Annotated in this window: 58 protein-coding genes (1 of these 58 cut by a window edge); 32 read left to right on the forward strand and 26 right to left on the reverse strand. The window is 70.1% G+C overall.

Going from position 1 to position 54,355, the window contains the following annotated elements; genetic code table 11:
• Positions 1-185: 185 nt before the first annotated feature.
• The 14 genes from dnaA to MPE_RS00065 all read left to right on the forward strand — a co-directional run bounded on the left by dnaA (position 186) and on the right by MPE_RS00065 (position 18,611).
• Entirely contained in the window at positions 186-1,589 is a 1,404-nt protein-coding gene (gene dnaA, locus MPE_RS00005; RefSeq protein WP_011827602.1) for a chromosomal replication initiator protein DnaA, read from the forward strand.
• A 234-nt stretch (positions 1,590-1,823) separates the two neighbouring features.
• Entirely contained in the window at positions 1,824-2,930 is a 1,107-nt protein-coding gene (gene dnaN, locus MPE_RS00010) for a DNA polymerase III subunit beta (RefSeq protein WP_011827603.1), read from the forward strand.
• Between the two features lie 97 nt (positions 2,931-3,027).
• Entirely contained in the window at positions 3,028-5,583 is a 2,556-nt protein-coding gene (gene gyrB, locus MPE_RS00015; RefSeq protein WP_011827604.1) for a DNA topoisomerase (ATP-hydrolyzing) subunit B, read from the forward strand.
• A 22-nt stretch (positions 5,584-5,605) separates the two neighbouring features.
• Positions 5,606-5,914 carry a hypothetical protein gene (locus MPE_RS00020; RefSeq protein WP_041929475.1) on the forward strand — a complete coding sequence of 103 codons (309 nt, stop codon included), beginning with the start codon at positions 5,606-5,608 and terminating at the stop codon, positions 5,912-5,914.
• 65 nt (positions 5,915-5,979) lie between these two features.
• Positions 5,980-7,566 carry a class I SAM-dependent DNA methyltransferase gene (locus tag MPE_RS00025; RefSeq protein ID WP_011827606.1) on the forward strand — a complete coding sequence of 529 codons (1,587 nt, stop codon included), beginning with the start codon at positions 5,980-5,982 and terminating at the stop codon, positions 7,564-7,566.
• Between the two features lie 76 nt (positions 7,567-7,642).
• Entirely contained in the window at positions 7,643-8,881 is a 1,239-nt protein-coding gene (locus tag MPE_RS00030) for a restriction endonuclease subunit S (protein WP_011827607.1), read from the forward strand.
• Positions 8,882-8,933: 52 nt separating this feature from the next.
• On the forward strand, positions 8,934-10,169 hold the full coding sequence (locus MPE_RS00035; protein ID WP_011827608.1) for an AAA family ATPase: 1,236 nt from the start codon (positions 8,934-8,936) through the stop codon (positions 10,167-10,169).
• Complete coding sequence (locus tag MPE_RS00040) at positions 10,159-10,773, forward strand: DUF4276 family protein (RefSeq protein ID WP_237706350.1); 615 nt, start codon at positions 10,159-10,161, stop codon at positions 10,771-10,773. The genes MPE_RS00035 and MPE_RS00040 overlap by 11 nt, the downstream gene beginning before the upstream one ends.
• 347 nt (positions 10,774-11,120) lie before the next feature.
• Positions 11,121-12,272: a Fic family protein gene (locus tag MPE_RS00045; RefSeq protein ID WP_011827611.1), complete on the forward strand. Its 1,152-nt coding sequence runs from the start codon at positions 11,121-11,123 to the stop codon at positions 12,270-12,272.
• Positions 12,269-15,454, forward strand: coding sequence for a type I restriction endonuclease subunit R (locus MPE_RS00050; RefSeq protein WP_011827612.1), 3,186 nt, complete (start codon positions 12,269-12,271; stop codon positions 15,452-15,454). Before MPE_RS00045 ends, MPE_RS00050 begins: the two co-directional genes overlap by 4 nt.
• 105 nt (positions 15,455-15,559) lie before the next feature.
• Positions 15,560-17,260, forward strand: coding sequence for an FAD-dependent oxidoreductase (locus MPE_RS00055; RefSeq protein ID WP_011827613.1), 1,701 nt, complete (start codon positions 15,560-15,562; stop codon positions 17,258-17,260).
• A 102-nt stretch (positions 17,261-17,362) separates the two neighbouring features.
• A complete protein-coding gene (locus tag MPE_RS24420; RefSeq protein WP_011827614.1) occupies positions 17,363-17,515 on the forward strand; it encodes a hypothetical protein in 153 nt (50 codons plus the stop codon).
• Between the two features lie 206 nt (positions 17,516-17,721).
• Complete coding sequence (locus MPE_RS00060) at positions 17,722-18,150, forward strand: DoxX family protein (RefSeq protein WP_011827615.1); 429 nt, start codon at positions 17,722-17,724, stop codon at positions 18,148-18,150.
• Between the two features lie 131 nt (positions 18,151-18,281).
• On the forward strand, positions 18,282-18,611 hold the full coding sequence (locus tag MPE_RS00065; protein WP_011827616.1) for an ElaB/YgaM/YqjD family protein: 330 nt from the start codon (positions 18,282-18,284) through the stop codon (positions 18,609-18,611).
• Between the two features lie 11 nt (positions 18,612-18,622).
• Here the strand turns inward: MPE_RS00065 and MPE_RS00070 are convergent, their stop codons facing one another.
• Positions 18,623-20,065 (reverse strand): phenylacetate--CoA ligase family protein, encoded by a 1,443-nt coding sequence (locus tag MPE_RS00070; RefSeq protein ID WP_011827617.1) that lies wholly within the window; start codon positions 20,063-20,065, stop codon positions 18,623-18,625.
• A 127-nt stretch (positions 20,066-20,192) separates the two neighbouring features.
• Here MPE_RS00070 and MPE_RS00075 point away from each other — a divergent pair, with 127 nt between their 5' ends.
• Together MPE_RS00075 and MPE_RS00080 are read left to right on the forward strand one after the other, a co-directional pair.
• Positions 20,193-21,035 (forward strand): universal stress protein, encoded by an 843-nt coding sequence (locus MPE_RS00075; protein ID WP_011827618.1) that lies wholly within the window; start codon positions 20,193-20,195, stop codon positions 21,033-21,035.
• Positions 21,036-21,069: 34 nt separating this feature from the next.
• Complete coding sequence (locus MPE_RS00080; protein WP_011827619.1) at positions 21,070-21,867, forward strand: formate/nitrite transporter family protein; 798 nt, start codon at positions 21,070-21,072, stop codon at positions 21,865-21,867.
• On the opposite strand, the gene MPE_RS00085 is transcribed toward MPE_RS00080, so the two are convergent.
• The 14 genes from MPE_RS00085 to MPE_RS22585 all read right to left on the reverse strand — a co-directional run bounded on the left by MPE_RS00085 (position 21,840) and on the right by MPE_RS22585 (position 34,133).
• The gene (locus tag MPE_RS00085; protein ID WP_011827620.1) at positions 21,840-23,126 is read right to left on the reverse strand and encodes an RNA polymerase sigma factor; all 1,287 of its coding nucleotides are present in this window, start codon (positions 23,124-23,126) and stop codon (positions 21,840-21,842) included. The genes MPE_RS00080 and MPE_RS00085 overlap by 28 nt on opposite strands.
• 14 nt (positions 23,127-23,140) lie before the next feature.
• A complete protein-coding gene (locus MPE_RS24475; protein WP_011827621.1) occupies positions 23,141-23,554 on the reverse strand; it encodes a VOC family protein in 414 nt (137 codons plus the stop codon).
• A gap of 39 nt (positions 23,555-23,593) precedes the next feature.
• Positions 23,594-24,007, reverse strand: a complete 414-nt coding sequence (locus MPE_RS00095) for a YciI family protein (protein ID WP_011827622.1) — start codon at positions 24,005-24,007, stop codon at positions 23,594-23,596.
• A 130-nt stretch (positions 24,008-24,137) separates the two neighbouring features.
• Positions 24,138-24,500 carry a YciI family protein gene (locus MPE_RS00100; RefSeq protein ID WP_011827623.1) on the reverse strand — a complete coding sequence of 121 codons (363 nt, stop codon included), beginning with the start codon at positions 24,498-24,500 and terminating at the stop codon, positions 24,138-24,140.
• Positions 24,501-24,590: 90 nt separating this feature from the next.
• Positions 24,591-26,576, reverse strand: a complete 1,986-nt coding sequence (locus MPE_RS00105) for a family 2A encapsulin nanocompartment cargo protein cysteine desulfurase (protein ID WP_011827624.1) — start codon at positions 26,574-26,576, stop codon at positions 24,591-24,593.
• Positions 26,577-26,588: 12 nt separating this feature from the next.
• Positions 26,589-27,518, reverse strand: a complete 930-nt coding sequence (locus tag MPE_RS00110) for a family 2A encapsulin nanocompartment shell protein (RefSeq protein ID WP_011827625.1) — start codon at positions 27,516-27,518, stop codon at positions 26,589-26,591.
• Between the two features lie 126 nt (positions 27,519-27,644).
• Positions 27,645-27,890, reverse strand: coding sequence for a helix-turn-helix domain-containing protein (locus MPE_RS00115; protein ID WP_011827626.1), 246 nt, complete (start codon positions 27,888-27,890; stop codon positions 27,645-27,647).
• The gene (gene epsC / locus MPE_RS00120) at positions 27,887-28,855 is read right to left on the reverse strand and encodes a serine O-acetyltransferase EpsC (RefSeq protein ID WP_011827627.1); all 969 of its coding nucleotides are present in this window, start codon (positions 28,853-28,855) and stop codon (positions 27,887-27,889) included. Before epsC ends, MPE_RS00115 begins: the two co-directional genes overlap by 4 nt.
• A complete protein-coding gene (locus MPE_RS00125; protein ID WP_011827628.1) occupies positions 28,840-29,307 on the reverse strand; it encodes a rhodanese-like domain-containing protein in 468 nt (155 codons plus the stop codon). The genes epsC and MPE_RS00125 overlap by 16 nt, the downstream gene beginning before the upstream one ends.
• 167 nt (positions 29,308-29,474) lie before the next feature.
• On the reverse strand, positions 29,475-30,776 hold the full coding sequence (locus MPE_RS00130; RefSeq protein ID WP_011827629.1) for an O-acetylhomoserine aminocarboxypropyltransferase/cysteine synthase family protein: 1,302 nt from the start codon (positions 30,774-30,776) through the stop codon (positions 29,475-29,477).
• Between the two features lie 111 nt (positions 30,777-30,887).
• On the reverse strand, positions 30,888-31,310 hold the full coding sequence (locus MPE_RS00135; RefSeq protein ID WP_011827630.1) for a VOC family protein: 423 nt from the start codon (positions 31,308-31,310) through the stop codon (positions 30,888-30,890).
• A gap of 86 nt (positions 31,311-31,396) precedes the next feature.
• Positions 31,397-31,645: a DUF3297 family protein gene (locus tag MPE_RS00140; protein ID WP_011827631.1), complete on the reverse strand. Its 249-nt coding sequence runs from the start codon at positions 31,643-31,645 to the stop codon at positions 31,397-31,399.
• 57 nt (positions 31,646-31,702) lie between these two features.
• Positions 31,703-32,032 carry a hypothetical protein gene (locus tag MPE_RS00145; RefSeq protein ID WP_011827632.1) on the reverse strand — a complete coding sequence of 110 codons (330 nt, stop codon included), beginning with the start codon at positions 32,030-32,032 and terminating at the stop codon, positions 31,703-31,705.
• 610 nt (positions 32,033-32,642) lie between these two features.
• Positions 32,643-34,133, reverse strand: a complete 1,491-nt coding sequence (locus tag MPE_RS22585; RefSeq protein WP_011827633.1) for a DUF3943 domain-containing protein — start codon at positions 34,131-34,133, stop codon at positions 32,643-32,645.
• A gap of 96 nt (positions 34,134-34,229) precedes the next feature.
• On the opposite strand from MPE_RS22585, the gene MPE_RS22590 reads away from it, so the two are divergent.
• A complete protein-coding gene (locus tag MPE_RS22590) occupies positions 34,230-34,457 on the forward strand; it encodes a DUF2805 domain-containing protein (protein ID WP_011827634.1) in 228 nt (75 codons plus the stop codon).
• 7 nt (positions 34,458-34,464) lie between these two features.
• On the opposite strand, the gene MPE_RS00160 is transcribed toward MPE_RS22590, so the two are convergent.
• Entirely contained in the window at positions 34,465-35,235 is a 771-nt protein-coding gene (locus MPE_RS00160; RefSeq protein ID WP_237706351.1) for a ProQ/FINO family protein, read from the reverse strand.
• Between the two features lie 139 nt (positions 35,236-35,374).
• Here MPE_RS00160 and MPE_RS00165 point away from each other — a divergent pair, with 139 nt between their 5' ends.
• Both MPE_RS00165 and MPE_RS00170 read left to right on the forward strand, forming a co-directional pair.
• On the forward strand, positions 35,375-35,995 hold the full coding sequence (locus MPE_RS00165; protein ID WP_011827636.1) for a TetR/AcrR family transcriptional regulator: 621 nt from the start codon (positions 35,375-35,377) through the stop codon (positions 35,993-35,995).
• Positions 35,996-36,087: 92 nt separating this feature from the next.
• Entirely contained in the window at positions 36,088-36,786 is a 699-nt protein-coding gene (locus MPE_RS00170; RefSeq protein WP_011827637.1) for an SDR family oxidoreductase, read from the forward strand.
• Between the two features lie 35 nt (positions 36,787-36,821).
• On the opposite strand, the gene MPE_RS00175 is transcribed toward MPE_RS00170, so the two are convergent.
• Positions 36,822-37,454, reverse strand: a complete 633-nt coding sequence (locus tag MPE_RS00175; RefSeq protein WP_011827638.1) for a hypothetical protein — start codon at positions 37,452-37,454, stop codon at positions 36,822-36,824.
• Between the two features lie 179 nt (positions 37,455-37,633).
• Here MPE_RS00175 and MPE_RS24885 point away from each other — a divergent pair, with 179 nt between their 5' ends.
• From MPE_RS24885 to MPE_RS00195, 4 genes are read left to right on the forward strand one after another with little or no spacing between them, the layout of a single operon-like run.
• Entirely contained in the window at positions 37,634-38,236 is a 603-nt protein-coding gene (locus tag MPE_RS24885) for a paraquat-inducible protein A (RefSeq protein WP_011827639.1), read from the forward strand.
• Positions 38,233-39,009, forward strand: a complete 777-nt coding sequence (locus MPE_RS24890; RefSeq protein ID WP_083767918.1) for a paraquat-inducible protein A — start codon at positions 38,233-38,235, stop codon at positions 39,007-39,009. Before MPE_RS24885 ends, MPE_RS24890 begins: the two co-directional genes overlap by 4 nt.
• On the forward strand, positions 38,997-40,706 hold the full coding sequence (locus MPE_RS00190) for a PqiB family protein (RefSeq protein WP_011827641.1): 1,710 nt from the start codon (positions 38,997-38,999) through the stop codon (positions 40,704-40,706). The genes MPE_RS24890 and MPE_RS00190 overlap by 13 nt, the downstream gene beginning before the upstream one ends.
• Positions 40,703-41,323, forward strand: coding sequence for a PqiC family protein (locus MPE_RS00195; RefSeq protein WP_011827642.1), 621 nt, complete (start codon positions 40,703-40,705; stop codon positions 41,321-41,323). The genes MPE_RS00190 and MPE_RS00195 overlap by 4 nt, the downstream gene beginning before the upstream one ends.
• Positions 41,324-41,333: 10 nt before the next feature.
• On the opposite strand, the gene MPE_RS00200 is transcribed toward MPE_RS00195, so the two are convergent.
• The 3 genes from MPE_RS00200 to MPE_RS00210 form a co-directional block, all read right to left on the reverse strand.
• Positions 41,334-42,218 carry a YihY/virulence factor BrkB family protein gene (locus tag MPE_RS00200; RefSeq protein WP_011827643.1) on the reverse strand — a complete coding sequence of 295 codons (885 nt, stop codon included), beginning with the start codon at positions 42,216-42,218 and terminating at the stop codon, positions 41,334-41,336.
• Positions 42,219-42,227: 9 nt separating this feature from the next.
• Entirely contained in the window at positions 42,228-42,422 is a 195-nt protein-coding gene (locus MPE_RS00205) for a hypothetical protein (RefSeq protein ID WP_011827644.1), read from the reverse strand.
• Between the two features lie 179 nt (positions 42,423-42,601).
• Positions 42,602-42,904, reverse strand: coding sequence for a hypothetical protein (locus MPE_RS00210; RefSeq protein ID WP_011827645.1), 303 nt, complete (start codon positions 42,902-42,904; stop codon positions 42,602-42,604).
• 168 nt (positions 42,905-43,072) lie between these two features.
• On the opposite strand from MPE_RS00210, the gene MPE_RS00215 reads away from it, so the two are divergent.
• Positions 43,073-43,552: an SET domain-containing protein gene (locus MPE_RS00215; protein WP_011827646.1), complete on the forward strand. Its 480-nt coding sequence runs from the start codon at positions 43,073-43,075 to the stop codon at positions 43,550-43,552.
• A 100-nt stretch (positions 43,553-43,652) separates the two neighbouring features.
• Here the strand turns inward: MPE_RS00215 and MPE_RS00220 are convergent, their stop codons facing one another.
• Genes MPE_RS00220 through MPE_RS00230 form a run of 3 tightly spaced genes read right to left on the reverse strand, consistent with a single transcriptional unit; the run spans position 43,653 to position 46,704 of the window.
• On the reverse strand, positions 43,653-44,651 hold the full coding sequence (locus tag MPE_RS00220; protein ID WP_011827647.1) for a lysylphosphatidylglycerol synthase domain-containing protein: 999 nt from the start codon (positions 44,649-44,651) through the stop codon (positions 43,653-43,655).
• A 35-nt stretch (positions 44,652-44,686) separates the two neighbouring features.
• The gene (gene clsB / locus MPE_RS00225; protein ID WP_011827648.1) at positions 44,687-45,937 is read right to left on the reverse strand and encodes a cardiolipin synthase ClsB; all 1,251 of its coding nucleotides are present in this window, start codon (positions 45,935-45,937) and stop codon (positions 44,687-44,689) included.
• Positions 45,934-46,704: an endonuclease/exonuclease/phosphatase family protein gene (locus MPE_RS00230; protein WP_011827649.1), complete on the reverse strand. Its 771-nt coding sequence runs from the start codon at positions 46,702-46,704 to the stop codon at positions 45,934-45,936. Before MPE_RS00230 ends, clsB begins: the two co-directional genes overlap by 4 nt.
• Before the next feature lie 137 nt (positions 46,705-46,841).
• Between MPE_RS00230 and MPE_RS00235 the strand changes: the two genes are divergently transcribed.
• A complete protein-coding gene (locus MPE_RS00235) occupies positions 46,842-47,468 on the forward strand; it encodes a 3'-5' exonuclease (protein ID WP_011827650.1) in 627 nt (208 codons plus the stop codon).
• A gap of 53 nt (positions 47,469-47,521) precedes the next feature.
• Complete coding sequence (locus MPE_RS00240; RefSeq protein ID WP_129449337.1) at positions 47,522-48,262, forward strand: sigma-70 family RNA polymerase sigma factor; 741 nt, start codon at positions 47,522-47,524, stop codon at positions 48,260-48,262.
• 31 nt (positions 48,263-48,293) lie between these two features.
• On the opposite strand, the gene MPE_RS24255 is transcribed toward MPE_RS00240, so the two are convergent.
• Positions 48,294-48,431 (reverse strand): hypothetical protein, encoded by a 138-nt coding sequence (locus MPE_RS24255; RefSeq protein WP_158304589.1) that lies wholly within the window; start codon positions 48,429-48,431, stop codon positions 48,294-48,296.
• Positions 48,432-48,602: 171 nt separating this feature from the next.
• Between MPE_RS24255 and MPE_RS00245 the strand changes: the two genes are divergently transcribed.
• The 3 genes from MPE_RS00245 to MPE_RS00255 all read left to right on the forward strand — a co-directional run bounded on the left by MPE_RS00245 (position 48,603) and on the right by MPE_RS00255 (position 51,397).
• Entirely contained in the window at positions 48,603-49,634 is a 1,032-nt protein-coding gene (locus MPE_RS00245; protein ID WP_041929784.1) for a M14 family zinc carboxypeptidase, read from the forward strand.
• Between the two features lie 8 nt (positions 49,635-49,642).
• Positions 49,643-50,422 (forward strand): alpha/beta fold hydrolase, encoded by a 780-nt coding sequence (locus MPE_RS00250; protein WP_041929785.1) that lies wholly within the window; start codon positions 49,643-49,645, stop codon positions 50,420-50,422.
• A 159-nt stretch (positions 50,423-50,581) separates the two neighbouring features.
• The gene (locus tag MPE_RS00255; protein WP_011827654.1) at positions 50,582-51,397 is read left to right on the forward strand and encodes a transglutaminase-like domain-containing protein; all 816 of its coding nucleotides are present in this window, start codon (positions 50,582-50,584) and stop codon (positions 51,395-51,397) included.
• 28 nt (positions 51,398-51,425) lie between these two features.
• Here the strand turns inward: MPE_RS00255 and MPE_RS00260 are convergent, their stop codons facing one another.
• Positions 51,426-52,091, reverse strand: coding sequence for an alpha/beta hydrolase (locus MPE_RS00260; RefSeq protein WP_041929479.1), 666 nt, complete (start codon positions 52,089-52,091; stop codon positions 51,426-51,428).
• A gap of 92 nt (positions 52,092-52,183) precedes the next feature.
• Between MPE_RS00260 and MPE_RS00265 the strand changes: the two genes are divergently transcribed.
• The gene (locus MPE_RS00265) at positions 52,184-52,762 is read left to right on the forward strand and encodes an NnrU family protein (RefSeq protein ID WP_011827656.1); all 579 of its coding nucleotides are present in this window, start codon (positions 52,184-52,186) and stop codon (positions 52,760-52,762) included.
• Between the two features lie 97 nt (positions 52,763-52,859).
• Here the strand turns inward: MPE_RS00265 and MPE_RS00270 are convergent, their stop codons facing one another.
• Positions 52,860-53,261 (reverse strand): SWIB/MDM2 domain-containing protein, encoded by a 402-nt coding sequence (locus MPE_RS00270; RefSeq protein WP_011827657.1) that lies wholly within the window; start codon positions 53,259-53,261, stop codon positions 52,860-52,862.
• A 328-nt stretch (positions 53,262-53,589) separates the two neighbouring features.
• On the opposite strand from MPE_RS00270, the gene MPE_RS00275 reads away from it, so the two are divergent.
• Together MPE_RS00275 and MPE_RS00280 are read left to right on the forward strand one after the other, a co-directional pair.
• Complete coding sequence (locus MPE_RS00275) at positions 53,590-54,147, forward strand: MarR family winged helix-turn-helix transcriptional regulator (RefSeq protein ID WP_011827658.1); 558 nt, start codon at positions 53,590-53,592, stop codon at positions 54,145-54,147.
• Between the two features lie 50 nt (positions 54,148-54,197).
• Positions 54,198-54,355, forward strand: partial view of an organic hydroperoxide resistance protein gene (locus tag MPE_RS00280; protein WP_011827659.1) — the beginning only. The gene runs 271 nt beyond the window's last position; 158 of the gene's 429 nt are visible here — the first part of the coding sequence; the start codon lies at positions 54,198-54,200; its stop codon lies off the right edge, out of view.

Here is a 54,355-nt window from a genome sequence, read left to right on the forward strand (position 1 = left end):
CCACGTACCCGATGCGGGGAACCCAGGATTACATCAAAAATACCCTTTTCGGTCAACGACTTGCACCGAGAACCCTGCCTCCACGGCCGGTTCGTCAGACGCAAAACGACTGTGGATAACCTCTTCCCAGCCGCGCTTCGACCGCTAGAATCGTTCGGCTGAAGAAAGAATTGTCCACAAGAACGATGAGCGCCGACGTCTGGTCTCAAGGCTGCGAACGCCTGGCGACCGAACTGCCCGAGCAGCAGTTCAACACCTGGATCCGTCCTCTCCCCGCGGCCGAACTCGTCGATCGCGGCGATACGGCCGTGGCCACGCTGCGGGTTCCCAACCGCTTCAAGCTCGACTGGATCCGCAATCAGTACGCCGCGCGCATCGAATCGGTGTTGAGCGACCTGGCGGGCAAGCCGGTGCGTCTGGACCTGCAGCTCGCCGCACGCGAGGCGCCGCCGCGGCCTTCATCGGATGCGCCGCGCAGCAACGGCCATCCGCAGGCCGCCGGCCAGTGGCTCGGTGCCCCCTCGTCGTCGAACGCAGGGGCCTACACACAGGCCAGCGCGCCGACGCCGACGCACCGGCTCAACACCGCCCTGACCTTCGACACCCTGGTGCCGGGACGCGCCAACCAGATGGCGCGCACCGCCGCGCTGCACGTGGCCGGCGCGCCGGGGGTCATGTACAACCCGCTGTTCATCTACGGCGGCGTGGGCCTGGGCAAGACCCACCTGATCCACGCCGTGGGCAACGCGCTGCTGCGCGACAAGCCCGACGCGCGCATCCTCTACCTGCACGCCGAGCAGTTCATCACCGACGTGGTGAAGAACTACCAGCGCAAGACCTTCGACGAGCTCAAGGCCAAGTACCACTCGCTCGACCTGCTGCTGATCGACGACGTGCAGTTCTTCGCCGGCAAGGAGCGCACCCAGGAGGAGTTCTTCAACGCCTTCGAGGCGCTGCTGGCCAAGCGCGCGCACATCATCATGACCAGCGACACCTACCCCAAGGGGCTGGCCGACATCGACGAGCGCCTCACCTCGCGCTTCGATGCCGGACTCACAGTGGCGATCGAGCCGCCCGAGCTGGAAATGCGCGTCGCGATCCTGATGAAGAAGTCCGACGTCGAAGGCACGCCGATGCCCGAGGACGTGGCCTTCTTCGTCGCCAAGAACGTGCGCGCCAACGTGCGCGAGCTCGAGGGCGCGCTGCGCAAGGTGCTGGCCTATGCACGCTTCAGCCAGAAGGACATCAACATCGCGCTGGCCCGCGAGGCACTGAAGGACCTGCTGTCGATCCAGAACCGCCAGGTCGGCGTGGAGAACATCCAGAAGACGGTGGCCGACTTCTACAAGATCAAGGTCGCCGACATGTACTCCAAGAAGCGTCCCGCCAGCATCGCCCGGCCACGCCAGATCGCCATGTACCTCGCCAAGGAACTGACGCAGAAGAGCCTGCCCGAGATCGGCGAGCTGTTCGGTGGTCGTGACCACACCACCGTGCTGCATGCGGTGCGCAAGATCGGCGGCGAGCGCGGCAAGAACACCGAACTGAACCAGCAGCTCCACGTGCTGGAACAGACCCTCAAGGGCTGAAGCATGCGCATGCCGAGGCCGTCAAGTGACAAAGCTGGGGACAACTCCGGAACAAGCAGAGAGTCATCCACAGCCCGAGCCAGGCCACCAGAGTTGTTGTGGTCGGCTCCCGCGCAAACCGAGCCACGACCCACAGGGTTGAAGCCCAGCTAAGTGATTGCCGGAACAAGCGAAAATGGCCTTGTCCACACGAAGTGCCGGCCCCTACTAAAACGACTACCTGAAGAGGTTTAAATGATTGTCTTGAAGAGCCCGCAGGAAAAATTTCTGGGTGCACTGCAAGCCGTCGCCGGCATCGTCGAACGGCGTCATACCTTGCCGGTGCTGGCCAACGTGCTGATGCGCAAGACCGGCAACGCGATCGAATTCACCACCAGCGATCTCGAGATCCAGGTCCGCACCCAGGCCGAGTTCGACGGCGACGCCGGCAACTTCAGCACCACGGTCGGAGCGCGCAAGCTGATCGACATCTTGCGCACCCTGCCGGCCGACCAGAACGTGACGCTCAGCAGCGCGCAGAACAAGCTCACGCTCACCGGCGGCAAGAGTCGCTTCACGCTGCAGACGCTGCCGGCGGAAGACTTCCCGCTGGTGCAGGAGGCAGCTGATTTCGGCCCGGCCTTCAGCGTGCCGCAGAAGAGCCTGAAGGCGCTGATCGCCCAGGTGCACTTCGCGATGGCGGTGCACGACATCCGCTACTACCTCAACGGCATCCTGTTCGTCGCCGAGGGCAAGAGTCTCACGCTGGTGGCCACCGACGGCCACCGCCTGGCGCTGGCCCAGGCCACGCTCGATGTGGAGATGCCCAAGCAGGAAGTCATCCTGCCGCGCAAGACCGTGCTGGAGCTGCAGCGCCTGCTGAAGGACGAAGACACCGCCATCGAGATGCGCTTCGCCGGCAACCAGGCCAAGTTCGCGTTCTCGGGCATGGAGTTCGTGACCAAGCTGGTCGAGGGCAAGTTCCCCGACTACAACCGCGTGATCCCCAAGAACCACAAGAACCACGTGACGCTGGGCCGTGCGCCGCTGCTGGCCAGCCTGCAGCGCGCCGCCATCCTGACCAGCGAGAAGTTCAAGGGCGTGCGCCTGAACTTCGACCCCGGCACGCTGCGCATCGCCTCCAGCAACGCCGAGCAGGAAGAGGCCAAGGAAGAGCTCGAGATCGACTACGGCGGCGACGCCATCGAGATCGGCTTCAACGTCACCTACCTGATGGACGTGCTGGCCAACATGGGCCAAGAGATGGTCACCTTGTCGCTGCAGGATTCCAACAGCTCGGCTCTCGTCACCGTGCCCGAGCAAGGCGGCTTCAAGTACGTGGTGATGCCGATGCGGATCTAGCCCGCAACCCAGCCGACACCAGCACAGCGGGCCGCGAGCCCGCTGCAGCGTTTTTGAAGGGGCCGGTCCACCGGCCCCGTGATGGAAAAGAGCCCCCATGAGCGACCCCAAGACCCCGCAACACGACGCCCAGAGCGGCGTCACGCAGCAACCCGTGCCGTCGGCGGAAGGCCATGCCATCTCCGTGGGTTCGGACGCGTCGGTGGCCTATGGAGAGGGCTCCATCCAGATCCTGGAAGGCCTGGAGGCGGTTCGCAAGCGGCCCGGCATGTACATCGGCGACACGTCCGACGGCACCGGCCTGCACCACCTCGTGTTCGAGGTGGTCGACAACTCCATCGACGAAGCCCTGGCCGGCCACTGCGACGACATCGTGGTGACCATCCACTCCGACAACTCCATCAGCGTCACCGACAACGGCCGCGGCATCCCCACCGGCGTGAAGATGGACGACAAGCACGAGCCCAAGCGCAGTGCCGCGGAGATCGCGCTGACCGAGCTGCACGCTGGCGGCAAGTTCAACCAGAACAGCTACAAGGTCTCGGGCGGGCTGCACGGCGTGGGTGTGAGTTGCGTCAACGCGCTCTCGAAGTGGTTGCGCCTCACCGTACGCCGCGAAGGCAAGGTGCACCTCATGGAGTTCCGGCGCGGATTCCCGCAGGACCGTGTGCTGGAGATGCGCAACGGCTTCGAGGTCTCGCCGATGGCCATCGTGGGCGACACCGAGAAGCGCGGCACCGAAGTGCACTTCCTGCCCGACGAAGAGATCTTCACCAACATCGACTTCCACTACGACGTGCTCGCCAAGCGCCTGCGCGAACTGAGCTTCCTGAACAACGGCGTGAAGATCCGCCTGGTCGACGAGCGCAACGCCAAGGAAGACAACTTCGCCTACGCCGGCGGCGTGAAGGGGTTCGTGGAGTTCATCAACACCGGCAAGAAGGTGCTGCACGGCAACATCTTCCACGCGCTGGGCGACAAGATGAGCGAGTTCAACACCAACATCGGTGTCGAAGTGGCGATGCAGTGGAACGACGGCTACAGCGAACAGGTGCTGTGCTTCACCAACAACATCCCGCAGCGCGACGGCGGTACCCACCTCACCGGCCTGCGCGCGGCCATGACGCGCGTGATCAACAAGTACATCGAGGACAACGAACTCGCCAAGAAGGCCAAGGTCGAGATCGCCGGCGACGACATGCGCGAAGGGCTGGCCTGCGTGGTGAGCGTGAAGGTGCCCGAGCCCAAGTTCAGCAGCCAGACCAAGGACAAGCTGGTGTCCAGCGAAGTGCGCGGCCCGGTGGAAGAGATCGTGGGCAAGCTGCTCACCGACTACCTGCTCGAGAACCCGATCGACGCCAAGATCATCTGCGGCAAGATCGTGGAGGCCGCGCGCGCCCGCGAGGCCGCCCGCAAGGCCCGCGAGATGACGCGCCGCAAGGGCGTACTCGACGGCATGGGCCTGCCCGGCAAGCTGGCCGACTGCCAGGAGAAGGACCCCGCGCTCTGCGAGATCTACATCGTGGAGGGCGACTCCGCCGGCGGCTCCGCCAAGCAGGGCCGCGACCGCAAGTTCCAGGCGATCCTGCCGCTGCGCGGCAAGATCCTGAACGTGGAGCGCGCCCGCTTCGAAAAGCTGCTCACCAGCAACGAGATCCTCACGCTCATCACCGCGCTGGGCACCAGCATCGGCAAGGACGAATACAACCCCGACAAGCTGCGCTACCACCGCATCATCATCATGACCGATGCCGACGTGGACGGCGCCCACATCCGCACGCTGCTGCTCACCTTCTTCTACCGCCAGATGCCCGAGCTGGTGGAGCGCGGCCACATCTACATCGCCCAGCCGCCGCTCTACAAGGTGAAGCTCGGCAAGGAAGAGCAGTACCTGAAGGACGGCCACGAGCTCGACGCCTACCTGTTGCGCGTGGCGCTGCGCGACGCGCGGCTGGAAACCGGCGTGGGCGGCACCGTGCTGCTGGGCGACGCGCTGGAATCGCTGGCGCGCCAGTACGTGCTGGCCAACAACGTGACCGCCCGCCTGGCCAACTGGATGGACGTGGAGGCGCTGCGCGCCATCGCCGACGGCCTGGTACTCAACCTCGACACCCTGGCCGATGCCGAAACCTCCGCCGCCGCGCTGAAGGCCGCGCTGCACGATGCCGACGTGAGCGCCGAATTCGACGCCCGGCTCGACAAGCACCTGCTCCGCATCAGCCGCCGCCACCACGGCAACACCAAGAGCAGCGTGATCACCGCCGACTTCGTGCACGGCGCCGACTACGAGGCCCTCAGCACCGCCGGCCTCGCCTTCAAGGGCCTGGTGTCCACCGAGGCCGTGGTGAAGAAGGGCGAGGGCGAGAAGCAGAAGGACGCCAAGGTGGCCGACTTCCGCGAGGCCATGGCCTGGCTGATGCAGCAGGCCGAGAACAGCGTGGGCCGCCAGCGCTACAAGGGCCTGGGCGAGATGAACCCCGAGCAGCTCTGGGAAACCACCATGGACCCCACGGTGCGCCGCCTGCTGCGCGTACAGATCGACGACGCCATCGAGGCCGACCGCGTGTTCACCATGCTGATGGGCGACGAGGTGGAACCGCGGCGCGACTTCATCGAGACGAATGCGTTGAGGGCGGCGAACATCGACGTTTGATCCGGGAGCCGGATTGAACGAGATGTACGAAATCAACCAGAACGAAGTCCCCTCTTCGTTCATCGCTCTGTTCATCCCCCGCGGCGCCACGCGCCCCAGCGAGAGCCGCGAGGTCATCGCGGCGCGCTACGAGCTGTGTGAAGACCTGGCGCAGATGCTGACCGAGCACGCGGTGGCCACGCGCGCCTATCTGGGCGTCACCGAGCTCGACGTGCTGGGGCAGCTGCTTCGTGGCCTGCAGACGGCGGATGCGGTCGTCACGCCCGACGAGGCGCACTGGGTGGTGCGCCGGCTGGCGGAGCTGCTGGAGTGGCCGGCGCTCGCGCCCTAGGGACAACGGCTCAGCCGCGGGCCGCGACAATCGGCCGCACCTTCCCACGCGACGCCCTACTTCCCATGCCGGACGACCTGAAGAGGACCCTCTGGGCCACCGCCGACAAGCTGCGCGCCAACATGGACGCGGCCGAGTACAAGCACCTGGTGCTGGGCCTGATCTTCCTGAAGTACATCTCCGACACCTTCCAGGCCCGCCGCACCGAACTGACGGCGCGCTTCGCCGACCCGGCCGACGAATACCACCTCGACGGCGCCACGCCGGCCGACATCGCCGCCGAACTGGAAGACCGCGACTACTACCGCGAGGCCAACGTCTTCTGGGTACCGGAAGCGGCCCGCTGGGAAGCCATCCGTTCTGCGGCCAAGCAGCCCGACATCGGCAAGCGCATCGACGATGCCCTGAGCCTCATCGAAGCCGAGAACCCCAAGCTCAAGGGCATCCTCGACAAGCGCTTCGCGCGCGCGCAGCTGCCCGACGGCAAGCTGGGCGAACTGGTGGACCTGGTCTCCACCATCGGCTTCGGCGAGAGCGCCGCCACTGCGCGCGACGTGCTGGGCCAGGTGTACGAATACTTCCTCGGCATGTTCGCCAGCGCCGAAGGCAAGCGCGGCGGTCAGTTCTACACGCCGCGCAGCATCGTCAAGACACTGGTCGCCGTGCTGGCGCCGCACCACGGCAAGGTGTACGACCCGTGCTGCGGCAGCGGCGGCATGTTCGTGCAGAGCGAAGAGTTCATCCTCAGCCACGGCGGCAAGCTGGGCGACGTGGCCATCTTCGGCCAGGAGGCCAACCCCACCACTTGGCGGCTCGCGGCAATGAACCTCGCGATCCGCGGCATCGACTTCAACCTCGGCCGCGAGCCGGCCGACACCTTCACCAAGAACCAGTTTCCCGACCTGCGCGCCGACTTCATCCTGGCCAACCCGCCGTTCAACATCAGCGACTGGTGGCACGCGAGCCTGACGGGTGACGCTCGTTGGCACTACGGCGACCCGCCGCAAGGCAATGCCAACTACGCCTGGCTGCAGCACATGCTGCACCACCTGAAGCCCGGCGGCCGCGCCGGCATCGTGCTGGCCAACGGCAGCATGAGCAGCAGCCAGAACAACGAAGGCCAGATCCGCGCCGCGACGGTGGAGGCCGACGTGGTGGAGGTGATGATCGCGCTGCCGGGCCAGCTGTTCTTCAACACGCAGATCCCGGCGTGCCTGTGGTTCCTGGTGAAGGACAAGCGGCAGCGCCGAGGCGAGGTGCTGTTCATCGACGCGCGCAAGCTGGCCACGATGATCAGCCGCGTGCAGTGCGAGCTGAAGGACGAGGTGATCGAGCGGATCGCCGGGACCGTGGCCGCGTGGCGCGCATCACCCCCTCTCCCGCTGGCGGGAGGGGGTCGGGGTGAGGGTGCTTCGAGCTACGCCGACATCCCCGGCTACTGCCGCAGCGTGAAGCTCGCCGAGATCGCCGAGCACGGGCATGTGCTGACGCCGGGGCGCTATGTGGGCGCGGAAGCGGTGGACGATGATGGCGAGAGCTTCGAGGCCAAGATGCAGGCGCTGACCGAGAAGCTCGGGGAGCAGATGGCGAAGGGGGCGGAGCTGGATGCGGTGATTCGGCAGAAGCTGGGTGGGCTCGGGTATGAGTTCTGAATGGCCCTTGATCTCGATCGAAGAGATCAAGGCCCCCGGAGCGGGAAGCATTGCAATCGGCCCATTCGGCTCGCGGATGAAGAGCGATTGCTACGTGGATGCCGGGGTTCGTGTTGTCCGCGGCACCAACTTGACTGGCGGCCGATCGTTCTCGGGTGAGTTTGTATTCATCACGCCAGAGAAGGCTGTAGAACTCAATTCGGCGAACCTGTCGCCGAATGACTTGGTCTTCCCTCATCGTGGCGCTATTGGCGAAGTTGGCATCGTCCCGGAAGACGGCGAGAGGTACGTTCTGTCCTCAAGCCTGATGAAGCTGACATGCGATGTGGCCCGTGCACACCCGGACTTCGTCTACTACTTTTTCAAGTCTGCGATTGGGCGCTTCGAACTTCTCAAGAACTCATCGCAGGTCGGCACGCCGGGTATTGGCCAGCCACTGACATCACTCAAACAAATCAAGCTGAGGCTGCCGCCAGTCGGCGAGCAGGTAGCGATTGCGGCCGCTCTGCGTGCTCTCGACGACCGCATCGCCCTCCTGCGCGACACCAACGCCACCCTCGAAGCGATCGCGCAGGCGCTGTTCAAGTCGTGGTTCGTCGACTTCGATCCCGTTCGCGCCAAGAGCCAAGGCCTCGCCCCGGCCGGCATGGACGAAGCCACGGCGGCCCTGTTTCCAGAGGGGGTCGAGGAGTCTGCTTTGGGGCCAGTGCCCAGGGGGTGGCGCGCTGCAACGTTGGCAGAAACCTTCGAGATCAATCCCTCGCGCAGCCTTCCGAAGGATTCAGAGGCGAAGTACCTCGAGATGGCCGGTGTGCCGACCACGGGCCATTGCGCCGAGTCGATCGCGGTGCGTGCCTTCGGGTCCGGCACCAAGTTTCGGAACGGCGACACGCTGCTGGCGCGCATCACGCCCTGCCTCGAAAACGGCAAGACGGCGTTCGTCGATTTCCTCGTGGAAGATGAGATCGGCTGGGGATCGACAGAGTTCATCGTGCTGCGGCCTAAGGCGCCGCTGCCCGATTACTTCGCCTATCTGCTGTGCAGACACGCACCGTTTCGCGAGTTTGCCGAGCGCAGCATGTCAGGGACGAGTGGACGTCAGCGGGTGCAGAACGATGTGCTCGCGACCTATCGGATTGCCGTGCCGCCATCAGCAGTTGCAGAAGCTTTCGGCGCGCTGATCAATCCACTGCGGCACGCGATCACGAGCAACCATGCGAGGGGAGCAACCCTTGGCGCGCTGCGTGATGCGCTGTTGCCTCGTCTGATCTCCGGCCAACTCCGCCTGCCTGACGCTGTGGCGCTGGCCGCCTGAGCTCTTGCCGCCATCGGGCACACTTCCGGCACTTCAGAAAGCTGCTCCCACCATGGCCACCTTGTCCACCGTGCCACGCATCCACTACCTGCGGGTGCAGAACTTCCGCGCTTTGCGGAACATCGAGTTGAAGAACATCACGCCATTGACAGTGCTGCTGGGACCCAATGGCAGCGGCAAGACTACGCTGTTCGACGTTTTCAACTTTCTGTCTGAGTGCTTCCAGGGTGGCCTGCGGCAGGCCTGGGACAAGCGAGGCCGTGCGAAGGAACTGAAGACCCGTGGCGCGGACGGACCTGTGGTTATCGAGATCAAGTACCGCGAAAGCAAGGCGACGCCCTTGATCACCTACCACCTATCGATCGACGAAGGCCCCAAGGGCCCGGTGGTGGCTGAAGAGTGGTTGGCCTGGACCCGCGGCACTCAAGGCCGACCTTGGCGCTTCCTGGACTACAGACTCGGCAAGGGGGTGGTAGTAGGTGGCGAGTTACCCGACGAAAAGGACGAGCGGCTCGACGTGCCGCTGCGCAGCGCCGAACTGCTGGCGGTGAACACTCTGGGTCAGATCGCGCAGCACCCCCGCGTGGCGGCATTGCGCGATTTCATCACCGACTGGTACGTGTCCTACCTGTCTGTGGACAACACTCGAACTCAGCCCGAGGCCGGGCCGATGGAGCAGTTGTCGAAGACCGGCGACAACCTGCCCAATGTCATCCAGTATCTTCAGGAGACCCACCCGGAGCAGTTGCAGAGCATCACTGAGGTGCTGCGGCGGCGCATTCCGCGGCTGGAGCGCATCGACGCGACGCCCATGCCGGACGGCCGGCTGCTGCTGGAAGTGAAAGATGCGCCGTTCGACAAGCCGGTGTTGTCGAAGTTTGCATCCGACGGCACGCTCAAGATGCTGGCCTACCTGACTGTTCTGTACGACCCCGAGCCACCGCGCTTCATCGGCATCGAGGAGCCCGAGAACTTTCTGCACCCGCGGCTGCTGCCTGAACTGGGCGAGGAATGCCGCCATGCGTCCGAACGCACACAGTTGCTGGTGACTACGCATTCGCCCTTCTTCCTGAACAGCTGCAGGCCCGATGAAGTACGCATCCTGTTCCGAGACGAACAGGGTCACACGCAGGTTCGTACTGCAGCTGACATCGAGGGCATCCCGGAGTTCGTGGCGGCTGGCGCTTCGCTCGGTCACCTGTGGATCGAAGGCCAGTTCGGCATGAGTGACCCTTTGCGCAACCAGGGGGCGCCTTGGACGATAGAAGGGGCGCGGCGTGGCCATTGAGGTGCTGCACGTGTTGGTGGAGGAGCCGTCTATGGAGGTGGCGCTGCAGCACCTGCTTCCGCGCCTGTTGCGCGAGGGCATTCGCGCTGAATTGCGCCAATTCCAGTGCAAGAGCGAGTTGTTGAAGCAACTGCCGCAACGTCTGGCCGGCTATGCGCAGTGGCTACCAGACACGGCGGTGGTGCTGGTGCTGGTCGACAGGGACGACGAAGATTGCCTCGCTTTGAAGGCCCAGCTTGATGCCATGGCCCGAGCCGTCGGCCTGGTGCCGCGCAGCGATGCCACGCCAAAGGGGCGCTTCCAGGTGATCAACCGCATTGCAATCGAAGAACTCGAGGCGTGGTTCTTTGGCGACTGGCCTGCTGTTTGCGCGGCCTACCCCAAGATGCCCGACACGCTGCCGCGAAGAGCGGGCTTCCGTGACCCTGACGCAATTGCCGGTGGTACCTGGGAGGCTCTTGAACGCGAGTTGCAACGCAAGGGCTATTTCAAGCAGGGACTGCGCAAGCTGGAGTTGGCTCGCGAGGTGGCCTCAAGAATGGACCCGGCGCGCAACCGCTCTACCAGCTTCGGGTACCTGCGTACGGCCTTGGCGCAGCTTTGATTGGTGCGTGGCATTTGGCTCATCGCGCGCAAGGCGAGGGCGTAGCAGACAGCTTAGCAATCAGGGTTGGCGCCGGTCCGTTTCCGGAAACACTTTTTAAATCAAAGACTTGGTGCTTAGCTTGTTAAGCACTTTCGCTAAGCGCTCAAGGCTCTTGCTGGCCAGAAAGCGAAAAGCCCAGGTGAACCCACCGCGGCTGCAGCGCCAACCAGGAACCCCGATCCACTTGGCGCGGCAATGTACGGGCGCTGCTGCGGCAGCCCCCCGCAAGCTTGCTTTCGCAGGCTTTCCATAAATTAAAGAACGCTTTACTATGAAAGCCTGCTGCTCAAGCAAGCTTTCATACGATGCGCACCGCCGGCACCTACGTCACCACCACCACGCTGGGCGAGGCGGTGCAGGCGTTCGTGCCCCATCCGCTGCCGCCGGCCGACCCGCCGCTGGCTGCTGAGGGCTACGCAGCAGCCAGCCGCCGCGCCGAGATGGCGCTGGCTCGGCTGGGCGGCGTGGCCGGCCTGGTGCCTTCGGTCGACTGGCTGCTCTACAGCGCCATCCGCAAGGAGGCGCTGCTCACCTCGCAGATCGAGGGCACCCAGGCCACGCTGACCGACCTGTTCGACGACGAGGCCGGCCAGGTGCTGGCCAACACTGCCGATGTCGAGGAGGTGACCAACTACCTGCGTGCCTTCCGCCTCGTGCGCGACAACCTGCGCAGCGAGGCCGGCCTGCCGATTTCGGTGCGCTTGCTGTGCGACGCCCACAGGCTGCTGCTCGACGGCGCACGCGGCGCTGGCAAGCAGCCGGGAGAACTCCGACGCTCGCAGAACTGGATCGGCGGCGCTCGGCCGGGCCGTGCGGCCTTCGTGCCGCCGCCACCGGACCAGGTTCCGGGACTGCTGGCCGACCTGGAGCGCTTCATCCATGACCCGGAGCCTGCGCTGCCACCCCTCGTGCGCGTGGCCCTGGTGCACGTGCAGTTCGAGACCATCCACCCGTTCCTCGACGGCAACGGGCGCATCGGACGGCTGCTGATTGCCGCCTTGTTGGAGCAGTGGGGCCTGCTGCCCGAGCCGCTGGTCTACCTGAGCGGCTACCTCAAGCAGCACCAGGCCGAGTACTACCGGCGGCTGTCGGCCGTGCGCACCGAGGGCGACTGGGAGGGCTGGGTCGGCTTCTTCCTCGATGGCGTGGAGACCGCGGCAACAGACGCCGAGCGCGGCATCGTCGCGATGGCGAGCCTGATCAACGCTGACCGCAAGCACCTGCTGGCTGCGCCCCGCGTGGGCGCGGTGGCGCTGCGCCTGTTCGAGTTGCTGCCGCTGATGCCGCGGTTCACCATCGAACAGGTGCGGCAGAAGTTGGACACCACCTTCCCCACGGCCACGGCGGCGGTGAAGCTGCTGCACGACCTGGGGATGCTGAGCGAGCTGACCGGCCAGAAGAAGAACCGCCTGTTCAGCTACGCTGCCTATGTCGAACTGCTGGCAGGGAGCCCATGACGGAGGACCAGCTCGAACAAGAGTGCCTGGCGTGGCTGGCCGACGTGGGCTGGCAACACCGCTATGGGCCGGACATCGCGCCCGATGGCGACGCCCCCGAGCGCGACAGCTACCGCCAAGTGCTGCTGCTCGGGCGCTTGCGCTCCGCAGTGGCCGCGCTGAACCCGACCGTGCCCGCGGCGGCGCGCGAGGATGCCATCCGCCAGGTGCTGGATCTCGGCACCCCGGTGCTGTTGGCCGCCAACCGACACTTTCACCGGCTGCTGGTGGGCGGCGTGCCGGTGCAGTACCAACAAGACGGCGAAACGCGCGGCGACTTTGTGCGTTTGGTGGACTGGTCCGACCCGTCGCGCAACGAGTGGCTGGCCGTCAACCAGTTCTCCGTGACCGGGCCACACCACACGCGCCGGCCCGACATCGTGCTGTTCGTCAACGGCCTGCCGCTGGTGCTGATCGAGCTGAAGAACCCGGCGGACCTGAACGCCGACGTGTGGAAGGCCTTCCACCAGATCCAGACCTACAAGGCGCAGATCCCGGACATCTTCCAGACCAACGAGGTGCTGGTGGTGTCCGACGGCAGCGAGGCGCTGCTCGGCTCGCTCTCGGCCGACAGCGAGCGCTTCATGGCCTGGCGCACGATCGACGGCAACACGCTCGACCCGCTGGGCAAGTTCCATGAGCTGCAGACGCTGGTGCGTGGCGCGCTGGCGCCGGCCTATCTGCTCGACTACCTGCGCTACTTCGTGCTCTTCGAGGACGACGGCCAACTCGCCAAGAAGATCGCCGGCTATCACCAGTTCCACGCGGTGCGCGCGGCCATTGCGCAGGTGGTGACCGCGTCGCGCCCGAACAGCGATGCGCGTTTGCGTGGCAAGGGCGGCGTGGTCTGGCACACCCAGGGCAGCGGCAAGAGCATCACGATGACCTGCTTCGCAGCGCGCGTGATGCAGGAGCCGGCGATGGAGAACCCGACCATCGTCGTCATCACCGACCGTAACGACCTGGACGGCCAGCTCTTCGGCGTGTTCAGCCTGGCGCAGGATCTATTGCGCGAGCAGCCGGTGCAGGCGAACACCCGGCAGGAACTGCGCGCGCTGCTCGGCAACCGCCCGAGCGGCGGCATCGTGTTCGCCACCATCCAGAAGTTCATGCCGGGCGAAGACGAGGACACGTTCCCGCTGCTCTCCGATCGCCACAACATCGTCGTGATGGCCGACGAGGCGCACCGCACGCAGTACGGCTTCGAGGCCAAGCTGAAGACGCCGAAGTCGGCGCTCAAGGCATCGAGCGAGCTGACCACGGGCAATGGCCAGCCACCCGCGCACCGGGCCGAGTTCGCGCCGAGCGCGAAGTACCAAGTGGGATACGCCCAGCACCTGCGCGATGCGCTGCCCAACGCCACCTTCGTGGCCTTCACCGGCACGCCGGTGTCGGGCGAAGACCGCGACACGCGGGCGGTGTTCGGCGACTACATCAGCGTCTACGACATGCAGCAGGCCAAGGAAGATGGCGCCACGGTGGCCATCTACTACGAGAGCCGGCTCGCCAAGCTGGGCCTCAAGGCCGACGAGATGGCCACCATCGACGACGAGGTCGACGAGCTGGCCGAAGACGAGGAAGAGAGCCAGCAGGCCAAGCTCAAGAGCCGCTGGGCGGCGCTGGAGAAGGTGGTCGGTGCCGCGCCGCGCGTCGCCCAGGTGGCGGCGGATCTGGTGGCGCACTTCGAGGAGCGCAACAAGGCGCAGACCGGCAAGGCCATGGTGGTGGCCATGAGCCGCGAGATCTGCGTGCATGTCTACGACGAGATCGTCAAGCTGCGACCCGACTGGCACAGCCCCGACCCCGAGCAAGGCACGATCAAGATCGTGATGACGGGCTCGGCCAGCGACAAGGCACTGCTGCGGCCCCACATCTACAGCGCCCAGGTAAAAAAGCGGCTGGAGAAGCGCTTCAAGAACCCGGCCGACCCGCTGCGCATGGTCATCGTGCGCGACATGTGGCTCACGGGCTTCGACGCGCCCTGCGTGCACACGCTCTACGTCGACAAGCCGATGAAGGGCCACAACCTCATGCAGGCGATTGCGCGCGTGAACCGCGTGTTCAAGGACAAGCAGGGCGGCCTGGTGGTGGACTACATCGGCATCGCCAACGAGTTGAAGTCGGCGTTGAAGGAGTACACCGCAGCACAGGGCCGCGGCCGGCCGACGGTGGACGCGCACGAGGCGTATAGCGTGTTGGCCGAGAAGCTCGACGCGCTGCGAGGCATGCTGGCGGGAACGAACGGGCACGGCTTCGACTACAGCGGGTTCCTCACTGGGGGTCACAAGACACTGGCCGGCGCCGCCAACTTCGTGCTTGGGATCAAGGAAGGCAAGAAGCGCTTCGCCGACTTGGCGCTGGCGATGAGCAAAGCCTTCACGCTCTGCTGCACGCTCGACGAAGCCAAGGCCGTGCGCGAGGAGGTGGCCTTCTTCCAGGCCGTGAAGGTGATCCTGACCAAGCGGGACATCAGCGCGCAGAAGAAGATGGACGAGCAACGTGAACTGGCCATCCGGCAGATCATCAGCGCGGCCGTGGTCTCGGAGGAGGTGGTCGACATCTTCGACGCCGTGGGGCTGGACAAGCCCAACATCGGCATCCTGGACGACGCCTTCCTGGCCGAGGTTCGCAACCTGCCAGAGCGCAACCTCGCGGTGGAATTGCTGGAGCGGCTGCTCGAAGGCGAGATCAAGTCACGCTTCGCCGGCAACGTGGTCCAGAACAAGAAGTTCTCGGACATGCTGGCCGACGTGGTGCAGCGCTACCAAAACCGGTCCATCGAAGCTGCTCAGGTGATGGAAGAGCTGGTGCAGATGGCCAAGAAGTTTCGCGCGGCTGCGGCGCGCGGGGAGCAGCTTGGCCTCACCGAAGACGAAGTGCGCTTCTATGACGCGCTGGCCAACAACGAATCCGCCGTTCGAGAGCTGAACGATGAGACGCTGAAGAAGATCGCCCATGAGCTGGCCGAGAACTTGCGCAAGAACCTCACGGTCGATTGGTCCGCGAGAGAAAGCGTCCAGGCCAAGCTGCGACTGATGGTCAAGCGCATCCTGCGCAAGTACAAGTACCCACCGGATCAGCAGGACGCTGCGGTGGAGCTTGTGCTGCAGCAGGCCAAGGCGTTGGGAGAAGCGTGGGCATGACAGCGCGCGCGCTCGGAGATCCGACTCCGCGCCAGAATCAAGCCGCGCTCTTGCCGAGGTCAGGCCCGCTCCGGCCGCCTCCCTGAAGCGCCCTCGGAGGTGAAGATGGCCGCAGACCTGCCGACCGACGGCGCCCCCAATCGCCGCCACCAGATGTTCCCGGTGCTGAGCGACACCGAGATCGCGCGCATCAGCCGCTTCGGCAGCGTGTGCCGCTATGCGCGCGGCGAGCGGTTGTTCACGTCGGGCGAGGTGGGCCCGGGCATGTTCGTGCTGCTGTCCGGTGTGGTGTCGGTCACCCACCGCGACGGCCTGGGCCACGTGCTGCCGCTGGTGCGCCAGGGGCCGGGCGAGTTCCTGGCCGAAGTGGGCCAGCTCTCGGGCCGCCCGGCGCTGGTGGACGGCACGGCCGAAGAGGCGGTGGAGGCGCTGCTGGTGCCGCCCGGTCAGCTGCGCGCGCTGCTGGTGGCCGAGGCCGAACTGGGCGAGCGCATCACCCGCGCGCTGATCCTGCGGCGCGTGTCGCTCATCGAATCGGGGGCTAGCGGCCCGGTCCTGATCGGCCCGTCGACCGCGCCCGACATGCTGCGCCTGCAGGCCTTCCTGCGCCGCAACGGCCAGCCCTACCAGATGGTCTGCGCGCGCAAGGACGCCGACGCGGCGGCGCTGATCGCGCAGTACGGCGCGGCCGCGGACGAGGTGGTGGTGGTCTGCCCCGACGGCTCGGTGTTGCTCAATCCCGGCGAGGACGCGCTGGCGCGCTGCATCGGCATGGTCGACACGGCCGAGCGCGACGAGCTGTTCGACGTGGTGGTGGTCGGTGCGGGCCCGGCGGGGCTGGCCACCGCGGTCTACGCGGCCTCGGAAGGCCTGAGCGTGGTGGTGCTCGACTGCCGCGCCTACGGCGGCCAGGCCGGCGCCAGCGCGCGCATCGAGAACTACCTCGGTTTTCCCACGGGCATCTCGGGTCAGGCGCTGGCCGGGCGGGCCTTCGTGCAGGCGCAAAAGTTCGGCGCGGAGATGCTGATCCCGGCGCAGGCCGTCGGTCTGGACTGCAGCCGCGCGAAGGACGGCCCGGCGGCCGAGCTGCACGTGAAGCTCGCCGACGGGCGGAGGCTGCGCGGGCGCAGCGTGGTCGTGGCCAGCGGCGCGCGCTACCGCCGCCCGGCCGTGCCGCGCCTGGCCGAGTTCGAGGGCCGGGGCGTCTGGTACTGGGCCTCGGCGGTGGAGGCGCGCCTGTGCGCGCAGGCCGAGGTGGCGCTCATCGGCGGCGGCAACTCGGCGGGCCAGGCGGCGGTGTTCCTGGCCCAGCATGCCGTGGCCGTGCACATGCTGGTGCGCAGCGCCGGCCTCGCGGCCAGTATGTCGCGCTACCTCATCGACCGCATCGAGGCCACGCCCAACATCCACCTGCGTTCGCACACCGAGCTGTCGCGGCTGGACGGCTGCACCGCCGAGGGCCTGGAAGGCCTGGCCTGGCGCGACCACCGCAGCGGCGCCGAGGAGGCGCGTCGCATCCGCCACCTGTTCCTGTTCGTCGGCGCCGATCCGGAGGCGGCGTGGCTGCAGGGCTGCGGCGTGGCGGTCGACGCGCACGGCTTCGTGCGCACCGGCCAGGCGATCGAAGGCGCGGCCGGCGACGGCTACCGGCCGGCCGCGCTGGAGTCCAACGTGCCCGGCGTGTTCGCGGTGGGCGACGTGCGCTCGGGCTCCGTCAAGCGCGTCGGCGGCGCCATCGGCGAAGGCGCCGCGGCGGTGGCGATGATTCACCAGTTCCTGGCGGCGCGGGCGCCGGTCGCCGTCTAGCGTCGCGACCGACCGCCTCGCGCGGCGGGCCTGCGCCACCGGCGCAAACGCCCTTGTGCGAGAGCGTGGTGCGTGGTCTATTGGTCCGAGGAGGACACCACCATGACCCTGTGCCCCATCGCCGTCGCCGTCGGCTGCAAGAAGTGCCCGGCCTTCTCGGTCTGTCCGCTGAAGAGCGTGATCGGGGACGCCAGGAAGCCCGAAGACACGGCGGCCGGCAGCAAACCGGTGCGCCGCGACCCGGCGAAGAAGTAGTCGCAGGACGCCGCGCGCGCCGGGCTTCGGCCGGCGGGCCCTCAGCCGTTTTGAACGATGCCTTCACGGCCGGCCACTCCCGGCGCGCCTCGGCGCACCTAAGCTTCCTGCATCGAGAAGCCCGTTCCCCGGCCGTTCCGGCCAGCGCAGTGAGGAACCGGTTTCGAAGCCGAACCGCACCTTTTCAACCTCACGGAGAAATTCCCATGCTCGACACCGTCAAGTCCCCCCTGGCCCTGGTCGGCCGCATCCTGCTGGCGCTGATGTTCGTGCTGGCCGGCGCCAGCAAGCTCGGCGACATCTCGGGCACCGCGGGCTACATCGCCAGCGGCGGCGTGCCGTTCGCCTCGGCGGTCGCGGTCGCCGTGGGCCTGTTCGAGCTGATCGCCGGCCTGGCGCTGGTGGTGGGCTTCCAGGCGCGCTGGGCGGCGCTGGCGCTGGCCGGCTTCACCCTCTTGGCCAGCGTGCTGTTCCACCCCTTCTGGTCGCTGCCGGCCGACCAGGCCTTCGTGCAGCAACTGCTGTTCATGAAGAACGTGTCGGTCGCCGGCGGCCTGCTGCTGGTGGCGGCGTTGGGGACCGGCAGCATCGGCTTCGACGGGCGCCGCGCGGGCGGGCCGCTGGCCCGCGCCTGATCCGCAGCGTGGCCGGCCGCAATTGACCCTGGTCAACGGGCGGCCTCGCCGGGCGCCTAGGATGGTCCTTCACCCATCCCGGGCGCCTGGCCCCGCGGCCTCGCGTCCATTCCCACGGCAAGGAGCACTGCATGGACTCGACCGCCACTTCCACCCCCGAGCACGCCACCCGCGAACGGCTCGCGCACGGCCTGCAGCAGATGGTCGACGAGGCCAATCACCTGCTGAAGGACGCGCAGCGTGCCGGCAGCGAGCAGATCGGCAGCACCCGCGAGAAGCTCGAGGCACAACTGCGCCGCGCGCGCCGGGAGCTGGGCCGCCTGGAAGACGAGGCGCTGTACCGCGGCCGGCGCGCCGCCCGCAAGGCCGACCACGCGGTGCATGAGCACCCGTACGTGGCGATCGGCGTGGCCGCCGGCGTGGGCCTGCTGGTCGGGTTGCTGATCGCGCGGCGCGATTAGAGGCGGAGGCCTCAGCGCCGAGCGGGCGCGCGTGCCGGGGGCTTGCGACGCACCGGCGCAGCGGGCAGCATCACCACGCGGCGCAGCTTGCCGCTTGCGCGCTGGCGCAGCGGCTCGGCCGCGCTCATCGAGATGCGCGTGCCGCTCACGCCGTGGTGCGCCAGGAAGTCGGCGAGCGCGCGCCGCGATTGCGTGAACGCCGCGCGCGCGTCGCCCACCGAGGCCTCGAAGCGCAGCTCGATCGAATCGCCATCGCTGCCGCACAGCGCCTGGAACTGCGTGACGTGCGCGCCCTCCTCGATCGCGGTCTCCAGCGCCAGCGGCAGGATGGTCACCGGCCGGTGCTGCGCGTCGCGCAACCGCAGCGTGTCGTCGGCGCGGCCCTGCACCTCGATCAGCGGGAAGGCGCTGCCGCAGCTGCAGCGCTCCGCCACGCGGCGCACGCGGTCGCCGAGCTGGTAGCGCAGCAGCGGCTGCGTCAGGTTGGCCAGGTTGGTCAGCAGCGTGCTGTGCGACATCTCGCCCACCGGCAACGGCCGCAGCCGCTCGTCCACCGGCTCCAGCACCAGCCAGTCGTCGTTCAGGTGCAGCTCGCCGTGGGCGCACTCCCACGCGATGGTGAAGAACTCCGAGGCGCCGTAGTTGTTGCGCACCGGGCAGCCGAAGGCGGCCTGGATCTGCTGGCGCTGCTCGGCCGAGAGCTGCTCGCCGCCCGTCCACACCTCCTTCAGGGCCAGCCGCAGCTGTCCGGCCTCCTGCAGCCGGGCCAGCGCGGCGGCGCAGCTCGGGTAGGTGATCAGCACGCTGGGCTGCTGGGCCTGCAGCGCCTGCGCCACGTCGCACAGCGGCTCCAGCACCGAGAGCACGCGGATCTCCGGTGCCAGCGCGGCCGGCACCAGACGGCGCAGCCGTTCCATGCTCACCACGCCGGCGAAGTGGCCGCCGGTGGCACCCACGAAGGCGAAGCGCTGGCGCGCGCCCCAGCTGCCGAGCGAGACCTGGCCGGGCCCGGCGCCGCGCAGCCGCAGCGCGTCGATCGCGTCGTAGGCCGCCAGGCTGCGCGCGTCCTGCACGAACACGCCGGGCTCGCCGCTGGTGCCGGAGCTGGTCCACAGCAGATAGTTGCCGAGCCAGCCGTCGGCGATGCACGCCGGGTCGGCCACGAAGGCCTGTGCGGCGGCGCGGGTGATGCGGCGGTCGGTGGCCCAGTCGTCGAAGTGCGCCATCAGCTCGGCCTTGCTCACCGGCCGGAAGTCGGCGAGCTCGTGCGCTCCGGGGTGGCGCCGGCGGTAGAACGGCGAGCCGCTCAGCGTGGCGTCGATCAGCCGCGCCAGCCGCTGAGCGCGCAGGCGCTGCCCCGCGCCCGCCGGGTCGAGCCCGGCGCACCAGGTCTCGCTCCACGCCTGCATCCACAGCCACGTGTCGAAGGGCGGCGCGGGATGCTGCGCGGTCATGGTGGGGCGACGGGCATGCGGTCGATTATGGGCAGCCACTGCGGGCTCTGGTTGATGGACATCAAGCCGCGCAGGGACATCGTGGCCTACGGTGTCGATCAAGACAGCTGGCATGGGGAGCATGGCGATGAGCAACGACCTGACATCGATCCTGGTTCATCTGGACGACGATGCCGACGGTTGCGCGCGGCGGTTGCACACGGCGCAGCGCCTGGCCGCCGCGCAAGGGGCCCGGCTCGACACGCTGTACGCGGTGACGCCGTCGGTGCTGCAGAACCCGTATGCCTTCACCGTCGAGACCGGCGCAGCCTCGCTGCTGATCGGCGCCGAGGCCGCGCAGCGCGAACGCGCACGCAACGTGTTCGAACAGGCCCGGACCCGAGCCGGCGGCCTGCCCGAGGTGAGCTGGCACGAGGCGCGCGGCGAACCGGTCGGCGCCTTCGTCCGCCGCGGCTGGGCGTCCGACCTGCTGGTGCTGGGTCAGCACGACCCCGACGCGGCCCCGAGCGGCGCACCGCCCGACTTCGCCACCTCGGTGCTGGTCGACAGCGGCAAGCCGGCGCTCGTGCTGCCGTACGTGGACACCGGTGCCGCGGTCGGCGACACCGTGCTCGTGGCGTGGAAGCCCACGCGCGAGTCGGCGCGCGCCGTCACCGCGGCGTTGCCGCTGCTGCGACGGGCACGGCAGGTGCACCTGATCGCTTGGGACGAGGCGGAAGACAGCGATACGCGCACGCCGCTGGAGATCGAAGCCTTCCTGCAGCACCACGACATCACGGCCACGCTGCACCGAGGCGTGCGGCCGAGCGCCGGGCTGGGCGAAATGCTGCTGTCGCAGGCGGCCGATCTGCAGGCCGACCTGCTGGTGATGGGCTGCTACGGTCACGGCCGCGCGCGGGAGTGGGTGCTGGGCGGCGTGACGCGCACCGTGCTGCGCTCGATGACGCTGCCGGTGCTGATGGTGCACTGAGCGTGCGCATCCGCGCGCCCCGTCGGCACCGCGCATGAGCGACCTGTTCGGACTCGACGCCTACGCGCCGAAGGAGATCGCCGCGCGCGTGAGCGAGATCGGCGTCGCCAAGACGCGGCTGCCGCGGCTGACGCTTGCGCTGCTGGGCGTGCTGGCCGGGGCCTACATCGGCCTGGGCGCCATGCTGTCCACGCTGGTGGCGAGCGATGCCACGCTGGGCTTCGCGGTGTCGCGTTTGCTGGGTGGGCTGGTGTTCTCGCTCGGCCTGATGCTGGTGGTGGTGGCCGGTGCCGAACTGTTCACCGGCAACAACCTGCTCGTGATGGCCTGGGCCGGTGGGCGCATCGGCAGCGCCGAGCTGCTGCGCCACTGGGCGCTGGTGGGCGCGGCCAATGCGGTGGGTGCGGCCGGTCTGGCGTTGCTGGTGTGGCTGTCGGGGCACGGTGCGCTGCAGCAGGGCGAGGTGGGCCGCAGCGTGGTCCGCATCGCGACCGCGAAGGCTCAGCTGCCGCTGGCCGAGGCCTTCTTCCGCGGGGTGTTGTGCAACGTGCTGGTCTGCATGGCGGTGTGGATGGCGCTGGCCGGGCGCAGCGTGACCGACAAGCTGCTGGCCATCGCGTTCCCGGTCACCGCCTTCGTCGCCGCCGGCTTCGAGCACTCGATCGCCAACCTCTACTTCTTCCCGCTGGCGCTGCTGCTCGGTGCGCCGCTGGCTGCCGGCGACATCGCGGGCAACCTGCTGGCGGTGATCGCCGGCAATCTGGTCGGCGGTGGCGTGCTGGTCGCGCTGGTCTACTGGGTGATCTACCTGCGGCCGGCATCGCGCGACTGAGCCGCCCGCTCCAGCAGCAGCTCGCGCTCGCGCCCATTGCGCGTCAGCGCCGCGGCGCGCTCGAACTCCGCGCGCGCCTCGTCATGGCGGCCCAGCTTGGCGAGCAGGTCGCCGCGCACGCTCGGCAACCAGGGGTAGCCGGCGAGCGCCGGGCTCGATGCGACCGTGTCGACGATTTCCAGCCCCGCTGTTGGTCCGAAGGCCATGCCGACCGCGACCGCGCGGTTGAGCTCGACCACCGGCGACGGCGCCACCTGGGCCAGCGCGTCGTAGAGCGCCACGATCAGCGGCCAGTCGGTGTCGGCCGCCTTCGCCGCGCGCGCATGGCAGGCCGCGAGCGCCGCCTGCAGCGCATACGGCCCGCGCAGGCCGCCCAGCGCCGTGGCGCGCTCCAGCGCGGCCAGGCCGCGGCGGATCAGCAGCGGGTCCCAGCGCGTGCGATCTTGGTCGAGCAGCAGCACCGGCCGCCCTCGCGCATCGGTGCGGGCCGCGGTGCGCGAGGACTGGATCTCCATCAGCGCCACCAGGCCGTGCACCTCGGGCTCGTCGGGCGCCAGCCCGGCCAGCACGCGGCCCAGGCGCAGCGCTTCGTCGCACAGCGCCGGGCGCATCCAGTCGTCGCCGGCGGTGGCCGAGTAGCCCTCGTTGAAGATCAGGTAGACCACCTCCAGCACCGAGGCCAGGCGCGGCGCGCGTTCCTGCGCCTGCGGCACCTCGAAGGGCACGCGGGCCGCGCTCAGCGTGCGCTTGGCGCGCACGATGCGCTGCGCGATCGTCGCCTCCGGCGCCAGGAAGGCGCGCGCGATCTCGTCGGTGCTCAGCCCGCCCAGCAGGCGCAGTGTGAGGGCCACGCGCGCCTCGGTGCCGAGCACCGGATGGCAGGCGGTGAAGATCAGGCGCAGCAGGTCGTCGCCGATGTCGTCCTGGCGTGCCGCGTCGAGCGCGTCCACGAAGTCCGGCACCACGCCCGCCTGCAGCGCGTCGAGGTCGGCGCCGAGCTCCTGCTGCTTGCGCGCGTGCAGCGCGTCCTGCCGCAGCCGGTCGAGCGCGCGGTGCTTGGCGGTGGTCATCAGCCAGGCCCCGGGCTTGTCGGGCAGGCCGTCGACGGGCCAGTGCTCGAGCGCGGCGACCAGCGCATCCTGCGCCAGCTCCTCGGCCACGCCGACGTCGCGCACCATGCGCGCGACCACGGCGACGATCTTCGCCGATTCGATGCGCCAGACGGCATCGATCGCGCGCTGCGTGTCGGTCGTCGCCACTGGCCGCGTGCGGTTCAGGCCGCGCCGGCGGCCGAGGGATCGCCGCTCATGTGCACCAGCTCCCAGATGTGGCCGTCGAGGTCCTCGTAGCCGTGACCGTACATGAAGCCGTGGTCCTGCGGTGCGCGCGGCACCGCGGCGCCCGCCGCCACGGCCTTCGCGACCAGCGCGTCCACCTCGGCGCGGCTCTCGCACGACAGGCAGACCAGCACCTCGGTGGTCTGCTTGGCATCGGCGATCGGCTTGTCGGTGAAGCCCTTGAAGAAGGGCTCGGTGAGCAGCATCGCGTAGAGGTTCGGCGCCAGCACCAGGCAGGCGGCGAGGTCGTTGGTGAAGTTCGCATCGAAGCCGTAACCCAGGGCCTTGAAGAAGGCCATCGAGCGCGGCAGGTCCTTGACGGGCAGGTTGACGAAGATCTGTGAGTGCATGGCGAGTCCTTTCGGGAGATCGGTCGGAGAGAAGGCGCCTCAGCCCTGCGGCGCCTGCAGTTCGCGGAAGCGCTCCAGCGCTGCGCCGGGCGGGAGCTCGTCGAGCTCGTAGAGCTGCCGCACCTCCACCTCGCCATCGGCCAGCGCGCCCATCGGCGCCGGGAAGCGGCGCGCCCACTCCATCGCCTCCTCGCGCGAACGGGTCTGGATCAGCGTGTAGCCGGCGATCAGCTCCTTGCTCTCGGCGAACGGTCCGTCGGTCACCGTGCGCCGGCCGCCGGCGTAGCGGATGCGCCATCCGGCGCGGCTGGGCTGCAGGCCGGCGGCGTCGAGCAGCACGCCGGCCTGCGCCAGCGCCTCGTGGTAGGCCACCATCGCGGCCATCAGGCTGTCGTCGGGCATCACGCCCGCCTCGGTGTCGGACGTGGCCTTCACCATGATCATGAATCGCATCGCAGTTCTCCCGGTCGTGACGGTGAGCGCCTTTCGCGGGCTCTCGGGGGTACGACGAACGACGACGGGCCGGATCGACAGCGGCCGCGGCGGGATTTGCTGAAACGGGTGAAAGGGCGCGGGTGAGGGTTCAGATCGCCGACTCGAAGCACGGCCCGACCTGCCGCACCTCCACCGTGCACCACTCGGCCGCCGGGCAGGCGGCGGCGATCGCCAGCGCCTCGTCGCGCGTGGCCACGTTCAGCAGGAAGTAGCCGCCGACCATTTCCTTGGCCTCGGCGAACGGGCCGTCGATGAGCTGAGGGCGGCCGTCACGCACCTGCAGCCGCACGGCCTCGCGGGTGGAGGCCAGCGAGTTGCTGCCTTCCAGCACCCCGCGCGCCTGCAGCCCGGCGCCGAACTGCAGCATGCGTTCATAGGCTTCCTTGCCGGCCTCGACACCGCGCTCGCGGCGCTGGCCGGTCGGTTCGACGATCAGCAGCATGTAGGACATCTCGGCTCCCGGTCACCGGCTCGCGCGCCCGAGGGGGTGCGACGGCGTGACCCGGAGCCGATTCTGCGTCGGCCGGGAAAAGCCCGACCGTCAGCGTGCCGGCACGCGCCGCGCGCCGCTCAGCCGGCGCACCACCGCGATGAAGCGGTCCACTTCCTCGCAGGTGTTGTAGAACGCCAGCGAGGGCCGCACCGTGGCCTCGAGTCCGAAGCGGCGCAGGATGGGCTGGGCGCAGTGGTGGCCGGTGCGCACCGCGATGCCTTCCTCGTTGAGCGCCTTGCCCACCTCGTCGGTCGTGTAGCCGTCGAGCACGAAGGACAGCACGCTGGCCTTGTCGCGCGCGGTGCCCACCAGCCGTACGCCGGCGATCGGGCGCAGCGCGTGCGTCGCGTAGTCGAGCAGGTCGTGCTCGTAGCGCGCGATGTTCTCGATGCCCACGCGCTCCACGTAGTCGAGCGCCGCGCCCAGGCCCACCGCGTCGGCGATGTTGCCGGTGCCGGCCTCGAAGCGCGTCGGCGGCCCGTGGTAGACCGTCTTCTCGAAAGTCACGTCGGCGATCATGTTGCCGCCGCCCTGCCACGGGGGCATGTCCTCGAGCACCTCGCGCTTGCCGTAGACCACGCCGATGCCGGTGGGACCGAAGATCTTGTGGCCGGAGAACACGAAGAAGTCGGCGTCGAGCGCCTGCACGTTCACCCGCAGGTGCGAGACCGACTGCGCGCCGTCGACCAGCGCCTTCGCGCCGGCGCGGTGCGCCAGCTCGACGATCTCCTTCACCGGCACCACGGTGCCCAGCGCGTTGGACACCTGCGTCACCGAGACGATCTTCGTGCGGTCGTTCAGCAGCTTGCGGTATTCGTCGAGCCGCACCTGGCCGCTGTCGTCGACCGGGATCACGCGCAGCTTCGCGCCCTTCTCGGCGGCGAGCTGCTGCCACGGCACGATGTTGGCGTGGTGCTCGAGGTGCGAGACCACGATCTCGTCGCCGGCACCGATGTTCTGCGCGCCCCAGCTCTTGGCCACCAGGTTGATGGCCTCGGTGGTGCCGCGCACGAACACGATCTCTTCCACCGAGCTCGCGCCGATGAAGCGCCGCACCGTCTCGCGCGCGCCTTCGTAGGCGTCGGTAGCGCGCGCCGCCAGCTCGTGCGCGGCGCGGTGGATGTTGGAGTTCTCGTGCGCGTAGAAATGGGCGATGCGGTCGATCACCGACTGCGGCTTGTGCGTCGTCGCGGCGTTGTCGAACCACACGAGCGGGCGACCGTTGACGCGCTCCTGCAGGATCGGGAAGTCGCGCCGGATCGCGTGCACGTCGAACGGCGGATGGGCCGAGGCCGCCGCGTTCGGCACGGCGCCCGCGTGGCTGCCGTGCGGCCCGGGATGGCGCTGCGCGTCGAGGAAGTAGAAGGCGCCGGGCGACGCCGCGGGGGCGCTGCCGGACGACGGCGCGTCGCTGCGCAGCAGCGAGCGCAGGTCGGCCTCCTGCGGTAGCCCGGTCGGTGCACTGCCGAGCGGCGCGATGCGCGCCTCGCTCGCGCCCGGTCCGGACGTGGCGTGCGACAGGAAGTAGTAGGGCGATGGCGTGTCGGTTGCCGCGGGTGCGCCGCCGGCCGACGGGTGCGACGGCAGCCCGACCAGCGGCGATGCGGCCGGCACGACCTGCGGCACGCCGAGGGCGTGGCTGCCGAGGCGGCCATCGAGCGTCGGCGGGAGGGTGGCCACGTGCTCGGGCAGCCCGTTCGGCGCGGCCGCATGCGGCACCAGCGCCGGGGCCGACGCACCGTGCGCCGCGGCGTGCTGGGGCGAGCTGGGCACGAGGTTGGCGCCGGGCGCCGCGGCCCCGAGCGGCAGCACGTTGGGCGTGGCCGGACCGCCGGTCAGCACACCGGGCAGCGACAGGCCGGGCGGGGTGGGCTGTGCCGGCACCGGCACGCCGCCGTGGGCGCCGCCGTCGCCGGGCAGCGCGGCGAAGAATTCGCCCGCCAGACGCGCGAGCGTGGCGGGATCGGGCAGGCCGGGCGGCAACGCGGGCTGCGCCGCCGCGACCGGGCCGCTCAGGGCATCGGACGTGGACATCGCGGCGCCTGCTTACTTGTAGGTGTCCGGATAGTCGTGGTACTTGCCGATCTCCACGTCCTCCAGCACAGCCAGCGCGTCGGGCGTCTGCACCGCCAGCGAGCAGTACAGCGAGATCAGGTAGGACGCGATCGCGTTGCGGTTGATCCCCATGAAGCGCACCGACAGCCCCGGGCTCTGCTCGCCCGCGAGGCCCGGCTGGTACAGGCCGACCACGCCCTGGCGCTTGTCGCCCACGCGCAGCAGCAGGATCTTGGTCTTGCCGTCGGCGATCGGCAGCTTGTCGCTCGGGATCAGCGGCACACCGCGCCACGTGAGGAACTGCGAGCCGAACAGGCTCACGGTCGGCGGCGGCACACCGCGGCGCGTGCACTCGCGGCCGAAAGCGGCGATGGCGAGCGGGTGGGTCAGGAAGAAGGCCGGCTCCTTCCACACCTTGGTCAGCAGCTCGTCGAGGTCGTCCGGTGTCGGAGCGCCGGTCAGCGGGAACACGCGCTGCTCGTCGGCCACGCTCGCCAGCAGGCCGTAGTCGGGGTTGTTGATCAGCTCGCTTTCCTGGCGCTCCTTGATCGTCTCGATGGTGAGGCGCAGCTGCTCCTTGATCTGGTCGTGCGGGCTGCTGTAGAGGTCGGACACGCGGGTGTGCACGTCCAGCACGGTGCTGACGGCATTGAGGAAGTACTCGCGCGGCTGCTGTTCGTAGTCGACGAAGGTGGTCGGCAGCTCGGCCTCGTCGCGCTGGGTGCAGGCGACCAGCACGTCCTGCGGGTTCTTGACCTGGTTGAGCCGGTAGATGCCCGCCTCCACGGGGATCCACTGCAGCAGGTGCGTCAGCCAGCGCGGGCTGATGGTCGAGAGCTGCGGGGTGGTCTTGGTGGCGTTGGCCAGCTGCCGCGCCGCGTTGTCACCGAGGGCCAGCTGGGCCGGCTGGTTCTTTGCCATGGAGGAACTCCTGATCGAACGAACGAATTGGTAATAAGAAAATGCGCCGAACGAATATCGCCGCGTTGCGGCGCAACATCAACCGGCTATAGCCACCAAGGCCGCCACGTCAGGGACCTTCCGCGACTAGCCGGCGGCGCCTTCGGCCTGCGGCTCCTGCTCGCAGCGCGCCAGCAGGCTGGACAGCCGCACGTCGAGCGCCGTGGCCAGCTTGCTCATCGTCGCGAGCGAGGGCACCGCGTCGCCACGCTCGACCTCGCCGAGGTAGCTGCGGTTGATCTCCGCGCGATGCGCCAGCAGCTCCTGCGACCAGCGCCGCTGCTCACGGTGCTGCCGCACGACGCGACCGAAATGGGCGCTCAGCGAGCTCATGCGCGGCCCTCGCTCGACACTTCGTTATGCGCGTTGGCCTGGGTCACGTTGCTGCCCGGCGGCACGCTGCGCGTCAGCCACACGTTGCCGCCGATCGTGGAGCCGCGGCCGATGGTGATGCGGCCGAGGATCGTGGCGCCGGCGTAGACCACCACGTCGTCCTCGACGATCGGGTGGCGCGGCAGGCCCTTCTGCAGGTCGCCCTTCTCGTCGGTCGGGAAGCGCTTGGCGCCCAGCGTCACCGCCTGGTAGACGCGCACCCTCTCGCCGATCACCGCGGTCTCGCCGATCACGACGCCGGTGCCGTGGTCGATGAAGAAGCCCGGACCGATCTCGGCGCCGGGGTGGATGTCGATGCCGGTCTTGCCGTGCGCCAGCTCGGCGACGATGCGCGCCAGCAGCGGCACGCCCAGCCGGTACAGCCGGTGTGCGATGCGGTGGTGGATCATCGCTTCGATGCCGGGGTAGCACAGCAACACCTCGTCGACGCTGCGCGCCGCCGGGTCGCCGCGGAACGAGGCCTGCACGTCGCTGTCGAGCAGGCTGCGGATCTGCGGCAGCGCGGCAGCGAACGCGCGCACCTTGGCGAGCGCCTGCGCGTAGCTGTCGAGGTCGGGACGACCGTGCTGGCGAGCGTCGTGGCGCAGCTCCAGCCGCAGCTGGCCGAGCAGTGCGTTGAGCACCGTGTCGAGCGTGTGGCCGACGTAGTAGTCCTCGCTCTCCTGGCGCAGATCGGGCGGGCCCAGGCGCATCGGGAACAGCGCGCCGCGCAGGCCCTGCACGATCTCTTCCAGCGCTTCGCGCGACGGCAGCTCGCGGCCACCGGGCTCGCGCGGGCGCTGTTGCCCGGCGCGCCAGCGCTCGCGCGCGGCGCGCAGTTGCGCGACCACGCTGCCCAGGTCGAAGCTCGGTGCGGCGTCGATCGGCAGCACGCCCGCTGCGGTGCCGCTCAATCCTGCACCCATGGCAGGCCGTGGTGGCGCCAGCCGTCGGCATGGCCGCGCTGCTGCGCGGCGTCGAGTTCGCCCTCGAAGCCTTCGAGCACGTTGTAGGCCTGCGTGAAGCCGGCCTTGGCCGCGGCTTCCGCCGCCAGCGCCGAGCGCTTGCCGCTGCGGCACAGCAGCAGCACGACCTGGTCCTTTCCGACCTTGGCCTCGAGTTCGCGCACGAAGCGCGGGTTGCGCGTCAGTGAGGTGCCGGTGGCCCAGGCCACGTGCACGCTGTCGGGCACGTGGCCGACGAACTTGCGCTCCTCGGCGGAGCGCACGTCCACCAGCACCGCGTGGCCCTGCTGCACCAGGGCCCAGGCGTCGCGCGGTGTCACCCCGCCGGCATGGGACAGCGCGCTCGCCTCGGCCTCGCGGCGGGCGGCGACGAGAACGGACAGCTCCGGGGGCGTGTCGAGGACAGCAGACATGGCGCGGGATCGACGTTCCGCCGCCTCGCGGGCGGCCGGTCGATCGGGTGGTTATAGACAGCCGCCAGCGTAGGGAGCTGGCGGCCGAACCGGAACCAATCTCTGCGCGCTTGCTTATGCAGGAAGCAAGGATGCGCCGCCGTCCACGCCGGCGCGACCGCGGGCCGCTACACGCCGGCCAGCGCCTGCTCCAGGTCGGCCAGCAGGTCGTCGATGTGCTCGATGCCCAGCGACAGCCGCACCGTGTCCTCGCCGACGCCGGCCTTCAACAGCTCTTCGGGCGAGAGTTGCCGGTGGGTGGTCGAGGCCGGGTGAGTGGCCAACGATTTCGCGTCGCCGATGTTCACGAGCCGCGTGAACAAGCCCAGCGCGTCGAGGAAGCGCGCGCCGGCCTCGCGGCCACCGCCGGCCGGGCTCTTGATGCCGAAGGTCAGCAGCCCCGAAGCCTTGCCCGACAGGTACTTCTGCACCAGCGCGTGGTCGGGGTGGTCCTCGAGCCCGGCGTAGTTGACCCAGCCCACCTTGGCGTGGCGCTGCAGGTACTTCGCCACCGCCAGCGCGTTGCTGCAGATGCGGTCCATGCGCAGCGCCAGCGTCTCGATGCCCTGCAGGATCAGGAACGCGTTGAACGGCGAGATCGCCGCGCCGGTGTTGCGCAGCGGCACCACGCGCGCGCGGCCGATGTAGGCCGCCGGGCCCAGCGCGTCGGTGTAGACCACGCCGTGGTAGCTGACGTCGGGCTCGTTCAGGCGCTTGAAGCGTTCCTTGTGCTGTGCCCACGGGAACTTGCCCGAGTCGACGATCGCGCCGCCCACGCTGTTGCCGTGGCCGCCCAGGTACTTGGTGAGCGAGTGCACCACGATGTCGGCGCCGTGCTCGAAGGGCCGGCTCAGGTAGGGCGAGGGCACGGTGTTGTCCACGATCAGCGGCACGCCGTGGCGGTGCGCCACCTCGGCGATCTTCGCGATGTCGGTGATGTTGCCCTGCGGGTTGCCGAGCGATTCCACGAACACCGCCTTGGTCTTTCCGTCGATCAGCGGCTCGAACGAGGCCGGGTCGCGGTAGTCGGCGAAGCGCGTGGCGATGCCGTATTGCGGCAGCGTGTGCGCCAGCAGGTTGTAGGTGCCGCCGTACAGCGCGCTGGAGGCCACGATGTTGTCGCCGGCCTCGGCGATGGTCAGGATGGCATACGTGACCGCGGCCTGGCCGGAGGCCAGCGCCAGCGCGGCGATGCCGCCCTCGAGCGCCGCGACGCGCTGCTCCAGCACGTCCTGCGTCGGATTCATGATCCGCGTGTAGATGTTGCCCGGCACCTTCAGGTCGAACAGGTCGGCGCCGTGCTGCGCGCTGTCGAACGCGTAGGCCACGGTCTGGTAGATCGGCACCGCGACCGCCTTGGTGGTCGGGTCGGGCTTGTAGCCGCCGTGCACGGCCAGGGTTTCGAACTTCAACGGCGGGCGGTCGCTCATCGGGCGGCTCCAGGGGGTGGCGGGAGCCGGCAGCCTAGGCGCTCGGAGGCGGATTGGGAACTATGGTTATCGCATAGCGACACCGCCCCGGAGCCCGCGCCGTGCCGGGGCTCAGAACGGCAGCAGCTCGCCGTTGACGATCCACGGCGTGCCGAACCTGTCGATCAGCATGCCCCAGCGGCGCGCCCAGAACGCGGGCTGCATCGGCATCGTGACCTGGCCGCCGTCGGCCAGCGCCGCGAACACGGCCTCGGCCTCGTCGACGCTCGGGTAGTCCACGGCGATCGACACGCCCTTGATGCCCTCGAAGGGCTGGTCGGCCGGGCAGTCGCCGGCATAGAGCATGCCGCCGCCGGGCAGCACCAGGCGGGCATGCAGGATGCGGTGCAGGAACTGCTTGGGCATCTGCTCGGCCATCGGCGAGTCCGCGCCGCTCATCAGCACTTCGAGCTTGCCGTTCAGCGCGCGCTCGTAGAAGCGCATGGCGTCGGCGCAGTTGCCGTTGAATCCGAGGTAGGCGATGGCTTGGGTCATGTCGGGGCTCCTGGGAAGGAAGGTCGGTGGCAGGCTTGCACGACCACGACGAACGGGCGGCCCCGGAATCGACAGCCCCGCGGGTTTCAGCGGTAGAAGGCCTCCACCTTGCCCTTGAGCTTGATCATCAGCGGCTTGCCCTTGCGGTCCAGCGTGCGGCCGGCCGGCACCTTGACCCAGCCTTCGCTGATGCAGTATTCCTCGACGTCGAAGCGCTCCTTGTCGTTGAGGCGGATGCCGATCTCATGCTCGAACACGGCCGCCACGTGGTGCGGGCTGGACGGGTCGACGGACAGCCGGTCGGGCAGGGCGGGCGTGGCGGGGGCTTCGGTCATGACGGCCTCGGAGGGTGGCAACAGAGAGTCCTCGATTGTCGAGGACCCGGGCCGGCCCTAGCCGACGCTGAGGCTGCAGTCGCAGCCGCGCCCGGCGGAGATCGAGCGCCGGGCCCAGCGCCCGAGCGCCGGGGCGAGCCAGCGCGCGGCCTTCGGCAGGAAGCGGGCCGGCTGCTCGACCAGCCCGCAGCGGTAGAGCCCGCCGCCGACATCGCCGTCACCGGCCTCACGCCACAGCAGTGCGGCGCAGGCGCCCTGCGTGCGGCGGCTCACCAGCACGCCGGCCGGGCAGGGCTCGCTGGCACAACAGACGCCGCAGCCGTTGCAGGGCTGGCCGGCGGCCGGCTTCGGGGGCGCATCGATGTGGAGCTGGATGACCGCGTGCATGCGCCGATGGTCGCCGCGATCGCGGCGCGGCGATGGCCGGAACAGCGCGGTGGGTCGGGGTCATTCATGGCCGGGCGGTTGGCGATGCTGCTGCCGAAGCAGTTTGCGCATAGGGCTCGACTGCGGCGCGTTGGCCGTTGGTTGAGGTCCGCAGATGTCTGCGTTCGCTCCGCGCGCGCGTTGTCGCGGCAGGCGCTGCCCGCTGGGGGCTCCTGCTGGGGCGGTCGGCCTGGCAGGCCGACTGCACTGCGATGCTCGCGCCAGGGTCGCGCCGCAGAACTCACTGCGCGCCCTGCGGTCGCTCCGTTCAGACAACCGCGGCAAGTCAGACCACGAAGCGCGCTGGCGCGCGCCGACCCTGGCGCTGCGCTTCTCGTCGCCCCAGATATCGCCCCCAGCGGACAGCGCCTGCCGCGACCACCACCGGTGTTGGCGTGCGTGGGAAACACTCGCAGTGGTTCAGCAAAGGCGGGCTTGGGCAAGCGGCGGTGCGCCTCCGCGGCGCCGAGCGCCGAGGCGAAGCACCGCCGCCTGTCCGGGCGCGCCTTTGCCGCACCGACCGCCGCCACGAAGAGCTCCGGAAGACCGCCCGAGCCGAGAGAACCCGCCCTCAGTGCACGGCCGGCTCCCGCCACTCCACCGCCCCGAAGCCATCGGCGCCGAGCAGCGTGTAGTAGATCCCCACCGTGCCCAGCGTCTGGGAGCGGTCGCCGGCGCCCGGGTAGTTGGCGTCGCGGTGCGACCAGACGTACTTCACGCCCACGGCGTGCCGCTTGTGGAGGCGCCAGTTGAAGGCGGTGTCGACGCGGGTGATGTCGTCGCGCCCGGCGGCGCGGTTGGCGATGCTGCCGAGAAAATACTTCTGCGCCTGCAGGTCGACCGAGGCGCGGTCGCCGGCGATCAGCCGCAGCGCGAGGCTCAGGCGCGGCGCCACGCCGTAGTGGTAGTCGCGGTCTTCGGTGGTGCGGCGCAGCGTGCTGGCGGCCGAGTAGCCCAGGCCGGCGAGCACCGTGCCCTGCAGCGCCAGCCGCTCGGAGGCCCACCACTGCCCGGTCGTGCCGAGCGACAGTGCGGTGGTCGAGAGGTTGAAGATCTGCGGTGCCAGGTAGTCGTAGCTGCCGTACAGGCCCCACAGGCCGCGGACGGTGTCGCCGATCGCGTAGTCGGTGCCGAACAGCAGGCCGCGGGTGGCCAGCGTCTCCACGCCGTTGGCGGTGGAGGCGGCGGCATGGAAACTGAAGTAGTCGAACGGGCGGCGGTAGGTGTAGCCGTCCTTGCCCGGCAGGCCGTAGTCGAGCGCGAAATCGATCACCGCTTCGTCGCGCTCCAGGTCGCGCGACGTGCCCAGGTTGTCCTGCGCCGCGCGGGCGACGCCGAGGCGCAGCCGGCTGTAGTAGACCGGATCGTTGTCGACGAAGGCGCCGTCGAAGCGGGAGCCGAAGGTGAGGCGCGTGAAGCCCAGCGAGGGCGAGATGCCGGCAGCGATCGCCTCGCGCCAGGGGCGCGACAGACCGCCCGGGCCGTTGAGCACCAGGTGCGCCATGCGGAACAGCGGCTCACCGAGAAAGCTGCCGGCGATGCCGCTGGCGATCTGGTCGTTGTACGACGGCGGCGTCTGCTCGCCGAAGATCTCCCAGCCCACGCTGCCGGCGAAGGTGTAGCCGGCCGCTTCCCAGTAGCTCAGGCCGCTCGCGCGGGCGGCCCCGTGGTACAGCGAGCCCTGGTAGGGGTGGGCGAACTGGTTGATGTCGAACGGGTCGTTGTCGACCACCCAGGGCCCGCGCAGGTTGCGGCGTATGGAGGCGCGGCTGACGTCGTAGTCGGACGTGCCGCTGAAGCGCCGGTTGTAGCGGTTCAGCAGAAAGTCGAAGCCGATGATCTGCAGCGCCGGGATGACGTAGCTCTTGTCGGGGGTGGCGGTGGCACTGGCGGCAGGTTCCGGCGCCGGCGGTTCGTTCGCGCGATCGCGCAGTTCCGTCCCGATCGCGCCCGGCGTGTCCGGTGCGCCGAAGGACGGCGCGGCGAGAAGGAGGCCGAGCGCGGCGATCACGCACGGCCAGGTTCTGGGCAGCCGTGTGCGAAGGAGAGGGACCAGGGGCATGGGCGCATGCTCTCCGACGCCCGCCGCACGGTCTGTCGGACGACGCGCCCGGCGCGTGTCGGACGGCGCTCGCTGCGGCGGCCGACAATCGCGGCCATGGCGAAACCCATCCCCCGTCTGACCGCCGCGGAAATCGAGCGCGTGATCGCCACCGCATGGGACGACCGGCCGCCGTTCAGCGCGGTGCTGCGCGAGCACGGCCTGTCGCACGGCGAGCTGGTTCAGCTGCTCAAGCGCGAGCTCACGCCCAATGCCTACAAGGTCTGGGTCGCGCGGACCAAGGCGGCACCGGCACGCCGCGCGCCGCCGAAGGCCGCGCGCTGAGCCGGGGTCAGCGGCCTGGCCGGCGCGGCCCCGGCGGACCGCGGCGCGCGCCGGGAGGTCGTGTGCCGCGCGGATCGCGATCGCCGCGCGCGGCGGCGTCCGGCGGGCGGCGCTGCTGGGGCGGTCGTTGCGGCGGCTGCGGCTGCGAGGCGCGCCGGTCCCGCTCTTCACGCGCCTGCGCGAGCCCGGCGTCGAGGTCCGCTTCCGTCAGCCCCTTGAGCGCGCAGAAGTTGGCCCGCGTCAGCGTGCTGGTCTCGTAGGCCCGCAGCAGTGCCGCGCGCTCGCGCTGCGCTGCCTCGGCTGCGCTGTGGGCCTGTCGGGCTTCGTCTTGGGCAGCGCGTTGCGCCTGGCGCTCGGCCGCGCGGCGCGCATCGTGCAGCGCGCGGCGGCGGTCCAGCTCCCCGGTCGCGGCAGCGCGGTGCAGATCGGCCACGTCGCCGGCCGGCTGGCCGTCGAGGTCGACGCGATGCGCGGCACCCACCAGCGCCTTCAGGTAGGCGGTGCTGGTCGTGTGCCGGTGCAGGAAAGCCGACAGCGACTTCTTCGTGAACACGCCCGGCGCCCGCTGCTGGATATCGGCCTGGATGCCCAGCTTCAGCGGCAGGAACACGCCGGGACCGAAGGCGGCCGGAAACAGCGGAGCGAGCTGTGCGGCCGTCGCGGCCGGTGAGGTGCTCGGGGTGCTCGGAGCGCTTGCGGCAGGAACAGCCGCTGCTTCGTCCGTCGGGGCGGCGGCAGGGGCATCGCCCTCGGTGGGCGGCTGGGGGTGATCGGACACGGTGAGGCAACGGGGGCAGGGTCGGTGGCGGATTGTCGCTGCAGAGGCGAGCGTCGCGCAGCGGACCATTGGGCTCGGTGAGCCGGGCCATGGCCCTGCTGCCAAGCGGGTGAAGCGAGTTTCATATGATGATCGTCATATGAAGGCGCAACCCAAGCCAGCCACCCGCCGCCGCAGCCCGCCGGCCACCGAACCGTCGCGCAAGGACCTCACGCGCGAGCGCATCGTCGGCACGGCGGCGCGCGCCATCCGCCGCAGCGGCTACGACGGCACCGGCGTGACCGATCTGATGAAGGAAGCCGGCCTGACGCACGGCGGCTTCTACGCCCACTTCGCATCGCGCACCGCGCTGCTGGCCGAGGCGGCCGACCGGGCCGGGGCCGACAGCGCCGCACATCTGCGGGGCGTGGTGGAAGGCCTGCCGCCGGCCCAGGCACTGGACGCGCTGATCGACCACTACCTGTCCGACGTGCACCTGAAGTCGGCCGAGCTGGGCTGCCCGCTGGCAGCGCTGGCCTGCGAGACGACGCGCCAGGCGCCCGAGGTGCGCGCTGCCGCGACGCGCCGCCTGAAGGAGACGATCGACCTGGTGGCGCAGTTGCTGCCGGGGCGCAGCGCGCGCGAAGCCCGTGCCGAGGCGATGGCCGTGGTCGGCAGCCTGGTCGGCGCGATGTCGCTGGCGCGCGCCGTCGACGATCCGCGCCTGTCGCGCGCGCTGCGCGAGGCCTGCCGGCAGTCCCTGAAACACCGCCGGGATTGAGCGCCGATCCGCAGGCGGCGCAACCCGGCTTTCGTCCGACGCATGACGGTCGTCATGCGAATTCACCCGCTCATCTCCTGGAAGGACACCTCATGAAGATCAAGGACTCCGTCGCGCTGGTCACCGGCGCCAACCGCGGCCTCGGCCGTGCCTTCGCCGCCGCGCTGCTGGCCGGTGGCGCCCGCAAGGTCTACGCCGCTGCGCGCGACCCGGCCAGCGTCACGCTCGCTGGCGTCACGCCGGTCCAGCTGGACGTGACGAACGCGCAGCAGGCGGCGGCGCTGGCGCGCGAGCTCGGCGACGTGTCGCTACTGATCAACAACGCCGGCATCCTGCGCGGCACCGGCCTGCTGGAGGCCGGCTCGGTGGAGGCGGCGCGCGCCGAGATGGAAACGCACTTCTTCGGCCCGCTGCAACTGAGCCAGGCCTTCGCGCCGGTGCTCGCGCGCAACGGCGGTGGCGCCATCCTCAACATCCTGTCGGTGCTGAGCTGGATCAGCATGCCGGGCGTCAGCACCTATTGCGCGTCGAAGGCGGCCGAGTGGTCGCTGACCAACGGCCTGCGCAACGAGCTGCGCGCGCAGGGCACGCAGGTCGTCGGCCTGCACGTGGGCTACATGGACACCGACATGGTCCGCGGTGTCGACGCCGCGAAGTCCGCGCCGGAGGACGTGGTGCGCCAGGCGTTCGCGGTGCTCGAGTCCGGCGGCTACGAGGTGCTGGCCGACGAGATCAGCCGCCAGGTGCGCCAGGGCCTGTCGGCCGAGCCGGCGGTCTACGCGGGGAGCTGACGGCGCGAGAGGGTGGACGCCAACCCCTGAAGGCCCTAGAAGAACCCGGCCTTGCCGGCCGCCGCCACCGCGGACTTCACCAGCTCGGCCACCTGCGCGTTGGCGTCGTTGTCGCTCGGTGCGCGGGTCTTGGCGGTCCACATCAGGCGTGCGCTGGCCACGTCGGTGAGCTGGCTGTTGGCGCCGTAGGCGGTTTGGGTCTTGCCGCCACCGATCGGCAGCGAGATGCCGACCCCGCCGCCCACCGAGCGGCCGAAGCCGCCCAGCCCGACACCGATCGACGGACCGGGCTGCACCAGCGTGGCGTCGGGGCCGACCGCGGTCAGCCACACCGCCTTCGCGCCGGCGGCGCGCGCGGCGGCCAGGTAGGGTTCGGCGGCGGAACTGCGCGCCGTGCCGGCCGCGACCGGTGCCTGCGTCACCGGTGATGCGCCGTAGGCCACCAGCTCGGCCGAGGCGCGGTCCAGGCAGTTGCGCTGCAGCGCCTCGTCGGGAGCCTCGCACACCACGAGCAGCTTGCTGCCGCGCAGCGACTGGCCGGCGAACTGCGGCTCGGTCCACTGCGAATCGACCGGGTTGGTGGCGCAGCCGACGACCAGCAGCGCCGCCGCGAGGGCCATCGGGGCGGGGCGCAGCGCGCGCCGTGCCGCAGAGACTTGAAACCACATGGTCGGGAATCCTTTCGTGGGCCTGAGAGGCCGAGTCGGCGCGGCCGTGACCGGGCGGCGCGACGCTCTCCGGCGTGTCGGAGCAGCTTACTCCTTGGTGCGATCCGCACCGCCGTGTGGGCCCATGCGGCGGCAGGGCATGCGCCCGCGCGCCGCAGCGGTTTGTTAGGCTGGCGGGGATGAAGGCCTGTCACGATTGCGATGCGCTGCAGCAGGAGGTGGTGCTGGAGCCCGGCGGCGTGGCCCGCTGCTGGCGCTGCGACGCGGTGCTCTACCGCGGCCGGCATCACGCGATGGACCGCACGCTGGCGCTCACACTGGCGGCCGCGGCGCTGTTCGTGCTGGCGCTGTCGTTCCCGCTGGTCGAGCTCGACATGCAGGGCCAGCACCACAGCACCACGCTGTGGGGCGCGGTGGTCACCCTGTGGCGGCAGGACGCCGGGCTGGTGGCGACGCTGGTCGCGGTGACCACGGTGCTGGTCCCGACGCTGGAACTCGGCGCCATGCTGTGGCTGCTGCTGCCGCTGGCCCTGCGCGAGCGGCCGGTGGGCGGCGTCTGGGTGCTGCGCGCGCTGCTGCTGGTGCGCCCCTGGGGCATGGTCGAGGTGTTCGTGCTCGGCGTGCTGGTGGCGCTGGTGAAGCTCGCGCACATCGCCAGCGTGATCCCCGGCATCTCGCTGTGGTCCTTCGGCGGCCTGATCTGCGTGTTCGCCGCTGCCGCGGCCAACTTCGACGCCCAGCAGGCCTGGGACCAGATGGACGCCGCGGAGACGCCGGCATGACGGCCCCGTCGGGCGAGAGGCCGTCGCGGGACGAGCGCCGGGCCGCTCCCAAGCCGGCCCGCATCCCCTCGGGGGATCGCCTGGCGTACCCGTCGGGCGAGGGGTCATCAGTGCTCACCGCCGCAAGCGCCGGCCTGCGGGTCTGCCACACCTGCGGCCAGATCAGCCGCCCGGCGCCGCCGCCGCTGCAATCCCGTTGCCCGCGCTGCGACAGCGAGCTGCACGTGCGCCAACCGGCCAGCCTGGCGCGCACCTGGGCCTTCCTGATCGCCGCCTTCATCCTCTACGTGCCGGCCAACACGCTGCCGGTGATGCGTTCGAGCTCGCTGTTCGGCGCGCAGCAGGACACCATCTGGTCCGGCATCGTGTTCCTGTGGATCGATGGCTCGTGGTTCCTCGCGGTGCTGGTGTTCGTGGCCAGCATCGTGGTGCCGCTGGCCAAGCTGCTGGTGCTGAGTTTCCTGGCCGTCTCGGTGCAGTTGGGCAGCGCGGCCCGGCCGGTGTTGCGCACCCGGCTGTACCGCGGCATCGAGTTCGTCGGCCGCTGGTCGATGCTCGACATCTACGTGGTCACGCTGCTCGTCGGGCTGGTGCAACTGCAGTCGGTGGCGGCCATTTCCGCCGGGCCCGGCGCGGTGGCCTTCGGCGCGGTCGTGGTGCTGACGATGCTGGCCTCGCTGAGTTTCGATCCGCGGCTGATCTGGGATGCGGCCGACCGGCCGGCGCGGGCCGTGCGGCCGGCGCCGCATCTCGACCGAGAATGGGGCGCATGAGCGACACGCCGCCGCCCTCCTCTTCCGCCCCTGCGTCCCTGCCGGCGACGGCCGAGCTGCCTGAAGCGGTGGCGGTGCCGCGCCGCCGCAGCCACGGCTATGCGGTGTGGCTGATCCCCATCCTTGCGGCATTGATCGGCCTGACGCTGGGCGTGCGCGCCTGGCTCGCGACCGGACCCACGGTCACCATCACCTTCAAGACCGCCGAGGACCTGGAGCCGGGCAAGACCAAGATCAAGTACAAGAACGTCGACATCGGCGACGTGAAATCGATCGCGCTCGCCCCCGACGGCAAGGGCGTGGTCGTCACCGCCGAGATGACCCAGGGCGCGCAGAAGCTGCTGCTCGACGACACGCGCTTCTGGGTGGTGCGGGCTCGCGTGGCGGGCAGCGGCGTCACCGGCCTCTCCACACTGCTGTCGGGCGCCTACATCGGCATCGACATCGGTACCTCCTCCGAGTCGCGGCGCGAGTTCGTCGGCCTCGACGTGCCGCCCAGCGTCACCGCTGACGAGCCGGGGCGCGAGTTCATCCTGCGAAGCGCGGATCTCGGCTCGGTCGACATCGGTTCACCGGTCTATTTCCGCCGTGTGCAGGTCGGCAAGGTCACCGCGACGCGGCTCGACGCCGATGGCCGCGGGGTCACGCTGCGGGTGTTCATTTCGGCGCCGCATGAGCAGCACGTGACCGAGAACACGCGCTTCTGGCATGCCAGTGGCCTGGACGTCGCGCTCGACGCCGGCGGCATCAAGCTGCAGACGCAGTCGCTGATCTCCATCGTGCTCGGCGGCATTGCCTTCGGCGCGCCGGAGTCCGGTGCGCCGGGCGCGGCGGCCGAGGCAGAGCACAGCTTCGCGCTGTTCGAGAACCAGGCGCTGGCCATGAAGCGCACCAGCTCCGAGGTGACGCCGATGGTGGCCCATTTCACCGAATCGCTGCGCGGCCTGGCGCCGGGCGCGCAGATCGACTTCCGCGGCGTGGTGGTCGGTGAGGTCACGTCGATCGACGTCAGCTACGACCGCGACCGCAGGGAGTTCAGCTTCCCGGTCGGCATGGTGCTGTACAGCGACCGGCTCGGCTCCAAGGTGAGCGCGGCGATCGAACGGGCGCAGGTCGACCCGACAGAGCTGATGCGCCGCTCCATCGAGCGCGGCCTGCGCGCGCAGCTGCGCACCGCCAACCTGCTGACCGGCCAGCGCTACGTGGCGCTCGACTTCTTCCCCGGCGCGCGGCCGGTCAAGACGGCGGCCGCCCCGGCCGCCGGCAGTGAAGCCCCGGTGCTCGAGATCCCCACCATCTCGGGTAGCCTCGAGGACCTGCAGGCCACGCTGACCAGCATCGCCAAGCGCATCGAGAACGTGCCGTTCGACGAGATCGCCGCCGACCTGCGCACCGCGCTGCAGTCGCTCGACCGCACGCTGAAGAACACCGACGGGCTGATCGGCCGGCTCGACGGCCAGCTCGGCGAGCTGGTGCCCGAGCTGAAGGCGGCGATCGCCGACACGCGTCGCACCATGAAGTCGGCCGACAACCTGCTCGCCAGCGACACGCCGACCCAGCAGGAGCTGCGGGAAGCGCTGCGCGAGGTGTCGCGCGCCGCGCAGTCGATGCGCGAACTGACCGACTACGTGCAACGCCGCCCGGAATCCCTGCTGCGCGGCAAACCCGGCGAGCCCGAGGAAGGCGGCAAGCGATGACGTTGAAGCAGCCTCGGCCGCGCGCGCTGGCGCTCGTTGCCGCGCTCGTGCTGGTGCAGTTCGCGGCGGGGTGCGCCAGCCCACCGCCCGAACGCTTCTACCGCCTGGCGGTCGCCGCGCCATCGGCCGCGGCGCCGGGCGCGGCGACGGCCGGCGACGGTCCGGTCGTCACCGTGGGCGCCGTGACCCTGCCCGCGCTGGTGGACCGGCCGCAGATCGTCACGCTCGCCGCCGGCAGCCGCGTCGAGGTCTCGGAGGCGCACCGCTGGGCCGAGCCGCTGCGCTTCGCGCTTGGGCGCGTGGTCGCCGAGCAGCTCGCCGCCGCGCTCGGCACGCCGCTCGTCTATGCCTACCCGCAGGTTGCGGTGGCCGACGCGGCCTTCCGCGTCACGCTGAACGTGCAGCGCCTCGACGCGACACGCGGCGTCGCGGTCGACGACGAGCTGCTGTGGACCGTGCGGCGCGTGGCCGACGGCCAGTTGCGCTCCGGACGCAGCCACGGCCGCGCGGTGCCCGTCGACGCGAGCTACGACGCGCTGGCCGCCGCGCACGTGGAGGCGATGGCGGCGGTGTCGGGCGACATTGCCCGGGCGATCGGCGAGCTGGCGACACGCTGAGCCGTTGCCGTCACGGCCCGCCGGCGCCGTCGAACTTCGGCGTGGCGTCGTGTGACATCGCGCGCAGCAGCACGGCGCACAGCAGCACGACGCAGGCCACGACGTAGAGCCACACCAGCAGGATCGCCACCGAGCCGGCGGCGCCGAAGGTCGACACCACCGCGCTGTGGCCGAGGTAGACGCTGACCAGGCCCTTGGCCGCCTCGAAGGCGAGCGCGCCGAACACCGCCACGCCGCCGAGCTGCCGACGCGGCAACCGCACCGGCAGCATCACGCGCAGCAGCAGTGCGACCATCGTCACCGTGACGGCGAAGGACACCAGCCACGGCAGCACCAGCAACCAACCGGCCTGCAGCAACCCGCCGGCCAGCATCGGCGTGAAGGCACCGCCCAGCGAGACGAGCAGCGAGTTCACCACCAGCGACGCGAGCAGCACGAAGCCGATGCCGATCACCACCGCCACGCCACGCAGCCGGGCCGACACCAGCGCTGCCAGCAGCCGGCCGAGCGGCAGATCGGGCGCGCCGTCACGGCGCCACAGCTGCTCGAAGGCGGCGCGCAACTCGGCGAACACCGCACTGGCGCCGAACAGCGTGGCGCCGACGGCCGCCAGCGTGGCCCAGGCGCCGCGGGTCGAGCGGTAGGCGTTGGCGATCATCTCCTGCAGCAGCCGGCCGCCCTCGGTGCCGACCACGCGCGACAGCTGCGTCACCAGGTCCCCTTGCACCGCCTCGCGCCCCCACACCGCGCCGGCCACAGCGGTGGCGATCACGAGGATCGGCGCGAGCGAGAACAGCGTGTAGAACGCCAGCGCGGCGGCGGTGCGGCCGATGCGCTGCTCGGCCCACAGCGTCCAGGCGCGAACCGCCACGCGGTCCCAGCGCGGCAGCTTCACCGCGGCGACTCAATGCGTGGTGGCGCGGGGCGAGGGCCGGGCTGGAGGATCGGCCGGCTTCACGGCGCCGCCTTCCTCTTCCCAGGTGCGGACCGCCTCGCGATCGAGCAGCGCTTCACGCTGCGCCTTGCGACGCGACAGGTTGCGAACCAGTTGCATGGCCAGGCCGGAGGTCACGGTGAACATGAGGATCTTGCGCAGCATGAGCGGCTCCCTGCGCACGGGCCGGGGCGCGAATGCGCCGGCCGCGCGTGCGCGCGTCATGAGGCAAGGATAGGAGGGTGGTGGTGTCGCGTCCGTCGGGCGGCGGCGCGAGCGCGTGTCGGCGTCGTCCGACACGGGGCGGGGCACGGCGGCAGGCGCCGCGCCACGCCCGGGGTCGATCAGTCGCCGAAGAACAGGCGGAACACCTCGGGCTCGTGCACCTCGCGGGTGTGCAGGCCCTGGAAGGCTTCGCGGAACGGCTCCGACGGCGGCAGCAGGTCGAGGTCGGCCGCCATGGTCTCGACCCAGGCCGGCGAAGCCGCCTCGATGCGTTCGCCCAGCGGGCGCTGGCCGAGCACGACGAGGCGCTGGGTCAGCGAATCGGCGAACGAGGGCAGTTCCTCCCATTCGATCGCATCGCGGCTGCGCAGGGCGTGCAGCGACGAAGAACGGTGGGCAGTGTTGGTGTGTGCGTAGCTCATGGTGTGTGCTGACGTCGATGGGACTGGTACGAAGCTTATCGGCCGCGCACCCCGGACATGAAGGGGAAAAGCGGGCCTTCGCCGGGTCAGTTCTCCACCCTGCCGCCTGCGAACGTGACATCCGACGCGCGCTTTGGAAGCGCGCTGACTTGACGCGACAATCGATCCATGCCGCGCATCAGCGCGAACGTCCCCGCCGCAGAAACCCGCGCCGTCCCGCCGCGCGCCAAGGGCGTGCCGGCCGATCCGCAGAAGTTCGCCGTCAGCGTGCGGCCCAGTCGGATCGACGGCCAGGGCGCGTTCGCCGCCGAGGCCATTCCGGCGCGCCGCAAGATCGGCGAGATCCGCGGCGAATCGATCAGCGTGCGCGAGGCGCGCCGCCGCGCCAGAGGCCAGGCCCGCATCATGATCGTCGAGGTGTCCGAGCGGCGGGCGATCGACGCCTCGCAGTCGGCCGATCCGCTGCGCTTCACCAACCACTCCTGCGCGCCCAACGCGTCGCTGCGCATCCGCCAGGGGCGCGTGGAGTTCTACGCCATGCGCGACATCGCGGTCGGTGAGGAGCTCTGCGTCGACTACGGCGAGAGCCACCACGAAGGCCGGCTGCGCTGTCGCTGCGGCGCGCCGAACTGCGCGGGGCGACTTTGATGTGGGCCCCCGGCTGCGGCGTACCGCAGCCTGCCCCCGAGGGGGCGCCCGGCCGGCTTGGGGCGGCCCGGCGCTCGGTCGGGTGGGTGCCTACGGGCCGTCAGCCGCGCGCGGGCGCCGCCAGACGGCGCGCCTTCAGTTCCATCGCCAGGTAGGCCAGCGTCGCCACCGCCAGCGGGCCCAGGTAGTAGAGCGCCCGGTAGGCCAGCAGCGCACCGAGCAGTTCGTGTTTCGGCAGCTCGTGCGACAGCAGCGCCACGAACACCGCCTCCAGCACGCCCAGGCCGGCGGGCACGTGGGTGATCACGCCGGCGATCGCGGCCACCAGCAGCACGCCCAGCACGGTGGGGAAGTCGATGCGCTGCTGCAGCAGCACGAACACCAGCGTGGCCATCAGCAGCCAGTTGGCGCTGGACATCGCCAGCTGCAGCAGCGCGAAGCGGCCGGAGGGCAGATCGAGCCGGTGGCCGCGCAGCGTCCAGCTGCGCTGCGGCGAGAAGGCGCACAGCGCCACGTAGGCGACGGCTGCCGCCAGCAGCACCCCACCCAGCACCTGCAAGGCCCGACCATCGAGCTTCCAGTCGGGCGGCGGCGCCAGCGGCCACAGCAGGAACACCGTGCCGGCGAGCAGCAGGTAGCCGAGCCAGTTGGTCAGCATGCTGATCGACAGCACGCGCGTGATCACCTCGTTGTCCAGCCCCAGCCGTGCGTACAGCCGGTAGCGGAAGGCCACGCCGCCGACCAGCGAGCCCAGGTTCAGGTTGAAGGCGTAGCTGACGAAGTTGACGCCCATCACCGTGCGCGGCCCGAGCGGGTGGCCGGTGCTGTGGCGGCCCAGCAGGTCGAAGCAGCTGTAGAGCGCATAGCTGGCCGCGGCCAGCGCGGCGGCGGCCCACAGGCTCGCGGCAGGCAGTTTCTTCACCGACGCCGTCACCTCGGTCCATTCCACCGTGCGGGCCTGGGTCACCAGCAGGTAGGTGACGAACGCGAAGAAGGCCAACGTGAGGCCGCGTTTCGCCCAAGGCCACCAGGGCCGCGACGTGAGGCCGCGTCGCCCGCCCGCAGCGTGGCGCGGTCCGGCCGCGGTGCGCCGGGGCATCGCCGTCGCGGAGGCCGGCCCGGCCGCCACCGCCGTCAGCTCCGCGCCGGCTCGGTGAGCCGCTCGGCGCCGGCGGCCGGCGCGTGCGACACCGAGCTGAGCCGGGGCGCATGCGCCGGCAGCCAGCCGGCCCACGCCGGGTAGCGGCGCAGGAAGTGGAAGACGAAGAAGCTGCGCACCAGCCGCCACAGGCTGGACTCCTGCAGGTCGGTGGCCTCGATGCGCTTGCAGCAGTGGGCCATCAGGTGATCGAGCCGCTCGCCCAGCTGGCGGTTGAAGTCCCGGTCGCGGATCATCACGTTGGCCTCGAGGTTGAGCGACAGGCTCAGCGGATCGAGGTTGCTGGAGCCCACGGTGGACCACTCGTCGTCGGCCACTGCCACCTTGCCGTGCAGCGGGCGCTCGCAGTACTCGTAGATGTGCACGCCGGCGCGCAGCAGGTGGTGGTACAGCATCTCCGCGGCGCTCTTGACGATGGCCATGTCGGGCTCGCCCTGCAGGATCAGCGAGACCTGCACGCCCCGCCGCGCCGCCCGGCGCAGCTCCCTCAGCAACCGGTAGCCGGGGAAGAAGTAGGCATTGGCGATCACCAGACGGTGGCGCGCGGCGCGGATCACGGCGCGGTAGTGGCGCTCGATGTCCTGCGGGTGCTCGCGGTTGTCGCGCGTGACGAACATCGCCTGGGCGGCGCCGGCGGCGGCCTGCGGCGGCAGCGCCGACGGCGGTGCGCGACGTCGGAACCAGCGGCGCTCCGAGGAGGACCGGCCCGGGCGCCCTTCGACGATGGCCTGCTGCACGAAGCGCTGGATGTGCGCCACCAGCGGGCCTTCCAGCTCCACCGCGTAGTCCTGCTTGGCCTCGGGCCCGAAGTCGGCCAGGTGATCGGCCGAATAGTTGATGCCGCCGACGAAGGCGCGCTCGCCGTCCACCACCACGATCTTGCGGTGCATGCGGCGGAACAGGTTGGTGCGCCAGCCGAACAGCCGCGTGCCGGGGTCGAACACGTGCACGCGCACGCCGGCCTCGGTGAGCGCGCCGATGAAGGCCGGCGACAGGTCGGGCGAGCCGAAGCCGTCGATCGTGATGTCGACCTTCGCGCCATTGCGTGCCGCCGACAGCAGCGCGGCATGCAGCGCGAGCCCGACCTTGTCCTCGAACAGGATGAAGGTCTCCAGCAACACCTCGTGGCGCGCCGCGGCGATGGCCTCGAACACGCGCGGGAAGTAGGCCTCGCCGTTCTCCAGCAGCGTGAAGCGGTTGCCGTCGACCCAGCGTGGCGCGCTCACAGCGAGATCTCCGCTGCCAGCGGCGCATGGTCCGACAGGTGCGACCACGGCCTGCGCGGCAGCACCATGGGTGCGTGCACCGCGGCGTTGCGCACGTAGATGCGGTCGAGCTGCAGCATCGGGAAGCGGGCCGGGAAGGTGCGGGCGGAAGTGCCTCCCGAGTGCAGGAACACCTCGCGCAGGCCGGCGCGGTGCTCCAGCACGCGGTGCGCGCTGCGCCGCCAGTCGTTGAAGTCGCCGGCCACCACCAGCGGCGCGTCGGCCGGCACCTCGCGCTCGACCAGCTCGCACAACAGCGCGAGCTGGCGGCTGCGGTGCGACTCCTGCAGGCCCAGGTGCACGCACACCGCGTGCACGTTGGCGCTGCGGCCGGGCAACTGCAGCACGCAGTGCAGCAGGCCGCGCCGCTCGGGCCCGCTGATCGACACGTCGAGGTTCTCGTGCCGCAGGATCGGGAACTTGGACAGCACCGCGTTGCCGTGGTGGCCGTGCGGATAGACCGCGTTGCGGCCGTAGGCGAACTGAGGCCAGATCGAGTCGGCCAGGAACTCGTAGTGCGGCACCGCCGGCCAGTTGGCGAGGCGGGCCGTGTGGCGCTCGTGCGTGCCCTGCACTTCCTGCAGGAACACCACGTCGGCACCCACGGTGCGAACTGCGTCGCGCAGCTCATGCAGCATGAACTTGCGGTTGAACGAGGTGAAGCCCTTGTGGGTGTTCACGGTCAGCACCTTGAAGGCGAAGGAGGACGAGGCGTCGGCGGAACTCATGGCAAGGAAGAGGAGACGATCCCATTTGTACCGAGCGCCGCGCGCCGGCGCTGTAGGAGGAAGGCGCGTGCCGCCGACGGACGGCGGCGCTGGCGCGGCCCCGGGCCGGTTCGGGCGACACTCGCGGCTGCTCCCGCATGGAAACCATCGCCGTCATCGACTTCGAAACCACCGGCATCTCGCCCGGCCAGGGCGCGCGCGCCACCGAGATCGCCGCGGTGCTGGTGCGCGGCGGGCAGATCGTCGGCCGCTACCAGAGCCTGATGAACAGCGGCGCCTGGGTGCCGCCGTTCATCGAGCAGCTCACCGGCATCAGCAACCGCATGCTGGAGCGCGCGCCGCCGGCCGAGCGGGTGATGCGCGAGGTGCTCGACTTCACCGCCGGCTGCCCGCTGGTGGCGCACAACGCGGCCTTCGACCGCGGTTTCTGGCAGGCCGAGCGCGCCCGCGCCGGCTGTGACGAGGACGCCGCCCACGCGTTCGCCTGCACGCTGTTGCTGGCGCGCCGCCTCTACCCCGAAGCGCCGAACCACCGGCTGGGCACGCTCGCGAAGCTGCATGCGCTCCCCGACGGCGGCCGCGCCCACCGCGCGCTGGCCGATGCCGAGACCGCCGCCCACCTTTTGCTGCGCATGCAGGACGACCTGCGCGTCCGCTTTGCCGCCGAGCTAGCCGAGCGTGCGGTGAGTCATGCGCTGCTGGCCCGCCTGCAGCGAGCGCAGCGCAGCGGCCTGCGGCGCTGCCTGGCCGAGGCCGGCCTGTGAGTCCCCGCAAGCCAGGGACTCAAGTTCCAGCGGCGGTGACCGACAACACGGCCATGGCTCCCTCCACCGCCGACACCGCGGCCACCGTGCGCAACGAGCAGTTGCACCAGCACGGCGCGCTGGTGCGCCGCATCGCCAAGCGCATGCGCGCGCGGCTGCCGGCCAACGTGGAGATGGACGAGCTGTTGCAGGCCGGCCTGATCGGCCTGAACGAGGCGATCACCCGCTTCGAGGAAAGCTTCGGCGCCAGCTTCGACACCTATGCCTCGCGCCGCATCGAAGGCGCCATGCTCGACAGCCTGCGCGCCGCCGACACCCTGTCGCGCGACGCCCGTGCCCACCAGCGCGCCATCCGCGCCGCGGTGCAGGCGCTCGAGCACCGCCTGCTGCGCCCGCCGCGCGCGATGGAAGTGGCCAGCGAGCTCGGCTGGTCGCTGGCGCGCCTGCACCAGCGCCTGGTGGAGGCCGGCGCCGCCGGCCAACGCGCCGGCGACGCGCCGCTCGACGGCCTGGCTGACGAGGCCTCGGCCCGCGGCGCCGAGGACGACCTGCACGCCACCGCCGACGACCACGCCGACCCGCTGGCCGCCCTGCAGCGCCGCCAGCGCACGACAGCCCTCAACGCGGCGTTCGACACGCTCGAAGAGCGCGAGCAGCTGATGATGAAGATGATCTACGAGCGCGGCCTGGACCACCAGGACGCCGCCGAGTCGCTGGGCGTCAGCCCCTCGCGCGTGTCGCAGATGCACGCGGTGGTGGTGCAGAAGCTCAAGCGGCGGTTGAAGGACTGGTAGAGCCCTGCCGCGCGACGCGCGCCGCGCCGCATCAGGCCTTGCGCAGCCTCCGCCCCACCCAGCGCGAGCGGCACAAGGCGACGAACTCCACCGCCCCCCACAGCAGCGCGCTGCCGAGGGCGCGCGCCGGAAGGCCGAAAGGCTGGCGTCGAGTGCGACCGTCGTTCATGGGGGCTCCCTGCATTGCGCCGGACCTGGAACAGGCCCGTGCCGACGCACGCTAGCGGCGGCCTATGACACCTTGATGGCGGTGCGGTGAAACCCGCCGCGGCGCATGAAGAAGGCCGTGCCGGCGGGTCGGCGCCGCTATCCTGGGGTTCCCGTGGCCGGACTGTGCCGAGTGACCTCTCCTGAACTGGCCGAACTCGCCGAACTGCAGCGCATCGTCGAGCAAGGCGGCGCGCACCTGCAGCAGCGCGTGGTGTGCGAGGTGAGCGTCGGCGACGGCCTCTGTCTGCCGGTCCACGCCATCACGCTGGGCAATCCCGATCCGGCGCTGCCGGCGGTCGGTTTCTTCGGCGGCGTGCACGGGCTGGAGCGGATCGGCGCCGAGGTGGTGCTGGCCTGCCTGCGCAGCGTGGTGAACCGCCTGTCGTGGGACGTGCTGCTGCACCGCCAGCTCGACATGTTGCGCCTGGTGTTCATGCCGCTGGTCAACCCCGGTGGGCTGTGGCGCGGCACGCGCGCCAACCCGCAAGGCGTGGACCTGATGCGCAATGCACCGGTCGACGCCGACGACCGCGCGCCCTTCCTGGTGGGCGGCCAGCGGCTCAGCGCCGGCCTGCCGTGGTACCGCGGCGCGCTGGGCGCCGCGATGGAGGCCGAGAGCCAGGCGCTGTGCTGCGTGGTGCAGGAGGAGCTGCTGACGCGGCGCTTCAGCGTCGCGGTCGACTGCCACTCGGGCTTCGGCCTGCACGACCGCATCTGGTTTCCCTACGCCCACACGGCGCGGCCGATCCCGCACCTGGCGGAGATGCATGCGCTGAACGCCCTGCTCGACCAGGCGCACACCCACCACCGCTACGTGTTCGAGCCGCAGAGCCGTCAGTACCTGGCGCACGGCGACCTGTGGGACCACCTCTATCTGCGCGCCAGCGAGCAGCATTCCGAGCGTGTGTTCCTGCCGCTGACGCTGGAGATGGGCTCGTGGCTGTGGGTGAAGAAGAACCCGCGCCAGCTGTTCACGCGCCACGGCCTGTTCAACCCGCTGATCCAGCACCGCCAGCAGCGCGTGCTGCGGCGGCACGTGGCCTGGCTGGATTTCATCGCCCGCGCCGCCTGCGGCCATGCCGCCTGGCTGCCGCAGGGCACGGCGCGCGAGCAGCACCAGGAGCAGGCGCTGGCGCGCTGGTACCGGGGGGTGCGGCGGTGAGCACGGGCGTGCGATCTGCGGCGGACGACGCCGAGCCCTGGGTGCTGCTGCGCGGCCTGACGCGCGAGGCGCGGCACTGGGGCGACTTCGCGGCGCAGTTGCGCGCGCTGCAGCCCGGCGCGCCGGTCATCGCGCTCGACCTGCCGGGCAACGGTGCGCTGCACGCGCAGCGCAGCCCGGCCAGCGTGCCGGCGATGGCGGCGCACTGCCGCACTGCGCTGCAGGCCCTGGGCGTGGCGCCGCCCTACCGCGTGCTGGCGATGTCGCTCGGCGCGATGGTGGCGCTGGCCTGGGCCCACGCCCAGCCGCGCGAGCTGGCCGCTGCGGTGCTGATCAACACCAGCCTGCGGCCCTTCGGCGCCTTTCATCAGCGGCTGCGGCCGTCGCAGTACGCGACGCTGCTGCGGCTGGCGCTGAGCGACGCCGATGCGGCCGAATGGGAGCGCAGCATCCTGGCAATGACCAGCCGGCGCTGCTTCGAAGAGGCGGAACGCGACGCGCTGCTGGGCGTGTGGACGGCGTGGCGGCGCGAATGTCCGGTGTCGCGCGCCAATGCGCTGCGGCAGTTGCTCGCCGCAGCACGCTTTCGCGCGCCGCAGCCGCGCCCTCCGGTGCCGCTGCTGGTGCTGGCGAGCACGCGGGACGCGCTGGTCGATCCGCAGTGCTCGCGCCGGCTGGCGCAGGCGTGGGCGCTGCCGATCGCCGAGCACCCGACCGCGGGCCACGACCTGCCGCTCGACGACGGCGCGTGGGTCGCCCGGCAGATCGAGCGTTTCGTGTGCATCTAGAAAGGCTCTTGGCGGCGCAGTCCGGTGCGTGTCCGACAGCGACGCGGCGTGCCGTCTCACAACGCCTTGCGTCATTTGCTGCAGTGGGCGCGCCGCTTGCAGCGCACACTCGGTCGACAGGCGCTCGATCTCCCGGCGTCCTTCTTCAGGAGCCGTGCCGTGCTGATCAAGATCGGGTTCGACATCGAGCTGTCCGTCGCGTCGCCGATGGCGCTCATCCACCTGCTGCACGTGCACCCCACGCGGCGCGACGACCTGGTGACGCCCGAGAACTTCTGGATCACGCCCTTCTTCGGCAACGACGAATACGTCGACAGCTACGGCAACCACTGCGGGCGCGTCAACGTGCCGCCGGGCGTGGGCTCGGTGCGCTTCACCAACGACGCGGTGGTGCGCGATTCCGGCCTGCCCGACCCGGTGGCCTACGGCGCCTGGCAGCACGATCCACGCGACCTGCCGTTGGCGACGCTGCAGTTCCTGCTGCCCAGCCGCTACTGCGAGGTCGACAGCGAGCTGCTGAACTTCGCGTGGAACCAGTTCGGCCAGACGCCGTTGGGCTGGGCGCGCGTGCAGGCGATCTGCGATTTCGTGCACGGGCACATCCGCTTCGACTACCGGAACGCCCGCGCCAACCGCACCGCGCTCGAGGGCTACCGCGAGCGCACCGGCGTGTGCCGCGACTTCGCCCACCTGGCCGTCACGCTGTGCCGCTGCATGAACATCCCGGCGCGCTACGTCACCGGCTACCTCGGCGACATCGGCGTGCCGCCGGCGCCCTACCCGATGGATTTCAGCGCCTGGTTCGAGGTCTACCTCGGCGAGCAGTGGTACACCTTCGACGCCCGCCACAACCAGCCTCGCATCGGCCGCATCGTGATGGGCCGCGGCCGCGACGCCGGCGACGTGCCGATCACGATGGCCTTCGGGCAGAACCAGCTGCTGCGCTTCGAGGTGACGACCGAAGAGGTGTCATAAGCCGCGGACCCCCTCCCGTCGCGCGGCCTCAGGCCAGCACGCGCAGCAGCCAGCGGTTCAGGTCGACGATCTCCTCCGGGCACACCGAGTGCGGCATCGGGTATTCGTGCCACTCCACCACATAGCCCAGCGCCTGCAGCGCGTCGCGCGAGGCGGTGGCGCGCGCGAGCGGGATCACCGGGTCGGCGCGGCCGTGGGCCAGGAAGATCGGCACGTCGGCGTTGGCCGCGCTGCGCTCGTCGGCGGTCACTGGCGCCAGCGGCAGGTAGCCCGAGAGGCCGGCCAGGCCCGCGAGGCGCTCGCCGTGGCGCAGGCCGGTCAGCAGCGTCATCGCGCAGCCCTGCGAGAAGCCGGCCAGCACGATGCGCGAGCTGGGGATGCCGCGCGCGTTCTCGCGTTCGATCAGCGCGCGCACCAGCTCCAGTGATGCGCGCAGCCCGGCTTCGTCCTCGCGGCGCGGCCCGTCGGGGCCGAGGATGTCGTACCAGGCGCGCATCACGTAGCCCCCGTTGATCGTGACCGGCCGCGTCGGCGCGTGCGGGAAGACGAAGCGCGCGCCGCCGACGGCGTCGAGGTCGAGCTCCTCGCAGATCGGCACGAAGTCGTTGCCGTCGGCGCCCAGGCCGTGCAGCACGATGATGCTGGCGGCGGGGTGTTCGGTGGTCTGGATCTCGATGCAGTCGAGGGTCGTCATCAGGGGCTTTCGGTGGGTTCCCGGTGATCCTACCCGTGGCACGCCCGCGGCCAAGGCTGCGTTACGCTCGCGCGCAACCACCGGAGTCCTTCATGCTCGTCCTGATCCTCGGCCTTGTTCTCTTTCTCGGCACGCACTCGGTGCGCATCTTTGCGGAGCCCTGGCGCACGCGCACGCTGGCGCGCGTGGGCGAGGCGCGCTGGAAGGCCGCCTACGCGGTGGTGTCGCTGATCGGCTTCGTGCTGCTGGCGTGGGGCTACGGCCTGGCGCGGCAGCAGCCGGTGCTGCTGTGGACGCCGCCGGTTGCGATGCGCCACATTGCCGCGCTGCTGACCCTGGTGGCCTTCGTGCTGCTGGCCGCCGCCTACGTGCCGGGCAACGGCCTCAAGGCGAAGCTGCACCATCCGATGGTGCTGAGCGTCAAGGTCTGGGCCTTTGCGCACCTGCTGGCCAACGGCACGCTGGCCGATGTGCTGCTGTTCGGCGGCTTCCTGGTCTGGGCCGTGCTGTGCTTCCGTGCCGCGCGCGGCCGGGACCGCGCTACGGGGGTGGCCACCCCGCCCGGCCGCGCCGGGGCGACCGCGATCACCGTGGTGGTCGGTGCCGTGGCGTGGGCGGTGTTCGCGTTCTGGGCCCACGGTGCATGGATCGGCGTGCGGCCGTTCGGCTGACACGGCAGCCGCTGCGCGGTGGGCTGCCTCAGACAGGCGCCCACAAAAAAAGCCCGGCCAGGGCCGGGCTTCCGATGCGGTCACAAGGACCGGCAGCTCATTTGAGGTGACTGTTGACGAGCTTGGTCATCTCGAACATGTCGGCCTTGGCCTTGCCGAAGACTTCCTTCAGCTTGGCGTCCGCGACGATCACGCGCTTCTGCACGGCGTCCTGCAGCTTGTGCTTCTTGATGTATTCCCAGATCTTCTTGGTCACATCGGTGCGCGGCAGCGGCTTGTCGCCGACGATCGCGGCCAGCGCAGCACTGGGCGTCAGGGCCTTCATGAAGGCGGCGTTCGGCGTGCGCTTCTTGGCCGGAGCGGCCTTCTTCGCGGGAGCCTTCTTGGCGGGCGCCGCCTTCTTGGCCGGAGCGGCCTTCTTCGCCGGTGCTGCCTTCTTGGCCGGAGCGGCCTTCTTTGCCGGCGCCTTCTTGGCGGCGGCCTTCTTCGCAGTTGCCATTTGAATCACTCCATCAAAAGTTGTTGATGTGCTGGGCCCCGGGCGATAGCCGCATGAGCTCTCATTCTCACAGCGACCCTGCGGCGCGAATGGTACTGCGCGTGTGCTGCATTGAGAAGCAGTTTGTCCATGGAAAACGCGCATTGCTGCGGGCTGGCGGCCCGTTCTGTCGCTGCCGGGCATCACTTGCGACGCTGCGAGTCATGATGCAACGCCGCATCGAACGCGCGGAACGAGGCGGCCGCGCCGCGATCGGAAGTCCCTTTTTTGAATGTTGACAATTCTATTGTGTGCAATTTAATTGTGAGATCGGCGCTAAAGTTCACCCATGGCCACGCACCGCACTCCGACCCGACCGTTGCTCGACAGCGCGGCGCGCGCGACGGCCCGTCGGCCGCTGCGGCGTGCGCTGCGCCGGCCGGTGGCGGCCGCACCTGCGCCTGCACTGGCGCTCGATGCGCAGCTGTGCTTTGCGCTCTACTCGGCCTCTCTCGCGATGACCAAGCGCTACCGGCCCCTGCTCGACGCCCTGGGGCTGACCTACCCGCAGTACCTGGTGATGCTGGCGCTGTGGGAACACGACGGATCGAGCGTCTCTTCGCTCGGCGAACGTCTGTTCCTCGACTCCGGCACGCTGACGCCGCTGCTCAAGCGGCTGCAGGCCGCCGGGTTGCTGACGCGCGAGCGCGCCACCGACGACGAGCGCCGTGTCGTCGTCACGCTGACACCTGCCGGCCGCACGCTGCGGCGGCGCGCGCTCGGGATCCCGGCGGCGCTGGCCGAAGCCGCCACCTGCTCGTCGGGCGAACTGGCCACGCTGACCGCGACGCTGCAGCAGCTGCGCGCGGCGCTCCACCACGACACCGAGGTTTCCGCCGCGGCCTGAACGACAGACAGAAGGCCGCATTCCACCCGCTGCTCCTGAAAGGACCGACCATGAACAAGATCGAGAACGTGCTTTACCGTGCCCAGGCCACCGCCACCGGAGGCCGCGAGGGCCGCGCCGTGTCGTCGGACAAGGTGCTCGACATCCAGCTGTCCACGCCGAAGGAACTGGGCGGAGGCGGCGGCCCCGGCACCAACCCCGAGCAGCT

It is taken from the genome of Methylibium petroleiphilum PM1 (assembly GCF_000015725.1).
GTDB classification, from domain to species: Bacteria; Pseudomonadota; Gammaproteobacteria; order Burkholderiales; family Burkholderiaceae_C; genus Methylibium; species Methylibium petroleiphilum.

Excerpts from the sequence above, each read along its gene's own strand:
- MPE_RS00265 (WP_011827656.1), top strand. The coding sequence starts at position 52,184 with ATGCTCGTCCTGATCCTCGGCCTTGTTCTCTTTCTCGGCACGCACTCG.
- MPE_RS00020 (WP_041929475.1), top strand. The coding sequence starts at position 5,606 with ATGTACGAAATCAACCAGAACGAAGTCCCCTCTTCGTTCATCGCTCTG.
- MPE_RS00070 (WP_011827617.1), bottom strand. The coding sequence starts at position 20,065 with ATGACCGCGCAGCATCCCGCGCCGCCCTTCGACACGTGGCTGTGGATG.
- epsC (WP_011827627.1), bottom strand. The coding sequence starts at position 28,855 with ATGGGTGCAGGATTGAGCGGCACCGCAGCGGGCGTGCTGCCGATCGAC.
- MPE_RS00125 (WP_011827628.1), bottom strand. The coding sequence starts at position 29,307 with ATGTCTGCTGTCCTCGACACGCCCCCGGAGCTGTCCGTTCTCGTCGCC.
- MPE_RS00050 (WP_011827612.1), top strand. The coding sequence starts at position 12,269 with ATGACGGAGGACCAGCTCGAACAAGAGTGCCTGGCGTGGCTGGCCGAC.
- MPE_RS00260 (WP_041929479.1), bottom strand. The coding sequence starts at position 52,091 with ATGACGACCCTCGACTGCATCGAGATCCAGACCACCGAACACCCCGCC.
- dnaA (WP_011827602.1), top strand. The coding sequence starts at position 186 with ATGAGCGCCGACGTCTGGTCTCAAGGCTGCGAACGCCTGGCGACCGAA.
- MPE_RS00220 (WP_011827647.1), bottom strand. The coding sequence starts at position 44,651 with ATGCCCCGGCGCACCGCGGCCGGACCGCGCCACGCTGCGGGCGGGCGA.
- MPE_RS00130 (WP_011827629.1), bottom strand. The coding sequence starts at position 30,776 with ATGAGCGACCGCCCGCCGTTGAAGTTCGAAACCCTGGCCGTGCACGGC.
- MPE_RS24255 (WP_158304589.1), bottom strand. The coding sequence starts at position 48,431 with ATGAACGACGGTCGCACTCGACGCCAGCCTTTCGGCCTTCCGGCGCGC.
- MPE_RS00165 (WP_011827636.1), top strand. The coding sequence starts at position 35,375 with ATGAAGGCGCAACCCAAGCCAGCCACCCGCCGCCGCAGCCCGCCGGCC.
- MPE_RS00035 (WP_011827608.1), top strand. The coding sequence starts at position 8,934 with ATGGCCACCTTGTCCACCGTGCCACGCATCCACTACCTGCGGGTGCAG.
- MPE_RS24890 (WP_083767918.1), top strand. The coding sequence starts at position 38,233 with ATGACGGCCCCGTCGGGCGAGAGGCCGTCGCGGGACGAGCGCCGGGCC.
- MPE_RS22585 (WP_011827633.1), bottom strand. The coding sequence starts at position 34,133 with ATGCCCCTGGTCCCTCTCCTTCGCACACGGCTGCCCAGAACCTGGCCG.
- MPE_RS00075 (WP_011827618.1), top strand. The coding sequence starts at position 20,193 with ATGAGCAACGACCTGACATCGATCCTGGTTCATCTGGACGACGATGCC.
- MPE_RS24420 (WP_011827614.1), top strand. The coding sequence starts at position 17,363 with ATGACCCTGTGCCCCATCGCCGTCGCCGTCGGCTGCAAGAAGTGCCCG.
- MPE_RS00110 (WP_011827625.1), bottom strand. The coding sequence starts at position 27,518 with ATGGCAAAGAACCAGCCGGCCCAGCTGGCCCTCGGTGACAACGCGGCG.
- MPE_RS00065 (WP_011827616.1), top strand. The coding sequence starts at position 18,282 with ATGGACTCGACCGCCACTTCCACCCCCGAGCACGCCACCCGCGAACGG.
- MPE_RS00045 (WP_011827611.1), top strand. The coding sequence starts at position 11,121 with ATGCGCACCGCCGGCACCTACGTCACCACCACCACGCTGGGCGAGGCG.
- MPE_RS00210 (WP_011827645.1), bottom strand. The coding sequence starts at position 42,904 with ATGAGCTACGCACACACCAACACTGCCCACCGTTCTTCGTCGCTGCAC.
- MPE_RS00030 (WP_011827607.1), top strand. The coding sequence starts at position 7,643 with ATGAAGAGCGATTGCTACGTGGATGCCGGGGTTCGTGTTGTCCGCGGC.
- MPE_RS00170 (WP_011827637.1), top strand. The coding sequence starts at position 36,088 with ATGAAGATCAAGGACTCCGTCGCGCTGGTCACCGGCGCCAACCGCGGC.
- MPE_RS00140 (WP_011827631.1), bottom strand. The coding sequence starts at position 31,645 with ATGACCGAAGCCCCCGCCACGCCCGCCCTGCCCGACCGGCTGTCCGTC.
- MPE_RS00060 (WP_011827615.1), top strand. The coding sequence starts at position 17,722 with ATGCTCGACACCGTCAAGTCCCCCCTGGCCCTGGTCGGCCGCATCCTG.
- MPE_RS00100 (WP_011827623.1), bottom strand. The coding sequence starts at position 24,500 with ATGTCCTACATGCTGCTGATCGTCGAACCGACCGGCCAGCGCCGCGAG.
- MPE_RS00105 (WP_011827624.1), bottom strand. The coding sequence starts at position 26,576 with ATGTCCACGTCCGATGCCCTGAGCGGCCCGGTCGCGGCGGCGCAGCCC.
- MPE_RS00135 (WP_011827630.1), bottom strand. The coding sequence starts at position 31,310 with ATGACCCAAGCCATCGCCTACCTCGGATTCAACGGCAACTGCGCCGAC.
- dnaN (WP_011827603.1), top strand. The coding sequence starts at position 1,824 with ATGATTGTCTTGAAGAGCCCGCAGGAAAAATTTCTGGGTGCACTGCAA.
- MPE_RS00115 (WP_011827626.1), bottom strand. The coding sequence starts at position 27,890 with ATGAGCTCGCTGAGCGCCCATTTCGGTCGCGTCGTGCGGCAGCACCGT.
- MPE_RS00230 (WP_011827649.1), bottom strand. The coding sequence starts at position 46,704 with ATGAGTTCCGCCGACGCCTCGTCCTCCTTCGCCTTCAAGGTGCTGACC.
- MPE_RS22590 (WP_011827634.1), top strand. The coding sequence starts at position 34,230 with ATGGCGAAACCCATCCCCCGTCTGACCGCCGCGGAAATCGAGCGCGTG.
- MPE_RS24475 (WP_011827621.1), bottom strand. The coding sequence starts at position 23,554 with ATGCACTCACAGATCTTCGTCAACCTGCCCGTCAAGGACCTGCCGCGC.
- MPE_RS00190 (WP_011827641.1), top strand. The coding sequence starts at position 38,997 with ATGGGGCGCATGAGCGACACGCCGCCGCCCTCCTCTTCCGCCCCTGCG.
- MPE_RS00080 (WP_011827619.1), top strand. The coding sequence starts at position 21,070 with ATGAGCGACCTGTTCGGACTCGACGCCTACGCGCCGAAGGAGATCGCC.
- MPE_RS00055 (WP_011827613.1), top strand. The coding sequence starts at position 15,560 with ATGGCCGCAGACCTGCCGACCGACGGCGCCCCCAATCGCCGCCACCAG.
- MPE_RS00025 (WP_011827606.1), top strand. The coding sequence starts at position 5,980 with ATGCCGGACGACCTGAAGAGGACCCTCTGGGCCACCGCCGACAAGCTG.
- MPE_RS00275 (WP_011827658.1), top strand. The coding sequence starts at position 53,590 with ATGGCCACGCACCGCACTCCGACCCGACCGTTGCTCGACAGCGCGGCG.
- MPE_RS00175 (WP_011827638.1), bottom strand. The coding sequence starts at position 37,454 with ATGTGGTTTCAAGTCTCTGCGGCACGGCGCGCGCTGCGCCCCGCCCCG.
- MPE_RS00205 (WP_011827644.1), bottom strand. The coding sequence starts at position 42,422 with ATGCTGCGCAAGATCCTCATGTTCACCGTGACCTCCGGCCTGGCCATG.
- gyrB (WP_011827604.1), top strand. The coding sequence starts at position 3,028 with ATGAGCGACCCCAAGACCCCGCAACACGACGCCCAGAGCGGCGTCACG.
- MPE_RS00235 (WP_011827650.1), top strand. The coding sequence starts at position 46,842 with ATGGAAACCATCGCCGTCATCGACTTCGAAACCACCGGCATCTCGCCC.
- MPE_RS00270 (WP_011827657.1), bottom strand. The coding sequence starts at position 53,261 with ATGGCAACTGCGAAGAAGGCCGCCGCCAAGAAGGCGCCGGCAAAGAAG.
- MPE_RS00095 (WP_011827622.1), bottom strand. The coding sequence starts at position 24,007 with ATGCGATTCATGATCATGGTGAAGGCCACGTCCGACACCGAGGCGGGC.
- MPE_RS00145 (WP_011827632.1), bottom strand. The coding sequence starts at position 32,032 with ATGCACGCGGTCATCCAGCTCCACATCGATGCGCCCCCGAAGCCGGCC.
- MPE_RS00215 (WP_011827646.1), top strand. The coding sequence starts at position 43,073 with ATGCCGCGCATCAGCGCGAACGTCCCCGCCGCAGAAACCCGCGCCGTC.
- MPE_RS00195 (WP_011827642.1), top strand. The coding sequence starts at position 40,703 with ATGACGTTGAAGCAGCCTCGGCCGCGCGCGCTGGCGCTCGTTGCCGCG.
- MPE_RS24885 (WP_011827639.1), top strand. The coding sequence starts at position 37,634 with ATGAAGGCCTGTCACGATTGCGATGCGCTGCAGCAGGAGGTGGTGCTG.
- MPE_RS00240 (WP_129449337.1), top strand. The coding sequence starts at position 47,522 with ATGGCTCCCTCCACCGCCGACACCGCGGCCACCGTGCGCAACGAGCAG.